Raw genomic sequence first — 50,378 nt, forward strand, 5'->3', positions numbered from 1 at the left:
TCGGAGGAATGATCCGACCGTTCACAGCGTCCTCGCTGTGTATTTCTTCAAAGGAACCTCGCCCCAGCCGATGTCGGCCGGAGACGGGGTATCAACATATCTGGCGTTGACTTTTGGCACGCTGTTGAGTTCTCAAGGAACGGTCGCTTCCTTTGTACTCACCCTCTCGGGCTTTCCTCCGGGCTTCCCTTCGGTGTTCCAAACTCTATCAGTGTTTTTCCGGCCCTCTGACCACCCTCCCGCAGGCATGCGGAAGATGATCCGAAGTTAGGATCTGACGAATTTGGGTTCTGCCGACCGCGGACGCATTGACGCGCCGCTTGGCCCCAGGCAGGAGTATGACTGTACACGGAGCTTCGGAGCCCACGCAAATCCATTACGCTGGTGGTCTAGACCACTAGCTGGTAGCTTCCATGCGGAACCGCCACTTCACATGACATACGCTGCTGCTCAGTGCCGTCCGGGACAGGTAGTGACGGCCCGTAAGCAGCTCCACTCCTGGGAGGCTTCCCATGACCACCGTGACGTCCCCTCTCGCAGGACGCGCCATCGGACTGGCCGCCGTGCCCGATCCGGTCTTCTCCGGGGCCATGGTCGGCCCGGGTACAGCGATCGACCCCGCGCGCGAGCCTTCCGAGGTCGTGGCGCCCGTTGACGGAGTCATCGTCTCCCTGCACCCGCACGCGTTCGTCGTCGTCGACGAGAGCGGCCACGGCGTGCTCACCCACCTCGGCATCGACACGGTGCAGCTCAACGGCCAGGGCTTCGAACTGCTCGTCAACAAGGGCGACACCGTGACCCGGGGCCAGGGCGTCATCCGCTGGAACCCGGCCGAGGTGGAGGCCGCCGGCAAGTCCCCGGTATGCCCCGTCGTGGCGCTCGAGGCCACGGCGGACTCCCTCTCCGAGCTCCGTGAGGACGGCGACGTGAAGGCCGGGGACAGTCTCTTCGCCTGGAACTGACTCGTCCGGAGCTGACGACCCGCCTTCCCGCCGTAGGACGGAGAAGGCGACGACCACGACAACCACTGCGGCGGCGGGACCCGCCGCGCTATCGGAGACGGGTGAGATGGAGACAACGCTGCGAGGCGTCGGCGTGAGCCACGGTGTGGCGATCGGCGAGGTTCGGCACATGGGAACGGCGGTGCTGGAGCCGCCTGCCAAGCAGATCCCGGCGGAAGAGGCCGCCGGGGAGCAGAATCGTGCCCGTCAGGCGGTGGAGGCGGTGGCCGCCGACCTGATGGCACGCGGCAACCTGGCCGGTGGCGAGGCGCAGGCGGTGCTCGAGGCGCAGGCCATGATGGCCCAGGACCCGGAGTTGATGGCCGACGTCGAGCGACGTATCGCCGTCGGCAGCACCGCCGAGCGTGCCGTGTACGACGCGTTCGCCGCGTACCGCGAGCTGCTGGCCGGCGCCGGCGAGTACCTCGCCGGCCGGGTGGCCGACCTGGACGACGTGCGGAATCGTATCGTCGCGCGGCTGCTGGGGGTTCCGATGCCGGGTGTCCCGGACAGCGACGAGCCGTATGTACTGGTGGCGCGGGACCTGGCGCCGGCGGACACGGCGCTTCTCGATCCGACGCTGGTGCTCGGTTTCGTCACCGAGGAGGGCGGCCCGACGAGTCACAGCGCGATCCTGGCCCGGGCCCTCGGTGTGCCGGCGGTCGTTGCGCTGCCCGGCGCGGGTGAGCTCGCCGAGGGCACGGTGATCGCCGTGGACGGCAGCACCGGAGACATCTTCGTGAACCCGAGCGCGGAGAAGAAGGCGGAGCTGCGGGCGGCCGCCGCCGAGCGCAAGGCCGCGCTGGCCGCTTCCGTGGGACCGGGTGTCACCGCGGACGGGCACAAGGTGCCGCTGCTGGCCAACGTGGGCGGACCTGCGGATGTACCGGCGGCTGTGGCGGCCGGTGCCGAAGGCGTGGGTCTGTTCCGTACCGAGTTCCTGTTCCTGGACGACAGCAAGAGCGCTCCTTCCGAGGAGAAGCAGGTCGAGGCCTACCGCCAGGTTCTCGAGGCGTTCCCCGAGGGCCGGGTGGTCGTGCGGGTGCTGGACGCGGGTGCCGACAAGCCGCTGGACTTCCTCACCCCGGCGGACGAGCCGAACCCGGCGTTGGGCGTGCGCGGGCTGCGGACGCTGCTCGACCACCCCGAGGTGCTGCGCACCCAGCTGACCGCGCTGGCGAAGGCGGCGGAGGGGCTGCCCGTCTACCTTGAGGTCATGGCGCCCATGGTGGCCGACCGTGCCGATGCCAAGGCGTTCGCGGATGCCTGCCGGGAGGCGGGGCTGCGGGCCAAGTTCGGCGCGATGGTGGAGATTCCGTCGGCCGCGCTGCGGGCGCGCTCGATCCTCCAGGAGGTCGAGTTCCTGTCGCTGGGCACCAACGACCTGGCGCAGTACACGTTCGCCGCGGACCGTCAGGTGGGTGCGGTGTCCCGGCTGCAGGACCCGTGGCAGCCCGCGCTGCTCGACCTGGTCGCGCTGTCGGCGGAGGCGGCGAAGGCCGAGGGCAAGAGCTGCGGCGTGTGTGGTGAGGCCGCGTCCGATCCGCTGCTGGCCTGTGTGCTGGCTGGTCTGGGCGTCACCTCCCTGTCCATGGGTGCGGCTTCGATTCCCTATGTCCGGGCGATGCTCGCCAAGTACACGGTGGCGCAGTGCGAGCGGGCCGCGGCGGCGGCGCGTGCTGCTGACAGTGCGGACGAGGCGCGCGCGGCGGCTCAGGCGGTGCTGTCGGGCGAGTAACCGGGTGCGGCCGTGATCGGCTGCCCTTCCAGGGGCGCTCCACCTGCGGGTGGGGCGCCCCTGGCGCGTTTCAGTGGTGGTGACCCGGTGCCGTGTCCTGGCCGCCGAGGTCGGGTGGCGCGCAGTAGTCGACGTCGGATTCCGGGGAGATGAGGTCACCGGATTCGATGTCTGTGCAGTAGGCGTCGAAGACTTCTCCGGCGGTGAGGGGGGCGAGCGTGTCGCCGCGCAGTCGCCAGCCGTAGACGCGGTCGGGGTTGCCCGGGGCGCTGGTGCGCATGACGAGGCCGCCGGGGCTGCGGGTGGCGAGGCCGAGGGCGAGGACGCTGGTGAATTCGAGGGTCTCGGCCTCGTCGAGGTCGGTGGTGCCGTCGGCGTTCTGGTCGGCGTGGAGGACGGAGACGAGGGTTTCGGGTGGTCCGGAGACGCTGCAGACGAGGTGCCGGTCGCCCGGTGGGGCGGTGTCGAGGATGCGGGTGAGGAGGTGGGAGGCGCGGGTGAAGGCGGCCCGCCCGACGTCCTCGCCGCAGGTGGGGCAGGGGCCGAGCCGGGCGAGGAGAGTGCTGGCGTACTCCCAGGTGGCCTGGCGTACCGCCTCGTCGACGAGGGCGGGGACGAGATCGGTGAGGGGTCGGCCGTCGTAGGGGATGGTGGCGCCGGTGGCGGCGAGTTCGGCGGTGAAGCGGGTGCGGCTCGCGGGGTGGTCCGGGTCGAGTCCGGTGTCCGTGCAGAACTCGGCGTATTCCTCGGGGTCGAACAGGGCGAGTGTGGTGTGGGTACCTTCCGAGGCGCGGGTCCTGAGGAGGGCTTCGATCTGGTGGAGGTAGGTGGGGTGGTCGTCGAAGGTGAAGGTGCGGTAGCGCCGCATGGCGCGGAAGTCGTGTTCGTCGGTCAGCACGCCGATGGTGCCGGCGATTTCGCGGCGCAGGACGCGTCGCATGACCCGGTGGTGGGTGTGCGCCATGGTCTTTCCCCCTGTGTGCGGTCGATCAATGCTCACTCACAGTAACCGGCGCCACTGACAATGCGGGGTGCGGAAGCCGGTTCCGGACGACTCGGTGCTGGATTCCGCAGGTCACAGCGATGATGGCGCCGAACGCCGACCAGCCGAGTGGGCCGGTGGCGATGGCGGCGGTGACGGCGAGTGGGCCGATGCTGCGCTGGGCGGACTGCGCGAGGCCGTGGACGCCGAGGTAGGCGCCCTGGGCGGTGTCGGGTGCCAGGGCCACGGAGAGTTCCCAGGAGATGGTCGCGTGGAGCATCTCCGCGAGGGTGAAGGCGGTGGCCGCGGTGGTGAGCAGCAGGACCGCGGTGAGGGTTTTGCCGGTGGCGGAGAGGGCCATGGCGGTGCCGCCGAGGGCGAACGCGGCGGAGAGCGGGACGAGGAGGCGGCGGGCGGCCTCGCTGCTGGTGCCGAAGCGGGCGAGCGGGACCTGGAGGGCCACCACCAGCACGTTGTTGAGGACGAGCAGCAGGGGCGCGAGGCCGTGCGGGACGTGGTCGCTGTGGGCGATCGAGAGGGGCAGGCCGATCTTGAAGACGGCGTCGTCGAGGAAGAGGACGGTGTCGGTGGCGACGTACGCGAGGTAGGTCCGGTCGCGCCAGGGACCGATCGGTTCTGGGGGCCTGGGCCTGCTCTTGGAGCCGGCCACGACTCGGGAGGGCGAGGGGGGTTCGCCGCAGCGCAGGGTGAGGAGTGCTGTGGCGACGAAGGAGACGGCGTCGCCGACCAGGAGCCAGCGGTAGGCCGTGCTGGTGCCCAGGGCGAGCGCCGCCGCGGCCGCCAGGCCGCCCAGGGCCCAGCCCGCGTTGGCGAGGGTACGGCTGAGGGCCTGGTAGCGGACTCGTTCGGGGCCTGCGACGCGGGTGGCGTAGAGCTTGGTGAGGACGTTGGCGGCGCGGTCACCGAGGGCACCGACCGCCGAGATGGCGAGCAGCAGGGTGTAGTCGTCGGTGGTGAGGAGGGCGAAGGAGGCGAGTGCGCGCAGGAGTTGGAGCGCGATCAGGACACGGGTGAGGGGCAGGCGGTCGGCGAGCCGGCCGCCCAGGGGTGCTCCCGCGATGCCGATGGCGCCCGAGACGGCGGCGAGTGTGCCGACTTCGGGGAGGGACAGACCGGAGACATAGGTGAAGTAGAGGACCGAGACCGACGCCCACAGTCCGCTGCCGATGCGGTCGACCAGGGCGACGGCGAGCATTCTGCGCCCGTCGCGGCCTCCGGGTATGCGTTTCGGTCGTGTCCTCGCGCCGGGCGTCGTCTGCACTGCTCCCCCTTGCCGGAAATTATGTACTGATACATACTTGCCAACGTGGTAATACAATATGGGATCACCGGTGCAACGGCCAAGGGGATTGCCGCATCCGTGGAACGGGGCGTGGCCGAGGGCGCGTTGGCCCCGGAGGCTGCGCTGCCGCCGGTGCGGCGGCTCGCGGAGGAGCTGGGGGTGAGCCCGGGCACGGTTGCGACGGCGTACAAGGAACTGAGACGGCGCGGGATCGTCGTCACGCGCGGACGTGGCGGCACCGTGGTGGCTCCGGCTCCTGCGGTGGCGTCACGGCGGCCGCCCAGAGTGCCGGCAGACCTCCGCGACCTGGCGAGCGGGCATCCCGATGCGGCCCTGCTCCCGGGTCTGGTGCCGCCCTCGCGGCTGTCCCCCGGTGCCCGGTCACACCGTTCCGCGCCGCGGCTCGCGCGGCTGGAGGAAGCCGTACGTGACTGGCTGCGGCCGGACGGCGTCCCGGTGGAGCACGTGACGTTCGCACACGGGGCGCTGGACCTGATCGCCCGCGTTCTCTCCGTGGAGCTGCGGCCCGGCGACGCCGTGGCCATGGAGGACCCCGGATATCACCACCTGCTCGACCTCGTCCCGGCGCTGGGGCTGCGCATCGTGCCGGTTGCCGTGGACGACGAAGGGATGCGTCCGGACGGTCTGACCACGGCGCTGCGCGCGGGTGTGCGGGCCGTGGTGTACAGCCCAAGGGCGCAGAATCCGTACGGCGGCTGCTTCTCGGCCGCACGCCGGGACGCCCTGGCCGAGGTGCTGCGGACGGGGCCCGACGTCCTGGTGGTCGAGAACGATCATGCGTCCTCGGTGACCGACGCCCCGCTGCACTCGGCGGTCGGTGCGGGCCTGTCGCGTTGGGTGCACGTGCGGACGGTGAGCAAGTTCCTCGGTACCGACCTGCGGTGGGCGGCGGCCGCCTGTGACGCGACGACATTCGCGCGCCACGACGGGCTGCTGCTCCTGACGTCGGGCTGGGTCAGTCATCTGCTGCAGGAGACGGTGCTCGGGCTGATGACGGACACGGACACGCGCGCGTTGGTGGCACGCGCGCGTGCGGCGTACGCGGCGCGGCGGGAGACGCTCGCCGGAGAGCTGGCCGCGCGTGGTGTCGCCTCGCACGGGGCGAGCGGGATGAACCTGTGGGTGCCCGTGCGGGACGAGTCGGCCGTGGTCAACGGCTTGCGCTCGTACGGCTGGTGGGTTGCGGCCGGAGCACGCTTCCGGCTTTCGGCCGGCCCCGGCGTCCGGATCTCGACCGCGGGACTCGGGACGGCCGACGCCGCACGGCTGGCCTCGGACTTCGCCCTGGTACTGGGCGAGTCCGAGGCCACCTACGGCGGCTGATCGCGCTCGGCGAAGGGCTCAGGAGCGCTTACGGGCGAGGTCCTCGTAGAAGTCCAGCAGATCGAGGTTGTCGATGGACCCCGGGTTGACGGCCTTCTCCCGGGGCATGCCCTGGAGGAGTCGCTTGACCGGGACCTCGATGCGCTTGCCGGTGAGGGTGTGCGGAACGCCGGGCACCTCGATGATCTCGTCGGGGACGTGCCGGGGCGAGAGCTGCTCACGGATGGCCTGCTTGATGCGGTTCAGCAGGGCCTCGTCGAGGGCCGCCCCGGGTGCCAGGTGGACGAAGAGGGGCATCCAGTAGCCGCCGTCGGGCTGCTCGATGCCGATGACGAGGGATTCCCTGATCTCGGGCAGGCGCTCGACGACCTCGTAGATGTCGGCGGAGCCCATCCGTACACCCTGCCGGTTGAGCGTGGAGTCGGAGCGGCCGTGGATGACGACCGAGCCGCGTGCGGTGACGGTGATCCAGTCCCCGTGCCGCCAGACGCCGGGGTAGGTGTCGAAGTAGCTGTCGTGGTAGCGGCTGCCGTCGGGGTCGTTCCAGAACCGGGTCGGCATGGAGGGCATCGGGTTGGTGACGACCAGTTCGCCGACCTCCTCGATGACGGGGTTGCCCTGCGGGTCCCAGGCCTGGAGGTCGGTGCCCAGGCCTGGTGCCTGGAGTTCGCCGGTGTGGACCGGAAGGGTGGGTACGGCCCCGGCGAAGCAGGAGCACACGTCGGTGCCGCCGCTGACGGAGGCGATCCACAGGTCTGCCCCGCTGTCCGCGAACTCGTCGTGCAGCCAGCGGAAGCCGTCGGGAGGCAGGGGGGAACCGGTGGTGGCGACGCACTGCACCCGGGAGAGGTCGAATTCGCGGGACGGGTGGACGCCGGCCTTGCGGCAGGCCATCACGTACGCGGCGGAGGTGCCGTAGAGGGTGGCCCCGGTGCGTTCGGCGACGCGCCACTGGGCGCTGATGTCGGGGTAGCCGGGGCTGCCGTCGTACAGGACGATCGTGGTGCCCGTGAGGAGGCCGGAGACGAGGAAGTTCCACATCATCCAGCCGGTCGAGGTGTACCAGAAGAAACGGTCCTCTGGGCCCAGGTCGCAGTGCAGGCCGAGCTGTTTCAGGTGTTCGACGAGGATGCCGCCCTGGGACTGGACGATGGCCTTGGGCAGGCCGGTGGTGCCCGAGGAGTAGAGCACCCACAGGGGGTGGCCGAACGGGACGTGCTCGAACTCGGGTTCGATGTCGGCGGCGGTCAGGTCGGCCCAGTCCAGGGCGCCCTCGGGTGCCGGGGTGCCGAGCAACGGGATGTGGACGACGGCGCGCAGGGTCGGCAGTTCGCTGCGGAGTTCGGCCACGGTCTCGCGGCGGTCGTGTTCCTTGCCGCCGTAGCGGTAGCCGTCGACGGTGAACAGGACGACGGGTTCGACCTGCTGGAAGCGGTCCAGCACGCTGCGGGCGCCGAAGTCGGGGGCGCAGGAGGTCCAGACGGCACCGACGGCGGCGGTGGCGAGGAGGGCGACGACGGCCTGCGGGACGTTCGGGAGGTAGCCGCTGACGCGGTCGCCGGGCCGGACGCCGAGGGCGCGGAGCGCGGCGGCCAGGGAGCCCACCTGGCGGCTCAGCTCCGCCCAGGTGACCGGGCGGGGTTCGTGGGTCTCGTCGACGTGCAGGAGCGCGGGTTCGTCCGCGCGGCTGCCGGCGGCCCGTAGGGCATGCTCGGCGTAGTTCAGGGTGGCGCCGGGGAACCACTCGGCGCCCGGCATGGAGCGGTCGCCGAGCACGCGCGCGTAGGGCGTCGAGAACCGTACGTCGAAGAATTCGGCGACGGCCTTCCAGAAGGTGTCCAGGTGGTCGACGGACCAGCGGTGCAGGGCCGGATAGCCCCCGTCGGCGGGTGCTCCGTGGTGTGCCGCCGCCCAGGACTGGAACGCGGTGACACGGGCCTGCGCGATCCGCTGCGGATCGGGCTGCCAGAGCGGCTGGGGGTTCGCTGTCGACATGGGGCGGCTCCCGGACTTCTGCGCTGGTGTGCGTCTGTCGCGCACGGGCTGGGGTGGGCGCGTGACGCGGCTGACAGGGACGATGCCATGTGATCGACTTCCACACCAGGGCGCGCTCCACATGATCCGTGTCGTGAAGATGTGGTCCCGGCACGGGTGAACGGCAGTTGAACGGCGCGCACGTGTGGAGCGCTGAGTGGCAGGGTGAGCAGCATGGACGGTCGTGACCTGGTGCGTTCGGTGAGAGTGGTCGGTTCGAGGAAGGCGGCTCTGGGGCTGCGTACCGTACGGGCCGCGTGGCGCAGGAGGCGCATCGATGCGGCCGGGCTGCCGGCGCGGGGAACGGAGCGGGCCCGGGTGCCCGGGCCGGTGCAGGGCGCGGAGCCGGGCCCGGGAGGCGGGTTGATCCGCTTCAGCCGGTCCGAGCTGCGGATCATGGTCGCCGTGAACGGTGCGGTCTTCTGGGGCTGGGACGGGGCCGGTCCCGAGCCGTCGTACGGACTCGCGGGTCGCGGTCCTGAGCCCGACCCGCGGGCGGTGCTGGAACCGGACACGGACGGCGGCTGGCGGGTCGTGGCCGAGCGGGTGACGGTCAGCGTCTCGCGGCACGGCGGGGTGGAGGTGTGCACGCCGGGCGGGGTGATGCTGCGACGGGACCTGCCGCCGCGGTGGTGGGAGCCGGTGGACGGGGGTACCGCGCGCTGGGTGCAGCGCTCGGAGGTGGCGGCGGACGCGCGGTTCTTCGGTCTCGGCGGGCGCGCCTCGGGGCCGCGGCTGCGTGACGGGACCTACCGGCTGTGGAACACCGATCCCGGGCACTCCTTCGGGCCAGGCGACGATCCGCTGTACATCACCATGCCGGTGCAGTTCGTGGTGGCGGACGCGGCCACGCACCTGGTGTTCCACGACACCTCTTGGGACGGGACGGTGACCCTCCGGGAGGGTGAGGAGGGGGCTGGTTCGGGTCATGACCGCACCGGGCGGAGCGAGCTGCGGATGGACGGTGGCCCGCTGCGCTGCTGGGTGATGGTGGGCACCCCCGCGCGCGTGCTGCACACCTGGGCCTCGCTCACGGGGCCGCCGGCCCTTCCGCCGGCATGGGCGCTCGGCCATCACCACGCCCGCTGGGGCTTCGGCAGCGAGGAGGAGGTGCGGCGGATCGTCGCCGGCTACCAGGAGCGGGATCTGCCACTGGACGCCGTCCATCTGGACATCGACCACTATGACGCCCATCAGGTGTTCACCGTCGACCGCGAACGCTTCCCCAAGCTGCCGACGCTGGCGGAGGAGCTGCGGCGGGACGGAATCCGGCTGGTGTCCATCGTGGACCCGGCGGTGAAGGCGGAGCGGGGCAACGCGGTTCATGACAGCGGGACGGCAGTGGACGCCTTTGTGCGGGATCCGTCCGGGCGGCCGGTCGAAGGGGTGGGGTGGCCCGGGGAGTCGGTCTTCCCCGACTTCACGCACGCGCGCGTGCGCAAGTGGTGGGGTGCCCTGTACGAGGAGCGGCTGGCACTGGGGTTCGCCGGGTTCTGGCACGACATGAACGAGCCGACGTCCTTCAACGCCTTCGGCGAGTCGACGCTGCCGCGCTCGTCGCGGCACGCTCTGGAGGGCCGTGGCGGCGACCACCGCGAGGCGCACAACGTCTATGCGCTCTGCATGGCCCAGGCGGCCTACGCGGGACTTCGGGAAGCGGCGCCCGGCGAGCGGCCCTTCCTGTTCTCACGCTCCGGCTGGGCAGGAATGCAGCGGTACGGCGGCACCTGGTCCGGTGATGTCGCCACCGGCTGGCCCGGGCTGCGCGCGTCCCTGTCGCTGGTTCTGGGACTCGGGCTGTGCGGGGTCCCGTACTCGGGCCCGGACGTGGGCGGGTTCGACGGGAGCCCGTCGCCCGAGCTGTTCCTGCGCTGGTTCCAGCTGGGCGCGTACCTGCCGTTGTTCCGCACACACGCCGGCATGCGGGCGGGGCGCCGGGAGCCGTGGGAGTTCGGGCCCGAGGTGCTGGAGCACGCGCGCGTGGCGCTTCTCGAACGCCGGCGACTGCTGCCGTACTTCATGACGCTGGCGCATCTGGCGAGACGCACCGGCGCACCGTATGTGCGGCCCTTGTGGTGGGGCGCGCCGGAGGACCGGGCACTGCGTGACCGCGAGGACGCCTTCCTGTTGGGCGACGCTCTGCTGGTGGCGCCGGTGCTGGATCCGGGCACCGACCGGCGTGCGGTGCAGCTGCCCCGGGGACGCTGGTACGACACGTTGTCGGAGCAGGCGTACGAGGGTCCCGGGCAGGTCCTCGTGGACGCGCCGCTGTCCCGGATTCCGGTGCTCGCGCGCGCGGGTGCCGTCCTTCCCGTGCGGGGCGAGGACGGCGGTACGCAGCTGGAGGTGTGGGCGCCCGTCCGGGGGCGGACGGGCGGCGGGCTGGTCGTGCCGGACGCGGGCGACGGTTGGGACGAGCCGGAGGTAGAACGTTACGTCGCCCGTTGGGAGGGCCGACAGGTGGTACTCCGACGCGAGGGGGAGAACGGCGTGGGCGAGCCGTCCCGCCCCGTGCGCGTCAGGGGGCTGGGATGATCCGGAGGGCTCAGTAACGGCCCTCGAACCACGCGTGTACGGCGACGCTGTGCAGGGGGAAGGCGAGTTCCTCGGGTCGGCGCAGCAGGTGCCAGCCCTCCGTCTCGTCCGTCGCTCCGGACGGCGGAAGGCCTTCGACCGGACGTTCCGGGAGGAGGCCGAAGAGCAGCAGGTGCCCGTCGGGTGAGCTCATGGCGTCGACGAGGCGCACGTCGCGGGCGGCCGCGTCGATGCCCGTCTCCTCCTTGAGCTCACGGACGACGGCCTGCCGCCAGTCCTCGCGGTCGTCGACGTAACCGCCGGGCAGCGCGACGCCTCCGCGCGCGGGGGCGACGGTGCGGGTGATGACGACCAGGGCGGTGCCCTTCGTGTCGTACACGGGCTGAAGGGCGATCGCCACCGGCAGCGGGTTGCGGTACGCGGTGTGGTTGCAGGCCGTGCAGGTGCGTGGCCAGCCGGAGATGCCCTCTCCGTAGGCCGCTCCACAGCTCGAACAATGCGAGTCCGGAGCGGAGTTGGCAAGGGGGTGCTGATTTTCGGACACGCGCGGACTTTATCCGATCACGAGGGTGTCGTCTCACGATCAACGGAACGCTTTCTTCCGGAAGTGAAGTGACGCCGAGCGATCAGGAGGCGGACCGGACGTCGGCGTCCGGCGGCGCGGGCTGCCCAATTCCGGCGGCCCGTGGCACACTTTTGACGTTCCGTCAGATCCCTTGTCCTGGAGGAGCTTTGTCGCGTACACGCATGCCGGCGGTCGACGGCTGGTTCGCCGGCGAGGGGGACGCCTTCCGGCTCCTGGGCACCCGCTGTACCGCCTGCGCCGCGGTCTTCTTCCCGCGCGAGGACGTCCACTGCCGCAACCCGGCCTGCGCGGGCGGCGATCTGACCGAGGTCCCGCTCTCCCCGCGCGGGCGGATCTGGTCGTTCACCGACAGCAGATACCGGCCTCCGTCACCCTATGTGAGCGATCCGGAACTTCCCTGGGAGCCGTACGCGTTGATCGCTGTGGAACTGGAGTCCGAGCGGATCGTGGTGCTGGGACAGGCGGTTCCCGGGATCACCGTCGCCGATCTGACGGTGGGCATGGAGGTCGAGGTCGTCCCCGGAGTGCTGGCCGAGGACGCGGAGACGACCTGGACCACCTGGCACTGGCGGCCGACGGGGGTGGCACGATGACGGCGGACGTGGCGGTGCTCGGCGTGGGCATGCATCCCTGGGGCAAGTGGGGGCGCGGCTTCGTGGAGTACGGGACGGCGGCCGCCCGCGCCGCCCTGGAGGACGCGGGGCTCCGCTGGCGGGACATCGGCTCGATCGTGGGCGCGGACACGGTGCGTGGCGGCTATCCGGGCTATGTCGCGGGCGCGACCTACGCCAAGGCGCTGGGCTGGCAGGGGGCCCGGGTGACGAGTGTGTACGCGGCGTGCGCCTCCGGTGCCCAGGCCGTCGCCGCGGCGAGGGCGCAGATCCTGGCGGGGCTCGCCGACGTGGTGCTGGTGGTGGGCGCGGACGCGGCGCCCAAGGGTTTCTTCCGGCCCGCCGGAGGAGAACGCCCGGACGATCCCGACTGGCTGCGCTTCAGGCTGCTCGGGGCGACGAATCCGACCTACTTCGGGCTGTACGCACGAAGGCGGATGGCGGTGTTCGGGGACACCCCGGAGGACTTCGCGCTGGTCAAGGTGAAGAACGCGGCCGCCGGGGCGGCGAATCCGTACGCCCGCTACCGGAGGCGGGTCACCGTCGAGGAGGTCGCCGCCTCCCAGGTGGTCGCCGATCCGCTGCGGTTGCTGGACATCTGCGCGACCTCCGACGGCGGGGCCGCGCTGGTGTTGTCCAGCCTGGAGTTCGCCCGTCGGCACGGGGCGCCGCGGCCGGTGCGGATCCGCGCCGTGTCCACGGTCACGCCCCGCTATCCGAGCACGGTGCTGGACCTGCCGGACATCGCCACGGACTCGGCCGCCGAGGTCGAGCCCCCGGCACGGACCTTCCGGGCGTCGATCGCGAGCGCCGCCTACGAGGAGGCGGGCGTCGGCCCCGAGGAGCTGTCCCTGGCAGAGGTGTACGACCTGTCCACCGCGCTGGAGTTGCAGTGGTACGAGGATCTGGGGCTGTGCGCCGAGGGTGAGGCGGCGAAGCTGCTGCGGGAGGGCTCGACGGCGCTGGGCGGCCGGATACCCGTCAACGCCAGCGGCGGCCTCGCCTCCTTCGGAGAGGCGGTGCCGGCCCAGGCGATCGCTCAGATCTGCGAGCTCACCTGGCAGTTGCGGGGCTCGGCGGGAGACCGGCAGGTCGCCCGCGCGCGCGTGGGCATCACGGCCAACCAGGGGTTGTTCGGGCATGGCTCGTCCGTGATAGCGGTGGCCTGACGGGACCGGTGTGACAGCAGGAATCGCACCATGCGTGATCACCCCGGAATGATGCGTGATCGTCTGGCCGTGCCGGCCCTCCGAGCGTCGGCCCGCAAGGAGACCCTCCTGCCGCTGCACATCCGGTGATGGAAACGTGAGGACCGCTTCCCGACGGTTGCCTGTCATCGTTGCCGTCAGCGACCTTGACGCTCCCTGGGTGCCGGTGAAAACTTCCGGTGTCGGTCGACATCGCCGTACATTCTCGGCGCAATCAGGCACTGCGGTCTGAGCTGTTCCTGTCTCAAGGCCCGGCACAGGACCTTCCCCGCCTTCGGCCGACGTCGCCAAAGAACCGTTCCTGCTCTAAGCGCCGGGCCAATCCCCCGGCCAGCGCCCTGGGAGCCGCCATGAGCAACGGAGACATATTCGTCGGCGAAGTCATCGGCACAGCCATCCTGATCCTGTTCGGTGCCGGGGTCTGCGCCGCGGTCACCCTCAGACACTCCAAGGCCCGGGCCGCGGGATGGGTGGTGATCGCGTTCGGCTGGGGTTTCGGCGTCCTCGCCGGCGCCTACACCGCCGCCCCGCTGTCAGGAGGGCAGCTCAACCCCGCCGTCACGATCGGCATCGCCGTCGACACCGGCAAGTGGGACAAGGTCTGGGTCTATCTGCTCGGCCAGTTCGCCGGCGCGATGCTGGGTGCCGTCCTGACGTATCTGGTCTACCTCGCCCAGTTCCAGGCCAACGTGCCGGACGGGGAGTCAGGAGAGGAGCCGACCCCGACGCTCGGCATCTTCTCCACCATCCCGGAGATCCGGAATCCGGCCGCCAACCTCATCACCGAGATCATCGCGACCATGGCGCTGGTCCTGCCGATCCTCGCCTTCGGGCTGACCAAGGGGCTCGGCCAGTCGGGCACCACCGTCCTGATCGTCTCCCTGCTCGTCGTCGGCATCGGACTGTCCCTCGGCGGGCCCACCGGCTACGCCATCAACCCGACGCGCGACCTCGGTCCCCGGATCGTGCACACCCTCCTGCCGATCCCCCACAAGGGCACCTCGGACTGGGGCTACGCCTGGATCCCGGTCGTCGGCCCGCTGATCGGCGGGGCACTCGCGGGTCTCCTCTACAACGTGGCCTTCTGATCGCCCCCAGCCTTCACCCGCAACCCCAGGACCCAGCGACCACCGCAGCCTTCGGACCCAGCGACCAAGGGGTAGCCATGCCGGACACCGCCGAGAAGTACGTCGCCGCCATCGACCAGGGCACCACGTCGAGCCGCTGCATCATCTTCGACCACGGCGGCGCGATCGTCGCCGTCGACCAGCGCGAGCACCGCCAGATCTTCCCCAAGCCCGGCTGGGTGGAGCACGACGCCACGGAGATCTGGTCCAAGGTGCAGGCCGTGGTGGCCGGAGCGCTCGCCAACGCGGGGCTGCGCCCGGACCAGCTGAGCGCGCTCGGCATCACCAACCAGCGCGAGACGACGGTCCTGTGGGACAGGGCCACCGGCAAGCCCGTGCACAACGCGATCGTCTGGCAGGACACCCGTACCGCCGCCCTGTGCAACGAACTCGGCGGCAGCGACGGCCAGGACCGGTTCCGCGAGCAGACCGGGCTGCCGCTGGCGAGCTACTTCTCCGGTCCCAAGGCGGCCTGGCTGATCGACAACGTACCCGGGCTCCGGGACCGTGCCGAGCGCGGCGAGATCGCCTTCGGGACCATCGACTCGTGGCTGATCTGGAACCTCACCGGCGGCACCGACGGCGGCCGGCACGTCACCGACGTCACCAACGCCGGGCGCACCATGCTGATGAACCTGGAGACCCTCCAGTGGGACCCCTCCATCCTCGCGGCGATGAACGTCCCCGCGGCAGTCCTGCCCGAGATCAGGTCCTCCGCGGAGGTGTACGGCACCGCCGTCGGCCGGCTCGCCGGGGTGCCCGTGGCGTCCGCCCTGGGCGACCAGCAGGCAGCGGTCTTCGGGCAGGCCTGCTACGAGGTCGGCACGGCGAAGAACACCTACGGAACGGGCAGTTTCCTGCTGCTCAACACCGGCAGCCGGCCGGTGGCGTCCAAGAACGGGCTGCTGACGACCATGGGATACAAGATCGGTGACGAGGCACCGGTGTACTGCCTGGAGGGTTCGATCGCCATCACGGGCGCGCTCGTCCAGTGGTTCCGCGACCAGCTCGGCATCATCCGCACGGCCGACGAGATCGAGACCCTGGCCGCGAGCGTCGACGACAACGGGGGCGCCTACATCGTGCCGGCCTTCTCCGGGCTGTTCGCCCCCTACTGGCGTTCGGACGCGCGCGGGGTGGTCACCGGGCTGACCCGCTACGTCACCAAGGCGCATCTCGCGCGCGCGGTGCTGGAGGCGACGAGCTGGCAGACGCGGGAGGTCGTGGACGCCATGTACCAGGACTCCGGGGTGCGGATCACGGCCCTGAAGGTGGACGGCGGCATGACCAGGAACCATCTGCTGATGCAGCACCAGGCCGACGTGCTCGGGGTGCCGGTGATCCGGCCCCGGGTGTCCGAGACGACCTGCCTGGGTGCCGCCTACGCGGCCGGCCTGGCGACCGGGGTCTGGAACGACCTGGACGAACTCAGGTCGCACTGGCAGAAGGACGTCGAATGGACGCCCGCCATGCAGGCGTCGGTGCGCGAGCGGGAGTTCGCCAACTGGCGCAAGGCGGTGGAGAAGAGCTTCGGCTGGCTCGACGAGGACGCCGAGTAACCCCCTGGACCACGGCCCGTACCCCGGTCGGCGGGGGCACGGGCCGTGCCGCCGCTCAGGTGGTGACGGCCTGCCGGTGCGCCGCCGCAGAGGTCATCGCGTGCTGTACGACACCGATGAGGACCTCCTTGACCGACCCGCGGTCCCGGGCGTCGCAGAGCACGACCGGTACGTCCGGGTCGAGGTCGAGGGCGCGGCGGATGTCCTCCGCCGGGTACCGGTCCGAGCCCTCGAAGCAGTTGACGCCCACGAGGAAGGGGATGGAACGCCGCTCGAAGTAGTCGACGGCGGCGAAACAGTCCTCCAGGCGGCGGGTGTCGGCGAGCACGACGGCACCCAGCGCGCCCTCGGACAGCTCGTCCCACATGAACCAGAACCGTTCCTGTCCGGGCGTGCCGAACAGGTACAGCACCAGGTCCTCGCGCAGGGTGATGCGGCCGAAGTCCATGGCGACGGTGGTGGTGTGCTTGCCCTCGACGCCGGAGGTGTCGTCGACGGGCCGCCCTGCCTCGGTGAGCAACTCCTCGGTGCGCAACGGCCTGATCTCGCTGACCGCGCCGACCAGCGTCGTCTTGCCCACGCCGAAGCCGCCGGCCACGAGGATCTTGAGCGTGACGGGCTCGACCAGGGGCTTGCCGCGCTCAGATCGCCCGAAGATCATCGATCTCTTCTCCTGCTTGATGAGGGTCATTCTTGACGGGGTTGTTCTTGACGGGGTTGTTCTTGATGGAGTCGTTCTTGATGCGGTTGGTTCTTGATGCGGTTCGTTCTTGGTGACTCGCCGGGTGACGGATGTCCGTATCCGCCGCCACCCGGGGTTTCGACGACGAGTACGTCGTCGGTGCCGACGTCCGTCGTGCCGCTGCCGCCGAGTTCGGTGACCGTGCCGTCCGCCCGCTCCACCCGGTTGGCGCCGAGCGCGCCCGGCGCCCCGCCCGCCATGCCGTACGGCGGGACGCGACGGTGCTGGGAGAGGGTGGAGACGGTCATGGGTTCGAGGAAGCGGATACGGCGGACCGCGCCGTCCCCGCCGCGCCAGCGACCCGCGCCGCCACTGCCCCGCCGTACGGCGAACTCGTCGAGGCGCACGGGCAGCCGCCATTCCAGGACTTCCGGGTCGGTGAGCCGGGAGTTGGTCATGTGGGTCTGTACGACGCTCGCTCCGGGAAATCCGTCGCCCGCCCCGGATCCGGAGGCGACGGTCTCGTAGTACTGGTGGCGCTCGTTGCCGAAGGTGACGTTGTTCATGGTCCCGGACCCTTCGGCCTGGACGCCCAGGGCCGCGTACAGGGCGCCGGTGATGGCCTGGGAGGTCTCGACGTTGCCCGCGACAACGGCGGCCGGCGGCTCGGGAGCGAGCATCGAACCTGGGGGGACGATGATGTCCAGGGGCCGCAGACAGCCGTCGTTCAGTGGGATGTCGTCGGCGACCAGGGTACGGAAGACGTACAGCACAGCCGCGTTGACGACGGAGAACGGGGCGTTGAAGTTGGTGGCGAGCTGCGCGGAGGTGCCCGTGAAGTCGATGGTCGCCCGACGGTTGCCGCGGTCCACGCGGACGCTCACCCGGATGACGGCGCCGGAGTCGGTCTCGTAGGCGTACTCGCCGTCGTCCAGGGTGTCGACGACCCTGCGGACGGCGTCCTCGGCGTTGTCCTGGACGTGGCGCATGTAGGCCTGGACGACGTCGAGGCCGAACTCCTCGATCATGCGGCCGACCTCGTCGACGCCCTTGCGGTTGGCGGCGATCTGGGCGCGCAGGTCGGCGAGGTTGGTGCGGATGTTGCGGGACGGATGGCGGGCCTCGGCGAGCAGCCGGTGGGTCTCGGCCTCTCGGAACCGGCCGTTCTCGGCGAGCAGCCAGTTGTCGAAGAGCACTCCCTCCTCCTCGATGGTGCGGCTGTTCGCGGGCATCGAGCCGGGGGCGACACCACCGATCTCGGCGTGGTGGCCCCGGGATGCGACGTGGAAGAGGATCTCCGGACCGTCACCCTTTGTGATCGTCGCGCCGCCGGTACCGAAGACCGGAGTGATCACGGTGACGTCGGGCAGGTGGGTTCCGCCGTGGTAGGGGTCGTTGACGGCGTAGCTGTCGCCGGGACGCATCGAGGCGCCGCGTCGGCGGATGACCTCTTTGACGCTGGTGCCCATCGAGCCCAGGTGGACGGGGATGTGGGGGGCGTTGGCCACCAGGTTCCCGTCCGGGTCGAACAGGGCGCAGGAGAAGTCCAGGCGTTCCTTGATGTTGACGGACTGGGCCGTCGACTCGAGCCGGGCGCCCATCTGCTCGGCGATGGACATGAAGAGGTTGTTGAAGACCTCAAGCAGAACCGGATCGGCCTTTGTGTCGAGTTCGGAACTCTGCGTAACCGCCACGCGTTCCATGACCAGATGCCCGTCGTCGGTCGCCGTGGCCCGCCAACCGTCGTCGACCACAGTCGTGGCACTGGCCTCGGTGATGATCGCCGGGCCGGTGACGGGCTCGCCGGGAGGCAGCTCCTCGCGGCGGTGGAGGGGTACGTCGCGCCAGGCGCCGCCGGTGTGCAGGCGCGCGGTTTCCGGGGCGGCGGGACGGCCTTCGTAAGGGGCGAGGGCGGAGAGATCGGGGGGTGGGGTGATGCCGGTGGCTTCCACGGAGAGGGCTTCGACGACGACCGGACGGTCGAGGGTGAAGGAGTACGTGGCGCGATGACGGTCTTCGAAGGCGTGTTTCATCGCGTCCGGTTCGGTGAGTTCGACGGTCAGGACCGTGTCGGTGCCGTCGTAGCGGAGCTGGGCGCGGCGGGTCACCTCGATACGGTCCTCGGGGACGTCCTCGGCACGGAGCTCGGCGCGGGCCGCGGCTTCCAGGTCGTCGGCGGTCCTGCGGACGCCGGGCATGGCGGCGGGCTCCAGAAGGACCTCGACGGACTGTTCGCGCATGGCGGTGGTGTCGGCGAGCCCGATGCCGAGTGCGGAGAGGACACCCGCCATCGGCGGCACCAGGACGGTGCGGATCCCGAGCGAGTCGGCGACCGGGCACGCGTGCTGCCCGCCGGCGCCGCCGAAGGTGGTGAGGGCGTACCGGGTGACGTCGTGGCCCTTCTGCACGGAGATCCGCTTCACGGCGCCCGCGATGTGGGCGACGGCGATACTCAGGTAGCCCTCGGCGACCTGTTCCGGGGTGCGGTCGTCGCCGGTCTGCTCGCGGATCTCCCGCGCGAGGTCGGTGAACCGGGCGCGGACGAGGTCGGCGTCCAGGGGCCGGTCCCCCTCCGGGCCGAAGACGTGAGGGAAGTGGGCGGGCTGGATACGGCCGAGCATGACGTTGGCGTCGGTGACGGCGAGCGGGCCGCCGCCGCGGTAGCAGGCCGGGCCGGGGTCGGCGCCGGCCGAGTCCGGGCCGACGCGGTAGCGGGAGCCGTCGAAGTGCAGCACCGAGCCGCCGCCCGCGGCGACGGTGTGGATGTCCAGCATGGGGGCGCGCAGCCGGACGCCCGCGATCTGGGTGGTGAAGACCCGCTCGTACTCGCCGGCGAAGTGGGACACGTCGGTCGAGGTGCCGCCCATGTCGAAGCCGATGACGCGGTCGAACCCGGCGAGCTGCGACATCCTGGCCATGCCGACGATGCCTCCGGCCGGCCCGGAGAGGACGGCGTCCTTGCCGCGGAACTGCCCGGCTTCGGCGAGGCCGCCGTTGGACTGCATGAACATCAGCCGCACGCCTTCGAGTGCGTCGGCGACACGGCGGACGTAGCGGCGCAGGACAGGCGACAGGTAGGCGTCGACGACGGCGGTGTCGCCGCGTGGGACGAGCTTCATCAGCGGGCTGACCTCGCTGGACAGCGAGATCTGCGGGAAGCCGGTGCGGGCGGCCAGCTCGCCGATCGCCCGCTCGTGGGCGGGGTGCAGGTGGCTGTGCACGCAGACGACGGCGACCGCGCGGATCCCGTCGTCGTACGCCTGCCGAAGCGGGCCCGCCAGGGCGTCCAGGTCGGGGGCGCGCAGGACGGTGCCGTCGGCGGCGATGCGTTCGTCGGCCTCGACGACGCGTTCGTACAGCAGCTCGGGCAGGTCGATGCGGCGGGCGAAGATGCGGGGGCGGTTCTGGTAGGCGATGCTCAGGGCGTCGCGGAAGCCGCGGGTGACGACCAGAAGGGTGCGCTCGCCCTTGCGTTCCAGGAGCGCGTTCGTGGCGACCGTGGTGCCCATGCGGACGGCGTCCACGGGGTCGTCGGAGCCGGCGAGGAGTTCACGGACGCCCGCCACGGCGGCGTCGGCGTACCGCGCGGGGTTGTCGGAGAGCAGCTTGTGGGTGAGCAGCCGGCCGTCCGGGCGTCGCGCGACGACGTCGGTGAACGTACCGCCGCGGTCGACCCAGAACTGCCAGCCTGTCACGTCACTACTCCGCTTCCACGCCGGTCACAGCGCCCGGAGGCCGTTGATCACGTCGCGCAGAATACTCTCGTCCACCAGCTCGGCCGGGGGCACCGGCCGGTTGACGTGGACGAGTTCCCCGGCGACGAGGTCGCCGATGAGGACCCGGACCACTCCGATGGGCAGATCGAGTTCCGAAGCCAGCTCGGCGACCGACTGCGGTACGTCGCGGCAGAGCTCCACGATGTCGACGTGTTCCGGGGACAGCATCCGGTCGGCCTCGGGGTCGTCCGCGTGGGGCTCCGTGACGACCACCGCGATCAGGTCGAGGCGGTGCTGGGCCGGACTCGTGGTGCGGCCGCGCGTCATGGCGTACGGACGGACGACCGGTCCGGCCTCGTCGTCGAACCAGTGACCTGTTCCCTGACCGTCTGCGCTCATGTCATCCCACTACCCGCCTGCGGGCAGATCGGTGCGCGGAGCGGACCCCAGATGTACGCCGACCCGCTTGACCAGCAGGGTCATCTCGTACGCGACCTGGCCGACGTCGGAGTCGGCGTCGGAGAGGACGGCGAGGCAGCTGCCGTCCCCGGCGGCGGTGACGAACAGGAACGCGTCGTCGAGCTCGACGACGGTCTGCCGGACACTGCCCGCCTCGAAGTGGCGGCCCACGCCCTTGGCGAGGCTGTGGAAGCCGGAGGCCACGGCCGCCAGGTGCTCGCTGTCCTCTCTGGTGAGGTCCTTGGAGACACCGGTGGGCAGGCCGTCGCCGGAGAGCACGACTGCCTTGCGGATGCTGGCCACCCGGTCCACCAGGTCGTCCAGGAGCCAGTTCAGCTCGCCCTTGTTCGTCGCCGTGCGGCCGGTCGCCATCGGATCGGTCATCGACCGTCCCCCTTAGTCGTTCCTTGTGCTGTGCTCTGCCGGGCCCCGTCGCCCGTGGCGTTCTCCGCCCGCCCGCGCTGCCAGCCGCGCTGGAGCGAGGCCATGCGGCTGCGGACCTCGTCGGCGTCACGCTCGACGGGTTCCGGCTCGCGCGGGGCGGGTCGTGCGGGGTCCTGTCGCAGTTGTGGGGCCAGGTTGGCCTGCCGTACCCGCCTGGGCAGCGGCCGGGTGCCGGATTCGGCCTCCGGGGGCGTGCTGTCGAGGGGCGGGACGGAGTCGTCGGGGCCGCTGCCGGTGGTGATCTCGGAGCGGCGGGCGCGCCGCGGCAGGGCGGCAGGCCCGGCGGGTTCGGCCGGGTACGCCGGGTGTTCCCCGGGCCGTTCGGCCGAGCTGGTGGCGCGGTGCCCGGCGGCGTCGGTGCGGCGGCGGGACGGCAGCGGGGTGAGTCCGCCCGGTTCGGGGCGGCCCGGGTCCGCCTGCTCCCGGTCGTCGGGCTCGGCGCGGCGGGAGCGCGGCTCGGTGACGGGCTTGCCGTGCGAGCTGATCAGCTTGGGCGCATGCCGTCTGGGCAGTGCCACGGGTCCACCGGGGCGTTCGTCGTGGAGGGCGTCCGCGGCCCCGGGCGCGCTCCGATGAGGCTCGCCCACGGCGGGCGCGGTGTCGTCGTCGGCCCGGGTGAGGGAGCGGCGGGGGTGGAACAGTCCGCCGCGTTCGCTGTCGTCGCCGGTGAGGGCGCCCGGGAAGCCGCCCAGTGCGTCCAGGTCGACCGGCGCCTCCAGCTCGACCGGCCCGTCGAGCGGCGCGGCCGGCGTTCCGGGCCGGTGCGCGGGGACCTGGCTCAGAGCGGCGGCCCGGCTCTTCTCGGGCTCGGCCTGCGGGGAGAGGTGGCCGCGGTCGAGGCGGAAGCCGATGCCGTTGGTGTCGGGGACATCGTCGGTGAGCAGCACGTCGGGAATGAAGACGACCGCGGTGGTGCCGCCGTAGGGCGACGGCTGGAGCGACACACGTACGTTCTGGCGCTGGGCGAGGCGGCTGACCACGAACAGTCCGAGCCGGTCGGTGTCGGAGAGCTCGAACTCGGGTGTCTCGGCAAGCCTCAGGTTGGCCTCGAGCAGCGCCTCGGCGGCCATGCCGAGACCCCTGTCGTGGATCTCCAGGGTGAAGCCGTTGGCGACACGTTCGCCGAGGACCTGCACGGCGGTGTGCGGCGGCGAGAACACCGTGGCGTTCTCCAGGAGTTCGGCCACGAGGTGGGTGAGGTCGGCGACGGCGGGGCCGGTGACGGCGACGCGCGGCAGCCGGCGCACCTCTATGCGCTCGTAGTCCTCGACCTCGGCGACGGCGGCGCGCACCACGTCCATCAGCTGGATGGGCCGGCGCCACTGGCGCGAGGGGGCGGCGCCGGAGAGGATCACCAGACCCTCGGCGTGGCGGCGCATCCGGGTGGTGAGGTGGTCGAGGCGGAAGAGGTCGGCGAGTTCGTCGGTGTCCTCGGTCCTGCGTTCCATGGTGTCGAGCAGGGTGAGCTGCTTGTGCAGCAGGACCTGGCTGCGGCGGGCGAGGTTGACGAAGACCTCGGAGACGCCGGAGCGCAGTTCGGCCTGCTTGACGGCGGCCTCCACGGCGGCGCGCTGGAGGGTGTTGACGGCCTGGCCGACCTCGCCGATCTCGTTCTTGTCGTACTCCAGGCGCGGGACCTCGGTCTCCACGTCGACCAGTTCCCCGGCGGACAGCCGGCGCATCACGCTCGGCAGCCGGACCCCGGAGGCCTCGTGCGCCTCTTGGCGCAGCAACCGCAGGTCACGGATGAGGGCGCGGCCGACCCGGACCGACATGATGAGCGAGAACAGCACGGCGACCAGTCCGAGGACTCCGACGACGGCCGCCTGGACGATCACGCTGACGGCGACGGGTCGGATGCGGTTCTGGTAGCCGTCGGCGACCTGGTCGTCGAGTGTGCCCAGTTCCTTCAGGACGCTGCCTGCGGCGGTGTCCCAGCTCTTCGCGGTGACGTCGTCGGGTGTCCCGGATCCCAGGGCGATGACGGACTGCTCCGCGGCCCGCAGCGGAGCGCTGGTGGCGTCCTTCCAGAAGCGGTCGAAGCGGTCGCGTTCCGAGGCCGGGAGCAGCGGCAGGCTGGTGTCGTAGAGGAGGGTGCGCTGGGCGACCAGGTCGGAGATCTCACGGGTCTCGTCACGTGAGATCTTCCCGACGACCAGGGACGAGCCGAGCAGGGCGTCCTCACGGGAGAGGAGTTCCCGGGCGAGGGTGAGGTTGTCGAGGGCGTGGCCCTGCTTCTCCATCTCGACGTCGTCCAGGCCGTCGAGACTGGTCAGCAGCGCGTAGCAGGGTTCGACGAGGCGGTTGTACAGGTCGAAGGCCTGGGAACGCCTGACGGTGCCTGCCTCCACGCTGCGACGCAGGGGGGCGAGGCCGTCGAAGGCGTCGAGCACGGCGGTGAGGCGTTCGCCGTCGTCCGCGTTCACGGCGTCGCGGACGTCGCCCTTCTGCGCGTTCGCGCGGAGCCTGGCGACGGCATCGTCGGTGGCGGTGCGGGTGCGGCGCAGTGCGGCGAGCGCGTCGGCGGCACGCGGGTCGGCGAGATAGACGAGGGTCTGCCGGCGTTCCTGCTGGAGGACCTGAATGGTGTCGTCGGTGGGGTAGCCGATGTCCTCGACGACGTCCGACACCTGGAACAGCCGGCTGACTTCACGCCCGGTGAGCACGGCAGTGAAGCCCCAGACGGCTGTCAGGGACACCAGCGGCACGAGAAGCAGCGCCACGATCTTCCGGCGGATCGACTTCCCGCGAAAGCGCATGGCCTCCCCCAGCTTGACCCCCGCGGGGCGGGGGTACAGATGTGCGTCAACAAACGGCGCGAGCCTACTACCGCCACATGGATAACTCGAAGAACTGTCCGGGCGGTGAACTTCCGCATCGGGGCAGGGACATGGCGGACAGACAGGAACGGACAGGAGGAGTTGTCCGGGCATTGCGGGAGATTGCCACCGCGATCGCGCCGACTTCGCGCGAGTACGGCGGGAACGGCACGAAGGATCAGTTGGCCGGAATTTTTCGCTGGTCGGGAATCATCGGGCGAGTTCGTTCGTCCTTGTTGGTGGGCAATGGGTGCGGAATCGGCCACAGGAGCCGTATCCCGTATCCCGGCGGCGTAAAACAACGTAAGCCGGGCAGCCACTGGGGAGCCGGGGTCGTCGGACTCCGGTGCGATGGTCTGCCGGCGGTGGGGAGTGACACGTTGATGGGGACGGCTCAGCGGCGATTGGCGCCCGAGGACGGTGCGGTCACGCGCTCGACGGCGCAACAGCACGCGCGGTACCGGCCGTTGTGGGTCGAGGAACCCGCCAAGCGGTACCGGATGCCGGACCCGGTGCGCACCGCGGGGGTCCGGGCGCTGATCATCATCTCGGTGACGCTGATCCTGGCCATGGTGGCGTTCTTCTGCACGATGGCGGAGTCCTGGCTGGCGTTCCCGATGGTGATCAGCAGCGTGGTGAGCACAGTGGTGGCCACCTGGAGCGTCGTGGACGTCTGGGTGACCCGCCAGGTGTGGAACCAGCGCAACGGCGTGGTCTCCGAGCCGAGCAGCACGGCGCGGGCACTGCGGCGCGAGCGGCGCGCGGCCCGGCGGCAGGAGCGTGCCGCCGGGCGCGAACAGAAGCGGATACGTCGGCGCGGCGGCCAGGCCGGGCAGCTGTCCCACCCCTGAGGACACCCGCGTAAGGCCACCGTGCCCACCGGTGGACCAGGGAGCCCTCAGGCCGACGGCTTCTTGAACATCCGGGTGGCCGTGATCTCGCTGTGCACGGCCTCACCGGCCTGCGGCTGCTGCGGCAGCCCGGGCCGGAGATGTTCCTCCACGCTGATGTACTTCAGACCGGCCCGCAGGTCGGCGTCGTTGCGCAAGCGGATGACCAGCGGGAACTCGGCCAGCGCGGTGGTGTCGAACAACCCGGTCGTGTAGAGCAGTTGCACGCCCAAGGCGTCCGACACCGCTCGCTGGAGCTCCAGCAGGTAGGTGGCGTTGGCACGGCCGATGGGGTTGTCGAGGAAGAGCGTCCCGGCGTGCCGGTGCTTGTCCCGCCCCCGGTCGTTGGACCGCAGGGCGGCCATCGTGCAGTACAGGGCGATCGCGGCGGTCAGCAGCTGCCCGCCGGAGAACACGTCGCCCATCTGACCCACCGGCACCCGCTCCGCGCGCAGCACCGCGTCCGGCTTGAGGATCTCCACGGCGATGCCCTTCGGCTGCAGCGCCGCCGCGACGCCCCGCAGCAGCAGCGACATTCCGTCCCGGCGCAGATCGGAGTTCTTCTTCACGGCGGCTCTGGTCGCCTCGTCGATGACCTCGCCGAGGCGTTCGGTGAGGGTGGCCTGGTCGGGTTCCTCGAAACGGATGCGCAGGAACTCCTGCCCGGACCACTCACCGAGCCCCTCGGGCAGCCGGGACAGCCGCTGCGCGGACCGCAGGGTGGCCAGCGCGGACTCCACCAGCCCGCGCAGCCGGTCCACGATCGAGTCCCGGTTCCGTTCCAGCTGGGCCAGTTCGTCGGTCAGGACCCGCAGCCGCGGAGCGAAGGCGTCGGCCCACTTCTGGGCGTGCTCGGGCAGCGCGGCGGCGGGCAGCTCGCGGATCTGCTGCCGGGCGGGGGTGCGTACGGCCTCGTAGCGGGTGGAGTTGGCGTGCCGTACGAGCACATCGCTCGCCTCGCGTACGGCGGCCTCGGCGGCGGACAGGTCACCGGCGCAGCCGCGCAGCGACCTGCGGGCCTCGGCGGCGGACTGCCGGGCCTCCTCCGGGCTGCCGGGGTAGGGCTCCGGCTCCGCCTGCTCCTCCTCGGCGGTGTGTTCGCGCAGCAGGTCACGGAGCATGGCCGCGAGTTCGTCGAAGCCGCTCGCCGCGTCCTCGGCCGCTCGGTGGGCCGCCAGCAGTTCGGCGTGGGCCTCCCTCGCCTGGGCCAGCGCCTCGGTGCGGGAGGCCAGTTCGGCGGCGGCGGTGCGCAGCAGCGCCTGTGCGTGCTCGGCGTCGCGCGGCTGGAACTCCTCGGGGAGTTCGGTGTGGACCCCGCCGTCCTGCGGGGCGTGCCGTTCGGCCTCGCCGCGCAGCCGTCCGAGCTGCTCGCTGGCGGTGGACATCCGGGTCTCCAGGAGCTGTACCAGTTCCTCAGCGCGGGCGGCGGCGGCCTGCCGGGAGGGGCCGTCGGAGCCGTCCGGCGACTGGAGCAACTGCTCCGCGCGGGTACGGACCTTGTTGCTCAGGCGGTTCAGCTCGGCGAGGGCGGCGCTGTCGTCGCTTTCCGCGCGGGCCTGCTCGGCACGCAGATCGGCGCCGACGCCGACCTTCTCGTACACCTGGGAAGCGGTCCGGTAGGCCTCGCGCAGGGCGGGCAGTGAGGACTTCGGGGCGTCCTCGTCCACATCGGGTACGTCGTCGGGGGCACCGGCGATCTCGGAGCGCTCGGCACGCAGGGCTCGGGCGGTGCGGCGGGCGTCGTCCGCGGCACGCTGGGCGCCGCGCCGGTCCTCGTCGGCGGCGCGGGCGCGCTCCAGACAGGACTGGGCGCGGGCCTCCGACTCGGCCGCCTCGTCGGCGAGTTCGCGGAGCTTGACCTGCCAGCCGGCCCGCTCGCGCAGCCGGAACGCGAGCCCGGCCAGGGCGTCGGCGGCGCGCCGGGCCTTCTGTGCGGCCTCCTGCCGCTCGTCGCGTACCTGTGCGGCCTCGGCGGCGGCCTCCTCGGCCTCGGCCCGCACGGTCCGCGCCTCGGCCAGCTCTGCCTCGGCCTCCTCGGCGAACACGCGCGCCTCCTGGGCGGCCTGGGCCAGCTCCACGAGCCGTCCGGCGGGGCAGCCGGTGCGCCAGGAGGCGAGCCTGGCGGCCAGTTCGCGGTCCTTTCCGAGCCGCGCGGCGAGGGTGCGGATCTCCTCGTCCCGCTCGGTCGCCCGGGCCCGCAGCGCCTGCCGTTCCTCGTCGGCGGCGTGCTCGTCGTGCATGGCCGGGTTCGGCGGTACGAGGAACACGTCGCCCGGGGTGGCGTCGGCGGGCGGGGTCGGTGCGAGCAGGGCGGCGGCCGTGCCGACGGCGACGGCGGAGCGCGGCAGCAGGGCCGCGTCGCTCAGCGCCTCGCGGGCCCGGGCGTGTGTGTCGGGGTCGGTGATGACGACGCCGTCGACGAGTTCGGGGCGGGCGGCCAGCACGCGCGCGTGGTCTGCGGGGTCGACGGCCTGCGCGAGATAGCGCCAGCCGGGCAGCGCCGGGATGCCGTGTTCGCCGAGGAACTCGACGGTGGCCAGCACGTCCGGTCCGGGCGGCAGCAGACCGCCGTCACCCAGGGCGCCGAGGATCCGGGAGTCGTCGGCGGCCGCCGTGCGCAGTTCGAACAGGTGGCGTTCGGCGGAGCCGACGGCGTCGTCGAGCAGTTCGCGCAACTCGTCGGCGAACCGGTCGAGTTCCTCGGGGCTGAGCGTGTCTTCGCCGCCCGCGTGCCGGGGCCGCGGGATGACCGTACGGGAACCGGTGAGGCCCAGCAGTTCGGCGAGCCGGTCCTCCGCGGCAAGGCTCTCGGCCAGCCGCTTCTCGGCGTCGTACGTCCGCTCCGCCGCGGTCGCCGCGTCCGCCGCGCGGGCCGCCGTGAGTTCGGCACGGGACTCGGCGGCGGCTGCCTCGCGGGCGTGCTCGCTCGTCTTGCGGGAGGCCTCGCGGGCGGTGTCCCAGGCGGTGACGGCCGTCTTCTCGGCGTCGCTCGCGGCGAGCGCGGCCCGGGCCGGGTCGGCGTCCGGGGCACTGTCGTCGAGCCAGCCCGCGCGGACCGCCTCGGCCGTCTCCTGCTCGACCTCGCCGAGGCGCTGGCGCAGATGCCCGACCTCGCTGCGGGCTCGCTGGGCCTCGGTGGCGGCGGCGGTGGAGTCGCGGTACGCGGCGTCGCCGACCTCCTGGAGGGCGGCGGACCGCTCCTCCTCCTCGTTGGCGAGGTGCTCGGCGCTCTCGGCGGCGGCGTGCAGGGCGCGTACGAGATCCACGGCGGCCCTGGCGCGGGCGGCGAGGGCGGGGGCCGCGTCGCGCTCGGCTTCCTGGATGGCGGCGGCCACGCGCGCGACACGGTCGGCGGCGGCGCGGTGGCGCAGGACGGCCTCGGCGGCCTGCCAGGCGGAGTGCAGGGTGCGCGCCTCGGCCAGTTCGCGCTTCTGCGCGGCGGCGGACTTCTCACCGACGGCCAGCGCCAGCGAGGCGTGCCGGTAGGCGAGTTCGGCGGCGATCAGCGCGCTGCGCTCGCGGGCGTCCTCGGAGTGGGTGACCGCGTGGGCGGCTGCCGTGACCTGCTGGGCGAGGTCGCCGGCACGGGCCCGCTCCTCGACGCCTCGCGCGGACAGGCGCCGCGCCAGCGTGCGGGTACGGCGCTCGGCGCCGGCGTGGATGTCGCGCGCCCGTGAGCGTGCCTCGGCGGCCTCCACGATCCGCCCGAGCAGGTCCACCGAGCCGGCGGTGAAGTCCCGCTCGGCGATCAGTTCGGCGCGCCGCCCCAGCTTGTTGCCGAAGCCGCCCACCAGGTCGGCCAGTCCGTCGGTGTCCCGGGTGTCGGTGACGGCGCGCAGCAGCAGGTCGGTGAAGTCGGAGTCCTTCTTCACCGCGAACAGGCCGGCTGCCTCGCCCTCGTCGGCATTCATCTCCCGCTGGTAACGGAAGAGTTCGGGGTCCAGGCCGAGGTCGCCGAGGTGCTCGATCCAGCGGTCGTGGATCTCCTCCCAGTGCACTTCCAGGTGCGGGTACACCTTGCTCGCCTCGGAGATGGCGTCCCGGAACCCCTTCATGGTGCGACGCCGTCCCTGCGCCCCGGAGGCGCCCTCCACGGGCGGCCGTACGGCGGTGGACTCGGCGACGGGCAGGCTGTCGAGCGAGAGACCCGGACCGGGGCGGAACGAGTACCAGGCCTCCGCGAACTTCCGCGGGTCGTTCGAGACCTGCCTCCCGCGCCACTCGCTCACCTTGCCGACGACCACGCACTCACCGGTGAGCGTGTGCTGCCACTCCAGGGCGACGTGCCCGCAGTCGTCGGCGAGCAGGAACTTGCGCAGCACACCCGAGCTGGCGCCGCCGAGGGTGTTCCGGTGCCCCGGCAGCATCACCGAGAAGATCAGTTTGAGCAGCACCGACTTGCCGCCGCCGTTCTCCAGGAAGAGCACGCCGGCGGGCGCGGGCCGACGCGGCGGCCCGACCGGCTCCTCCTCGAAGAACTCCGCCTGGGTGGGGGCGGGGTCGGGCACCGGCTCGCCGACGCCCCGCAGGTCCAGCACCGTGTCGGCGTAGCGCGCACCGGCCGGCCCGATGGAGTAGAGGCGGACCCGGGACAGCTCGTACATGGCGGACTCTCGTAATACGTGGGAAAGGGGTAAAGGGGTACGGAGGGCTCAGGAGTGGAACGGCAGCCCGGCGTCGGCGACCAGGTCCAGGTCCTCGGTGTGCTCGGCGGGCATCAGGCTGGCCGTGCCGTCGGTGACCGGGACGACCCCCAGTTCGAGCAGCTCGGCCATGGCGGCGCTGCCTGCCATGTCCCGTACCTGGAGCTGGTAGCGGGCCGTCGTGCGGTAGGTGCCGCCCTGGTCGTCACCCGTGCGCTGGAGGAAGCCGGAGTCGGTGAGGAAGGCGACCGCCTTGCCGATGATGCCGGTGGTGGAACCGGCGAGCCTGCGGGCGTCCTTGGTGGCGCCGGTCGCGCTGCGCCTGGCCCAGATCCGCCAGGCGGCCTCCAGGCCGGGCGCGTCGGTGGCCGGGTCGGTGTTCTCCCCCAGTTCCTCCGCCCGCTCCTCCAGGCGACGGCAGGCCTGCCGGACGAAGGCGTCGACACCGTTGACCGTGATCCGCCCGATGTAGCCGTCGTCGGCCAGGTCCTCGGGGCGGGGGAACGCCAGCGCGGCGACGGCGAGATGGGCGAGCCCGTGCAGGAACCGGTCGCCGCCGTCCGCGGAGGTGCGACGTGCGTAGTCGCCCATGCGAACCGCGAACACCGAGTCCTCCGCGGCGGTCACCGCCATCCCCGCGCGGGGTGACACCTCGAGGACCACGAGCCCGAGACCGGCGGCCACGGCATCCGCGAGCCGCGCGAACGCGGGGTCCTCCCGGTGGCGCCGCAGCAGCTCCGTGTACTCCTGGTCTCGCGCGGGCTGCAGCTTGGGCTGCAGCCCGAAGGCGACGAGCCGCGCGGCATCGGCGGCGTCGGCCGGCGTGACGGCAGCGGGCGCCGCCCCGGCAGACACCTCGGCCTCGACGTACTCGCTCACAACGACAACTCCTCGAACTCAGGGACAGGCAGAAGTTCACGGGTCTCACACCCGACACACGGCATCAGGCGGCCTCGGTCCGGTCCGCCGCCATCCCCGCCGCGTCGAGCAGAGCGGTGCCCACGATCAGATCCGCCCCGCCGAACTCGGGATCGTCCAGCTCTGTCCCGTCGTCCACGGCGAACAGCAGCTTCTCCTCCCCCTGCCGGTACGCCGTACCGACCGCAGGGCTGGCCGCGTGCACCGCCAGCAGGGCCACCAGATAGGGCAGCTCGGGATCGGTGCGGCGGGCCTCGGCAAGCAGCCCCGACAACCGCCGCGGCGCGTCGGCCGGCAGGTCCAGCAGTTCCGTCGCGGCCGCCAGCTGCGCCTCGCTGAACCGGCTGTCGTCCGGCGTGGCGATCAGGTCCGGCTCGGGCATCTCCGCACCGAGGTGCTCCCGCTCGACGGGCGGCGTCAGCAGTATGTCGACGAGGTCGCCCACCCGCACCGAGACCGGTGTCCGCAGGCCGGTCCCGCGCGCGAAGAAGGCCCCGGTGACCCGGCTCGCCTGTTCCAGCGGCAACGGCAGCACCGGCGCCAGGAGATGACCGTAGAGGTCTGTCCCGGACGTCGTCATGGGCGTGGCGAACGCCTGCCGGTCCTGCTCCGCGCGGAACAGCGGGCCGGCCTCCAGCAGTCGCGACTGCAACTGGGTGTGCCGTCGGATGCAGTCCTTGACGATGTCGACGAGTTCGGCGGCGCGGCGCTTGTTCTCGGTGTCCTCGGTCTCGTCACGGGCCTTGCGGATGTTGGTGAGGATCGCGTTCTCGTGCCGGTACCGGTCGGCGACGTGGTCCAGCGCCTCGGCGATCATGTCGGGCACGGCGTTGAGCCAGTCCACCGCGCGGACGTTGCGACGGGTGGCCTCCAGGGCGCGGCGCAGGCTCTCCGAGTACTGCACGGTCCGGTAGCGGGCCTGCTCGGCGGCGAGCTGGGCGTCGGCCAGCCGGCCGCGGTTGATCAGCACCTCCAGTTTGACCTCGGCGGCGATCTGGGCGCTGGTGACGTCCGTGTCGAGGGCGCCGACCAGGACGTTGACCGCTTCGTCGGTCGTGCGGAGGTAGACCGTGCCGCCCGGGCCCGGCACCTCCTCGATCAGCTTGAAGTCGTAGTCCCGGCGGACGTACGAGCCGTCGGGCGCGAAGGTGCCGTACACCGCGCGGAAGCCGCGGTCGACGCTGCCGACGTTGATCAGGTTCTCCAGGACCCAGCGGGCCACCCGCTCGTGCTCGGCGGCGGGACGGTGCGGGGTCTGGGCGGAGATGCGCGGGATGAGCCGGGCGACGATCTGCTCGTGGTCGGCGCCGGTGTCGAAGTCCATGTTCAGCGTGACCAGGTCGATGGCGGAGAGGGCCACCTCGGCCATGCCGTACACCGAGTACTCGCCGGCCAGGTTCGCCTTGCGGGCGTCGAGGTCGTGCAGCGGCGCGGTGCAGGCGAGCGCGCGCAGCCGCCGCGCCAGCCCCTCGTCGGCGGCCGGGCCCGGCGCCGGGCGCGGCCCCGCGCTGAGCTGGGGCGGAACGCTGTCCGTCGGTGCAGGCGAAGTCACGGTGCACAGACTAGGTCCTTGGTCTGACAACGGCCCAAACGACGCGGGAGGGCTCCGCCGGTGGGACCGGATACTGCAGGCCGGCTCCCGGAGTGCGACTCGAAGGGGGTTGGTCGCGCATCTTGTGGGGCGCCGGACTCACGGGGCGCTGTCGACTCGGCGGCGGTAGACGTCCACCACTCGTTCCAGGGAGTCCGTGAGGTACGTCTCCAGCAGGCGTTCCGCGCCGCGCCGGTCACCGGTTCGAAGGGCCTGGAGGATCTCCTGGTTCCGGGCCAGGTACGGCTCGTGCAGGGCGTGCGGGTCGTCCACCACGTGGAAGGCGAGGCGGAGTTCGGCGAAGACGCTGCGCATCAGTTCGTCGGTGCGTTCGCTGCGGGCCAGGGCGACGAGTTCGCGGTGGAAGTGGATATTGGCCGTACCCACTGCTTTCCAGTCATCTCCGGCCGCCGCCGAATGCCCCTCGGCGACCGCCGCCGCCAGTGCGTCCAGGGCGTACGGCGGCTCGCCGAGGCCGCGGACCACGGCGCACTCGACGAGGGCGCGGGTGCGGTAGATGTCCTCGACGTCCTCGACGGTCAGGACCCGGACGAAGACGCCCCGGTTGAGTTCGTGGACGAGCAGGCGTTCGTGGGTGAGCAGCCGGAACGCCTCGCGCAGGGTGTTGCGGGAGACGCCGAGCGCGCCGCCGATGCCGTCTTCCGACAGGCGGGTGCCCGGCGGGAAGTAGCCGTCGGCGATCCGGCTCCTGAGGATGTCGGAGACCCGTTCGGCGGTGCTGGTCCGCCCGAGGAGGGCACGGTCGTCGGCCAGTCCCGTCAGCTGCTCTGTCATGCCCGAATTCAACCGCAGTCCCAAGGGCGAGACAACGTAGCTATTGAAGGATCGTTGAACGATCCTCTACGGTGCTCCTCACGCTCCCTCGCTCCATCACGCTCCCTCACCATCCTCATGGAACGGCTCAGCACCGCTCGGTCCCCGCACCCTCCGTCCCTCATCTGCGAGGTGCCCATGAGCACGACTCCGCCACCGCAAGCCGTGACCTCCGACACGCACCCGGCCAGAGGTGAACGCCCCGCCGAGGGCGGCGCGTTCGGCTGGCTGCCCGCCCTCGGTCCCCGCGGACGACGCGCGTTCGCCGGCGCTTTCGGCGGCTATGCCCTGGATTCGTACGATTACTTCACCCTGCCACTGAGCATGGTCGCGCTCGCGGCCCACTTCGGTCTGGACAGCGGCCAGACCGGCCTGTTCACCACGGTCACCCTGGTCGTCTCCGCGCTCGGCGGCGCCGCGGCAGGCGTGTTCGCGGACCGGGTCGGCCGGGTCCGGGCCCTGATGATCACGGTGATCACCTACGCGGTCTTCACGGTGGCCTGCGGCTTCGCTCCCGACTACGAGACCCTTCTGGTGTTCCGCGCCCTGCAGGGCCTCGGTTTCGGCGGCGAGTGGGCGGTCGGCGCGATCCTGGTCGCCGAGTACGCGAGCGCCCGGCACCGGGGCCGCACCCTGGGCGCGGTGCAGAGCGCATGGGCCGTCGGCTGGGCCCTCGCGGCGATCGTCTACACGCTGGTCTTCTCGTTCGTCGGCGACGACCTGGCCTGGCGGGTGATGTTCTGGACCGGGGCACTGCCCGCGCTGCTCGTGGTGTGGCTGCGGCGCCGGGTGCACGACGCCCCGCAGGCGACGGCCGCGCGTGAACAGAGCGCGGCACGCGGCTCGTTCACGGCGATCTTCCGACCGGGTACGGCCGAGGCCCCGGGGCTGCTGCGCACCACCGTCTTCGCGGGCCTGCTGTCGACGGGCGTCCAGGGCGGCTACTACACGCTGGCGACCTGGATCCCGACCTATCTGAAGTCCGAGCGCGGGCTGTCGGTCGTCGGCACCGGCGGCTATCTGGCCTTCCTGATCTCCGGGGCCTTCCTCGGCTACCTGACCGGCGGTCATCTCACCGACCGGCTGGGCCGACGGCGCAACATCTGGCTTTTCGCGCTGCTCTCGGCGGTCTGTGTGCTGGCGTACGCGCACATCCCCGGCAGCGCCGACACGCTGCTGCTGGTGCTCGGTTTCCCGCTCGGCTTCTGCATGTCGGCGATCTTCAGCGGCTTCGGCTCGTACCTGAGCGAGCTGTACCCGACGGCGGTCCGCGGCACCGGGCAGGGCTTCACGTACAACGCGGGACGCGCGGTCGGCGCGGTCTTCCCGACCCTGGTGGGCTTCCTGGCCGACAGCTGGGGCGTCGGCGGCGCGCTGGTCTTCGGCGCGGCCGGTTACGCACTCGCCGCCCTGGCACTGCTCGGACTGCCGGAGACGCGCGGAAAGGAACTGGCGTGAACCGCACGGAACCCGTCCTCTCGACGGAGGACCGCCCTGTCGTCCTGGCCGACGGGCACGCGCACGCGTGGCGCCCGGAAACCGCCCGGGCCCGCTTCCGGGCCGGCCTCACGGGCGCCACGGCCGGGGTCGCGGCCGGTCACACGCAGGCCAATCTGATCTCGGTACCCGCCGACTGGGCCTACGAGATGCTGCTGTTCTGCCAGCGCAACCCCAAGCCCTGCCCGGTGCTCGACGTCACCGACGCCGGTGCCACCGGCACGGTGCTCGCGCAGGGCGCGGACCTGCGCACCGACCTGCCGCGCTACCGGGTGTGGCGGGACGGGGAGTTGGTGGACGAGCCGACGGACGTGCAGGCCTACTGGCGGGACGACCTGGTGTCGTTCCTGCTCGGCTGCAGCTTCACGTTCGAGTGGGCGCTGGCCGCGGCCGGAGTGCCGATCCGGCACGTCGAGCAGGGCCGGAACGTGCCCATGTACGTGACGAGCCGCCCGTGCCGCCCGGCGGGGCGGCTGCGCGGGCCGATGGTGGTGTCGATGCGCCCGGTACCGCCGCAGCACCTGTCGGCCGCGATCCGGGAGAGCAGTCTGCTCCCGGCGGTGCACGGCTCCCCCGTACACTGCGGCGATCCCTCGGCGCTCGGCATCGACGACCTCGGTCGGCCCGACTTCGGCGACCCGGTGGACGCCGAAGCGGACGACATCCCGGTGTTCTGGGCCTGCGGGGTGACCCCGCAGGCGGCGGTAATGGCCTCGCGGCCGCCGTTCGCCATCACCCACGCGCCGGGCCAGATGTTCATCAGCGACGCCCGCGACGAGCAGTTCCGTGTGGCCTGACAGGAAAGACAGCGGATCCATGACCTCGATCGATCTGAACGCCGACCTCGGCGAGGGTTTCGGCCGCTGGCGGCTCACCGACGACGAACAGCTGCTGTCCGTCGTCACCAGCGCCAACGTGGCCTGCGGTTTCCACGCCGGGGACGCGGCCACCATGCGGCGGGTGTGCGAGCTGGCGGCCGGGCGCGGGGTGACGATCGGCGCCCAGGTGTCCTACCGGGACCTGGCGGGGTTCGGGCGGCGCGCGATGGACGTGCCGCCCGCGGAGCTGGCCGCCGAAGTGGCCTACCAGATCGGCGCCCTCGAGGTCTTCGCCCGCGCCGCGGGCTCGCGTGTGGCCTATGTGAAACCGCACGGCGCGCTCTACAACCGGGTGGTGCACGACGAGGAGCAGGCCGCCGCGGTGGTCGACGGGGTGCTCCTCGCGGACGGCTCGCTGCCCGTGCTCGGGCTGCCCGGTTCGCGGTTGCTGGCGCTGGCGGCGAAGGCGGGGCTGCCGGCTGTCACGGAGGCGTTCGCGGACCGTGCGTACACCGACGAGGGCACGCTCGTCCCGCGCGGGCGGGAGGGGGCGGTGGTGAGCGACGCGGAGGCGGTCGTGGAGCGCTCGGTGGAACTCGCGCGCTCCGGCGCGGTCACCGCGCATTCCGGCGCGCGCATCACCGTACGCGCCCGCTCGCTCTGTCTGCACGGCGACACCCCGGGCGCCGTGGAGCTGGCGCGCAGGGTGCGCGCACGGCTCTCGGACGTGGGCGTGACCGTGGCGGCGTTCGCGTGAGCACAGGAACGGAGACCGGCACCGGAGCCGGCACCACCATGCCCATGACCACCCACCTCGTGGGCGACGACGCCCTGCTCATCGAGGTCGGCTCCGGCGCGGAAGTGCAGTCCCTGCACGCCGAGTTGGTGCGCCGCCGGGCGGAGGGCTCGCTTACGGTCCGCGAGATCGTGCCGGCCGCCCGCACCGTCCTGCTCGACGGCGTCGACGACCCCGCCCGCCGGGCCGCCGAGCTGACCACCGCCGGGTTCCCCCGCACTACCCCACGCGCGCGTGCCGCGATCGAACTCCCCGTGCGGTACGACGGCCCGGACCTCGCCGACGTCGCCGCGCACTGGCGGGTGACCGAACGGGAGGTGGCCCGTATCCACGCGGGCACCGAGTTCACGGTCGCCTTCTGCGGCTTCGCGCCCGGCTTCGGCTACCTGACCGGACTCCCGGCCCGCTACGACGTGCCGCGCCGGGCCACCCCGCGCACTGCCGTTCCGACGGGGGCGGTGGCGCTGGCCGGGCCGTACACCGGCGTGTACCCGCGCTCCTCGCCGGGCGGTTGGCAGCTGATCGGGACGACGGAGGCGGTGCTGTGGGACCACGCGCGCGTGCCGGCCGCGCTGCTGGCGCCGGGGACACGGGTCCGGTTCGTGCCGGTGGGGGACGTATGACCGACCGTGCGCTCGTCGTCGTACGGGCCGGGGCGCTGACCACCGTGCAGGACCGGGGGCGGCCCGGGTACGCACATCTCGGGGTGCCCCGTTCCGGTGCCCTGGACGCGCCCGCCGCCGCCCTCGCCAACCGCCTGGTCGGCAACTCCGCCGAGGCTGCCGTCCTGGAGACCACCCTCGACGGCTGTGCCCTGCGGGCGCGTTCCCCGGTGGTGGTGGCGGTCACGGGCGCGCCGTGCCCGGTCGCGGTGGGCGGGCGCCCGGCCGCATGGGGCGCGCCCGTCCTGGTGCCGGCCGGCGAGCTCCTGGAGGTGGGGGCCGCTCTGTCCGGGGTGCGCAGCTATGTGGCCGTCGCCGGGGGGATCGCCGTCGATCCGGTGCTGGGCAGCCGGGCCACGGATCTGCTCTCCGGGCTCGGACCCGCGCCGCTGACCGGCGGCACCGTGCTGCCGCTGGGCACTCCGGCGGGCCCGCACGCGCGCGTGGACGTCGCGCCGCAGCCGTCCCCGCCGGCGGAGCTGGTGCTGCGGGTGATGCCCGGGCCGCGCGCCGACTGGTTCACGCCCGAGGCCTTCGGGGTGTTCACCTCGCGCGCGTACCGGGTGTCGTCGGCGAGCAACCGCATCGGGCTGCGCACGGAGGGGCCGGCCCTGGAGCGGGCCCGTCCCGGTGAGCTTCCGAGCGAGGGGATGGTGCTCGGTGCCGTCCAGGTCCCGCCGGACGGCCGCCCGGTGGTGTTCCTGGCCGACCATCCGACCACCGGCGGCTATCCGGTGATCGCGGTGGTCCGCGCCGCCGACCTCCCGGCAGTGGCCCAGGCGGTGCCGGGCACCCCCCTGCGCTTCGTGACCGTACGCCGCCGCTGAGACCCCGTCCGGGCTCCCCGTCACGCGGCGTCGGCCGGGCGCTCCGGTGGCTGGAGGGCGGCCAGCGCGGCGGAGACCGCGGCCGACGCGCTCAGGTCCAGGCGGGCGCTGGTGCCCTTGCGACGGTGCCGCATCTCGTCGACGGCCAGCCGCAGCAGCTGGGGCAGCAGGTCGCGGCAGCGCCTGATCACCCAGGCGGTACCGGCGGTGGCCAGCCAGAGCAGGCTCGCCTTCCTGGTCGGCGCCGGGAACTCGGGCTCGGACGACGGAGCCGTCCCGGTCGCCTTGCCCAACGGGGCGAGCAGGGCGTGGAAGCGGACGGCGAGCTGCCGGTGTCCGCGCTCGCCGGGGTGCAGCCGGTCCGCGCTCCACATCGCGCGGTCGGCGAGCCAGGCGCCCTCCGCCGCGTGCAGGTGGACGGCGCCGTACCGTTCGGACAGCGCGTGCACCACCGTGTTGACCGCGCGCTGCCGGCGGGCCAGCGGGCGGGCCAGGGCGCCCGGCAGCCCGAGCATCGAACCGGGGTCGGGCAGGCACGCCGTGAGCAGGGTCGCGCCCGACGCGGTGAAGGCGGCGTAGACCTTGTCCAGCCGTTCGGCCACCGCGTGGATGTCGAAGGTGCAGCGCAGGGTGTCGTTGACGCCTATGACGACCGCGACGATGTCGGGGCGCAGTTCCAGTGCGGCAGGGGTCTGGCGTTCCAGCACGTCCCGGGTCTGCGCCCCGCTGACCGCGAGGTTGGTGAAGTCCACGTCCCGCGCGGCGAGTCCGCCGGCCAGCAGCGCGGCCCAGCCGCGCCACCCGTCGCCTGCGGGGTCGCCCACGCCCTCGGTCAGCGAGTCGCCGAGCGCCACGAACCGTACGGTTCTCATGCCACGCCCTCCGGCACGACACGACGCGCCGGTGCCGTCGCCGCGTTCCCGTCCCGGCGGCACGTCAGCGGCGCGTCGTGCGCGTCGAGGAACGCCTCCACGGCCGTTCGCCAGCCGAAGCACTCCGCACGCGCGCGTGCGGTTTCCCGGCGTTCGGCGGCGGACCGCTCCAGGACCGTCTCCACGGCGTCGGCGAACGCCTCCCCGCGGTCGGCCGCGGTGGCTCCCGCGGATCCGATCACCTCGGGCAGCGCGGAGGACGCGCTGGCGACCACCGGCGTCCCGCAGGCCATGGCCTCCAGGGCGGCGAGCCCGAAGGTCTCCGCGGGCCCCGGCGCCAGGCAGACGTCCGCGGACGCCTGCAGTGCCCCCAGGGTGCTCCGGTCGGAGACGTGCCCCAGGAAGGTGACCGGCAGCCTGCGCTCCCGCGCCCGCTGTTCGAGGCGCTCGCGCAACGGCCCGTCACCGGCGACGATCAGAACCACCCGCCGCCCGCGCCGCACCATCGCGTCCACGGCGTCGAGGGCGGTGCCCGGCCGCTTCTCCACGGACAGCCGCGAGCACATCACCAGCAGCGTCTCGTCCTCGCGCGCGTACCGGGCCCGCAGGTCGAGGTCGCGCAGCGAGGGGTGGCGGCTCACCAGGTCGACGCCCAGCGGTGCGCGGACGACGTTGCGGGCGCCGATGCGGACGAACTCGCGTTCGGCGAACTCGGTGGTGCACACCACGCGCGCGTAGGTGTGCGCCGTACGGACGTTGAGCGCGTCGGCGGTGCGGCGGGACATGTTCTCGGACATGCCCCAGGTGCGCAGGACACCGTCGGCGGTCTCGTGGGAGACCATCACGGCCGGGATCCGGGCGCGCCGGGCCCAGCGGCCGGTCCAGCGCAGGGTGGTGCGGTCGGACACCTCCAGGCGGTCGGGCGCGAGGTGTTCCAGCAGGGTCTGCACCCGCCGCTTGTCGACCAGGACGCGGTAGCCGCCGGTGCCGGGCAGCAGCGGGCCGGGCAGGGTGATGACCCGGCCCTGCTCCTCGTCCCGGTCCGAGTAGCGCTCGCCGGGCACGATCAGGACGGATTCGTGACCTGCCGCGACGAAGCCCTTCCCGAGTTCGCGCAGGGCGGTGCGCAGCCCCCCGGAGGAGGGGGCGACGAAGTTCGCCAGCCGGACGATGCGCAGCGGCGCCGGCAGGACGGACGGGGAGGCGCTCATGCCGCCACCACCGGCCGGCGTGCCGCGAGCACGTCCTCGTAGTGGCCGATCAGCTGGTCGCCGACCGCGGCCCAGGTGCGGCCCTCGACGGTGGCCCGCGCGGCGGCGCCGAACGCGGTCCGCAGGCCGGCGTCGGCGACGAGGGAGGCGACGGCCTCCCGTACGGCCCCGGCGTCGCGCGGCGGGACCAGGAACCCGGTGCGGCCGTGGTCGACCAGGTCGATCGGACCGCCGGCGGCGGGGGCCACGACCGGGACACCGCTCGCCATGGCCTCCTGCACGGTCTGGCAGAAGGTCTCGAAGGGGCCGGTGTGGGCGAAGACGTCGAACGAGGCGAAGATCCGGGCGAGGTCCTCACCGGTACGGCGGCCGAGGAAGACCGCGCCGGGCAGCGCCTCGGTGAGGTGGGCCTGGCTGGGCCCGTCGCCGACGATCACGACCTTGACGCCCTCCAGGCCGCAGACCCCGGCGAGGAGTTCGATCTGCTTCTCGGGGGCGAGCCGGCCCACGTAGCCGACGATGACCTCGCCGTTCGGGGCGATCTCACGGCGCAGCGACTCGTCGCGGAACTCGGGGCGGAAGCGGACGGTGTCCACGCCGCGCTGCCACAGCCGGACCCGGGGGACGCCATGCGTCTCCAGGTCGCCGATCGAGGCGGTGGACGGGGCGAGGGTGCGGTCGGCGGCACCGTGGACGGACCGGATCCGCCGCCAGGCGGCCGCCTCGCCGGCGCCCACGTAGGTACGTGCGTATCCGGCCAGGTCGGTCTGGTAGACGGCGACGGCGGGGATGCCGAGCCGTGCGGCGGCGGCCATGCCGCGGACGCCGAGGATGAAGGGGCTGGCGAGGTGCACCACGTCGGGGCGGTGCCCGATCAGCGCGGCCGCGAGTCTGCGGCTGGGGAGAGCCACTCGGACCTGGGGATAGCCCGGGAGCGGGAGGGAGGGGACGTGGACGACGGGGCACGGCGCGGCGGCCGCGGCGAGCTTGTGTCCGGGAGCGGGAGCGGGGGCGACGACGAGGGGAGCGTGACCGCGATCGACGAGGTGTCGGGCGGTCTGGAGCGCGCAGTGGGCCACGCCGTTCACATCGGGGGGAAAGGATTCGGTCACGATGACGACACGCATACCGGTGTTGTCGCCGTGCTGGACGTGGCCGCGTCAAAGTGGATCTTTCCGGATGTTAAACGTCCCATGAGCGTTGCTCTGCACACCCGAGCGGGTCAGCCGGTGTCCATATCCGGCTGATCTGCCGGTCATCGCCCGTTCATCCGGCGGGCGGTCGTCCGCGCCCGCGACGTGCGTTCCCCGCGGTACCGCCGCGTTCCCCGTGGATCCCGTGGTGCCGCCGTGTCCCCCGTGGTGTCGTGTCACACGGCGGGTGCGTCCGGTCCGATGCGGCTGCGTACGGCCGTCTGGACCTCGGCCTCCTCGGCGGGGTCGGCGGCGAGCCGGCGGAGTCGTTCGACGACCCGGGCGTCACCGGTCTCGGCGTGCCGGGCGGCGATCTCGCGAGTGGTCTCCTCGCAGTCCCACAGGCATTCGACGGCGAAGCCGGTGGCGAAGGAGGGGTCGGTGGCGGCCAGGGCGCGGGCGGTGCGGCCACGCAGGTGTGACGAGGCGGTCTCGCGGTAGACGTGGCGCAGGACGGGTGCGGCGCAGGCGATGCCGAGCCGTCCGGTGCCGTCTACGAGCGTCCAGAGGGTCGGTGCGTCGGGACCTTCGCCGCGCACGGCCTCCCGGAGCGCCGCGAGGACCAGTTCGCTGTCCTGGGCGCCGCCCCGGCAGGCGAGCATCCGGCCGGCGGCCGCACCGAGGGCGTCGGGGCGGCGGGCCCAGCCGCGGGCGCGGCCGACGGCGGCGATGCTGCGCATGCGTTCGAAGGCGTCGACGGCGGCCTCCACCACGGTGGCCGTGCCGTCGGTCACCGCGGCCTCGATCAGGTTCAGCGCGGCGGGGTCGTTGCTGTCGGCGAGGTAGCGCAACGCGGTGCAGCGGGCTCCGTCGGTGCCGTCCTCGGCGGCCCGGAGGATCTCCGGCCGGTCCTCGGGCCCGGCGACGGCGACCAGACACCGGGCGGCGGGCACATGGAGCGCCGCGCCCCGCTCGATGCCCTGCTGGGCCCACTCGAAGACCGCCTGCACGCTCCACCCCGGACGGGGCCCGGTAGGTCGCATCTGGCGTTGCCAGCGATCGAAGCAGCCGGTCTCCTGCGCGGCACGCACGCGCGCGGCGATCGACTCGCGGGGATCCTCGGCCCACAGCCGCCAGGGCCGTGGCTCGAAGGCGTCCCGTACGGCGACGGCCAGCTCGGCCTCGCCCTCGGCGTCGGCGGCGAAACGGGCGAGCACCGGGGCGGCGAGGGCGCGCAGGCCCGCGTCGTCGTCCCGCAGGGCCAGCTCGTCCAGGGCCCAGGCCCAGTTGGCGCCGCACGCCGCGTACCTGCGCAGCAGTTCGAGGGCGTCCCTCCTGCCATAGGAGGCGAGGTGCCCGAGCACGGCCAGCGCGAGGCCGGTGCGGGACTCCTCGGGATCGAGAACGTCCTCGGGATCGAAGAGGTGTGCCTCGATGGCGTCCAGCTCGCCGTTCAGGTCGAGGTAGAGCCGGGCGTAGTAGAGGGAGCGGTTCTCCACCTGCCAGTCGTGGCGGGGGTCGCTCAGCACACAGTGGTTCAGAGCCGCGAGCGCCTCGGCGCGCGGGGCGGTGAGCGCGTGCAGCGTGCCGTCGCCTCGGCCCCGCTGGAGCAGGCCGAGCAGCGTACCGCTGGGCGCTATGACCGGATCGAACATGGGAAACAGCCTCACATCAAGCGTCGACGCAACCGGAGAACACGCACTACCTGGCCGTGCGACACAACGTCGGGGCGCCCGCCGTCTCTTGCTTGCTGTAGACCATTTCTCTCTGCCTCTCGTCAGTGGCCCGCGCGGGCCGATCACGGCCCGCGCGGTGCGGCAACACCTGCCCAGCCATCGCGTCCGTGAATCACGACGTCATGATGACTCGGCACTTCGACCTGCCGCGACCGAAATTTCGGCGGCCCTGTACCGCCTCCCCCGTTTTGTGTGTTTTAACTGGTCAGAACAGATGGGTCAGTGGGTACCGAACAGTTCCAGAAGGTCCGCCTTGCCGAACATGCGCGCGGTGTCGACGGCCGACGGAGTGCCGGCCGCCGGGTCCGCGCCCGCTTTCAGGAGCACTCTGATCACTTCCGTCTCACCTTTGAATACCGCTCCGGCGAGTGGTGTCTGACCTCGGTCGTTGACCCGGTCCGCCTCGGCGCCCCGGGCGAGCAGCTCACGTACCGCCTCGGCGTGCCCGTGGTATGCGGCGAGCATCACGAGGGAGTCGCCGCGGTCGTTGGTGAGGTTGGCCGGAACGCCCGCGTCGAGGTACGCCACCAGCGCCTCGGTCCCGCCCTGCCGGGCCAGATCGAAGATCTTGGTCGCCAGCTCCACGACCTCGGGGTCGGGGGCTTCGCTCATCACCGGGACCGCCTCTCCTGGGTGCTGCCGTACGAGTGAGTCGCCAGCGTACTGGTTCGGGGCGGGCGGGCAATCCGGTCAGCTCCGGTCGAGAGTGATCCACCAGCCGAGTGAAATATACCGAGATTCACTCAATTGCACCTTTAATCGTATGGATACCTTCTGTGATGCTGGAAGAACTCATGGTGACTGTCCCCCCTCGACACCAGGAGATCTCAATGATCCTCTCCATCTCAGGCGTCATCGTGCTCGGCATCATCGTCTTCCTCTTCTTCCGCAAGGACGGGCTGAAGCCTTCGCACGCCACGGTCTCGGCGCTCTTCGGCTTCTACCTCGCCAGCACGGCCATCGCGCCGAGCATCAAGGCCGGCGGCGAGAGCCTGGCGAGCCTGCTCGGCGGCATCAAGTTCTGACGCTCGTCCCGCCCGTACGCACCACCAGGAGACAGCAGTGGCCCGGCGCCCTCTCCCCCGCATTCTGAGCAACGGCACCGCGCAGCTCGCCCGAAGCCGGGAGCTGGCCCGGACGGCTGCCGACAACGCCACCGACGTCCTCCACCCGCTCATCACCGTCACCCGCGGGCTGAGCCGACTGGCCTCGGCCGGACGGCGCAGGTGGGCGGAGACACCCAAGGACAGGCGCGGGCCACTGCTCTTCCTGGCGGCCTCGGCCGTCCTGGTCGTGGCCCTGGTGCCGTACGGACCGCTGCTCGCCGTCATCACCCTGATGGCGGCGAGCGCCTGGCAGGGCCGCGACCGCACCCCGCCCCCGCCGGAGGGCCCCGACGAGTCCCAGACCCAGCGACTCCAGTCCCTGTACGAGGCCCTGGTGCCGTACTTCTCGGCCGCCGAGGACCCGGCACCGCTGTACGCGCACGGCGGGGAGTGGGAGAAGGCATTCCTCGCCCACGAGTTCGACGACACGGGCCGGATCGGCCAACTGGTGATCCGCTACCCCGCGTACTTCCCGGACGGCGAGCCCGAGGCCCGCGCGGGGATCGAGCACCTGCTCACCGCGAAGTCCGGCCGGGGCCGCGAGTACCACTTCGCGTGGGACGAGGAGGCCAACCAGCTCACGGTGACCGTCCTCGCCCCGCTGCCCACCGACATCGCCGCCCAGCGCTTCGTCACCACGCCGGGCGAGACGGTCCTCGGCTTCACCGACCCCACCGAGGTCCTGCGCACCCTCCCGCTCGGGTACGGCGAGGAGCAGCGTGACGTACCGCCGGTCGTCTGGCGCACCGGCGCCCGCTCCACCGAACCCCACCTGCTGGTCATGGGCCGGCCCGGCAGCGGCACCTCGACCCTGCTGCGCTCCGTCGCCCTGCAGGCCCTCCAGTACGGCGACGTACTCGTCGTCGAGGGCGGCGGCACCGGTGAGTACGCCTGCCTCAGCGGCCGGGACGGGGTGCTCGCCGTGGAGTGCGGCCTGGCCGGGGCGCTGGCCAGCCTGGAGTGGGCCGCGCACGAGACGGAGCGGCGGCTCATCGCCCTCAACCTCGCGCGGCAGGCGGGGCACCATCCGCCGGAGGACTGCAGACGGCCGCTGTGGATCCTGCTGGACCGGCCGAGCGCGTTCGTCCACCTGGCCTCGGCAGACGGCCACGAGGACCCGCAGTCCCTCCTCCAGGTCCCCCTCCGGCACGGCCGCGCGGCGAACGTCACCGTGGCGGTCGCCGAACACCTCGACAGCGCGGACATGTTGAGCGAGGCGGTACGACAGCACACGCGCGCGCGTGTCGTGCTGGGACCGGCGCTGCCGGACGAGCTGACGGCGGTGCTGGGAGCGCCGCCGCACACGACGCCGTTGACCCAGGTGCCGCCGGGACGGGGGTACGCCCGGCTGGGGCACGGACCGGTGCTGCGCCTCCAGGTACCGGCGACACCGGACCCGTACGACGACGCGACGAGCGAGGTGGACCGGGAGGCGGTACTGGCCCTGCTGCCACCGCGCAGTGGGGTGGTGGAGCAGGCGGGAGTGCCCATGGAAGCTGCGGTGGCCGAGGGCTGAGGTGGGGTGCGGGGGTCCGGGAACTGCGCGACCGGCCCCTGCCCACCCGCGGCACAGCCGCTACGCCACGAACGTCCTCGGCCCCTCGCTCCCCCCGCTCGCCCCCGACTCCACCAGCCGCCCCGCCGCGGCCAGCCGTGCTGCCGCCTCCTCCGCCACCGCTCCCGCCACGGTGAACGGCAGCCGCACGTACCCCTCGAAGGCCCCGTCCACCCCGAAGCGAGGACCGGACGGGACCCGCACGCCCACCCGCTCCCCCGCCTCCGCGAGCCGCGAGCCGGACAGCCCGCCGGTCCGGACCCACAGCGTCAGCCCGCCCTTCGGCACCTCGAACTCCCAGGTGGGCAGCTCCCGGCGGACCGCGGTCACCAAGGCGTCCCGGTTCTCGCGGGCCTGGACCCGGCGCAGGTCGACGGCCTGTTCCCAACCACCCGTGCTGAACAGCCAGTTCACCGCCAACTGCTCCAGCACCGGCGTCCCCAGGTCGGCGTAGGCGCGCGCGGCGACCAGACTGCGGACGACGTCGGGGGCCGCCCGTACCCAGCCGATGCGCATGCCCGCCCAGAACGCCTTGCTGGCGGAGCCGACCGTGATGACCGTGGAACCCGCCGGGTCGAAGCCGCAGACCGGGCGGGGCATGGTCACGTCCTCGTCCAGCCACAGCTCGTTCATGGTCTCGTCGGCGACCAGCACCGTCCCCGCCGAGCGCGCCGCGTCCACCAACCGGCGCCGCTGGTCGTCGTCGGCGAGCGCCCCGGTGGGGTTGTGGAAGTCGGCGACCACGTACGCGATCCGGGGCGCCGCGTCCCGCAGTACCTGGCGCCAGCGGTCCACGTCCCAGCCGCCCAGCCCCTCGGCCATCGCCACCGGCACCAGCCGGGCGCCCGCCTCCCGCATCAGCTGGAGGATGTTGGCGTACGACGGCGACTCGACGGCGATGCGCTCGCCGCGGCCGCCGAAGAGATGACAGATCGCGTCGATCGCACCCATCGCGCCGGTCGTGACCATGATCTGCTCGGGCATGGTGGGAATGCCGCGCGCCGTGTAGCGCTCCGCGATCATCGCGCGCAGGACGGGCAGGCCTGCCGGGTAGTCGCCGTGGGTGTGGGCGTAGGGCGGGAGTTCCTCCAGAGCGCCCTGGACCGCCCGGGTCAGCCAGGGCTCGGGGGCGGGCAGGGCGGCGGTGCCGAGGTCGATCACCGAGCCGAGCGCCTCGGGAGGCAGGGGTTCGAGGCCTCGGGCGGGCAGCGGGTTGCCCGCCGGGACGGCGGTCCAGCTGCCGGCGCCGCGCCGGGACTCCAGGAACCCCTCCGCGCGCAGCGCCTCGTAGGCCGCCGCCACGGTCGTACGGCTGACGGACAGGGAGAGTGCAAGTTCGCGTTCGGCCGGCAGCCGGGCGGCGACCGGCACCCGGCCTTCGAGCACGAGCAGCCGGATGCCGTCGGCCAGCGCGCGGTAGGCGGGCGGGCGCCGGGTTCCGGGGCCGGCCGGCCGGTCCTGCTGCGAGTTCAGCAGCCGGGCGAGCTGCGCGGCCCCAACCGCCGAGGTCCACTGCGCCATGAGAATCAGTCCACCTTCCCCGAATTGGCCATGGATGGCTCTTCCTCCCAAGCCACAGAGTGACACGGGTCAGGCCACCTTTTCCACCTCTCCCATCGGGGGTATCCCTTGTCCACGCAAGGCCGTCCCGGGCGACGGTTGATCCAGCTCTACGTGGGGCTCGCGCTGTACGGCGTGAGCTCCGCGCTTCTCGTCGTGGCCGGTCTCGGCCTGGAGCCCTGGGGGGTGCTGCACCAGGGCCTCGCCGGGCACACCGGGCTCAGCATCGGCACGGTGGCGATCATCGTGGGCGCGGCCGTACTGGTCCTGTGGATCCCCCTGCGCCAGCGGCCGGGGCTCGGCACGGTCTCCAACGTCTTCGTCATCGGCCTCGCGATGAACGCCACGCTCGCCGTCGTCCCGGTGGTGCACGGGTTCACCCTGCGGGTGCCGCTGATGACGGGGGGAATCGTGCTGAACGGAGCGGCGACCGGGCTGTACATCGCGGCGAGTTTCGGGCCGGGGCCCCGGGACGGTCTGATGACGGGGCTGCACCGTCGTACCGGACGTTCGATCCGGCTGATCCGGACCGGGATCGAGGTGGCGGTCGTGGTCACCGGCTTCGTACTCGGCGGGACCGTCGGCATCGGCACGCTCCTGTACGCCGTGTCCATCGGGCCGCTCGCGCAGCTGTTCCTGAAGGTGTTCGCCGTTCCGGCGGCATCCGGCCGCAGCACGGTCGTTGCCACGGGGTCACCGGGACACGCGATACTGCCGGAGTGAGCACGCCGAAACGCCACCCGTACCTGGACCATCCCGGCCCCATCGCCTTCGCCCACCGGGGCGGGGCCGCGGACGGCCTGGAGAACACCGTGGCGCAGTTCCGGCGCGCGGTCGAGGCGGGCTACCGGTACATCGAGACCGATGTCCACGCCACCGCGGACGGCAGGCTCGTCGCCTTCCACGACGACACCCTGGACCGGGTCACCGACGGCGCCGGCCGGATCGCCGACCTGCCGTGGGACGACGTACGGCACGCGCGCGTGGCGGGCCGTGAACCGCTCCCCCTCTTCGAGGAACTGCTGGAGGAGTTCCCGGACGTCCGCTGGAACGTGGACGCCAAGGCCGAGCCCGCCCTCCGCCCGCTCCTCGACCTGATCGAGAGGACGGACTCCTACGACCGCGTCTGCGTCGGCTCCTTCTCGGAGGCGCGGGTGCTGCGGGCGCAGCGGCTGGCCGGGCCCCGGCTCGCCACCTCGTTCGGTACCCGCGGGGTGGTCGGACTGCGGCTGCGCTCCTGGGGACTTCCCGCGGCGGTGCGCCGGTCGGCGGTCGCGGCCCAGGTGCCCGAGTCCCAGTCGGGGGTCCCGGTGGTGGACCGGCGCTTCGTGCGCGCCGCCCACGCGCGCGGACTGCAGGTCCACGTGTGGACGATCAACGAGCCGGAGCGGATGCACCGGCTCCTGGACCTGGGTGTCGATGGCATCATGACCGATCACATCGACACGCTGCGCGAGGTCATGACGGACCGGGGCGTCTGGGTCTGAGACGCGCGGCGCCGCCGCGGGAAGGGCAAGGGGCACGGGTGGGCACCGAGACCGTGCGGACGGGGGCCTTGGACGAGGCCGCCGGGCTGCGGCGCGAACAGCGCGGATGGTATGTCTACGACTGGGCGTGCTCGGTCTACTCGACGAGCGTCCTCACCGTGTTCCTCGGCCCCTATCTCACCTCGGTGGCCGACCACGCGGCGGACGCCGACGGCTATGTGCACCCGCTCGGCGTCCCGGTCCGGGCCGGCTCGTTCTTCGCGTACTCGGTCTCCCTGTCGGTGGTCCTGGCGGTCGTGCTCATGCCCCTGGTGGCCGGCGCTGCCGACCGCACGGGCCGTAAGAAGCACCTGCTGGGCGTCGCCGCGTACACCGGGGCCACGGCGACGACCGGCATGTTCTTCCTGGACGGCGACCGCTATCTGCTCGGCGGTCTGCTGCTGGTGGTCGCCAACGCCGCCCAGTCCGTGGCGCTGATGCTGTACAACTCCTACCTCCCGCAGATCGCCGCCCCCGAGGAACGCGACACCGTCTCCTCCCGGGGCTGGGCCTTCGGCTACGCGTCCGGTTCCCTGGTGCTCGTGGCCGACCTGGTCCTCTACTCGGCGCACGACTCCTTCGGCCTGTCCGAGACCGAGGCGGTCCGCATCTGCCTGGCCGCGGCGGGTCTGTGGTGGGGCGCCTTCGCCCTCGTGCCGCTGCGCCGGCTCCGCGACCGCGGCGGCCGCGGAGTCCGGACGGCCGGGGCGACGGCGCCGGGGCTGGGTCAACTGACGGCGACCGTCCGGGACATGCGCCGTCACCCGTTGACGCTCTCCTTCCTCCTGGCGTACCTCGTCTACAACGACGGCATCCAGACCGTGATCTCGCAGGCCTCCGTGTACGGCTCCGAGGAGCTCGGGCTCGGCCAGTCGACGCTCATCGGCGCCGTGCTGATGGTGCAGGTGCTGGCCGTGGTGGGCGCCCTGGGAATGGGACGGCTGGCGCGGGTCCACGGGGCGAAGCGCACGATCCTGGGGTCGCTGGTGGCGTGGACGGTGACGCTGGCGGCGGGGTACTTCCTGCCCGCCGGGGCGCCGGTGTGGTTCTTCGTCCTCGCGGGCGGCATCGGTCTCGTCCTCGGCGGCAGCCAGGCCCTGTCGCGCTCGCTGTTCTCCCATCTCGTGCCGCCCGGCAAAGAAGCCGAGTACTTCGCGGCGTACGAGATGAGCGATCGGGGGATGAGCTGGTTGGGACCGTTGTTGTTCGGGATCACCTACCAGCTGAGCGGAAGCTACCGTTCGGCGATCATCTCGCTGGTGGCCTTCTTCGTCATCGGGTTCGCACTGCTCGCGCGGGTACCGGTACGGCGGGCGGTCGGAGAGGCGGGCAACCCGGTTCCACAGAAGATCTAGCAGAAAGATCCAGCGGAAGATTTAGCGTTCAACGCGAAAGGGCGGTAGTGTACGCGTTTGGCCTGCCAGGCGTACCGTTACTGCGCGTCAAAGATGCCGAAACGCTGGGTGACATCTGTTAGCAGATGTGACAAACCGGGCGCTGGTGGGTACAACAAGGGGCGGCTACGACGGCGACGCATGACCCGGAACGGGAATCTTTACCGCCGACCGGACGTTGACCGGATGACGACGACAGCGACACCTGTCCTGTGGGCGACAAGCCCGGGAGGCACGATTCATGAGTGAGCGAGCTCTTCGCGGTACGCGCCTCGTGGTGACCAGCTACGAGACGGACCGCGGTATCGACCTGGCTCCGCGCCAGGCCGTGGAGTACGCATGCGAGAAGGGGCACCGGTTCGAGATGCCCTTCTCGGTCGAGGCGGAGATCCCGCCGGAGTGGGAGTGCAAGGTCTGCGGGGCCCAGGCACTCCTCGTGGACGGCGACGGCCCTGAAGAGAAGAAGGCCAAGCCCGCGCGTACCCACTGGGACATGCTGATGGAGCGGCGTACCCGTGAGGAACTCGAAGAGGTCCTCGAGGAGCGTCTGGCGGTTCTGCGCTCCGGGGCGTCGGACAGCGTCTTGCGGGAGCCTGAAGGGAACGGCTCAGGTCCGCCGCCGGGCCCGCCGCCGGCGCACACGGTGGGGACGGGCCGGTCG

The 50,378-nt window shown here is 72.2% G+C and carries 40 protein-coding genes and 2 pseudogenes; 22 read left to right on the plus strand and 20 right to left on the minus strand.

Annotated elements, in window-relative coordinates:
• From ABZ646_RS01650 to ptsP, 3 genes are all read left to right on the plus strand, one after another.
• Positions 1-271: hypothetical protein (locus tag ABZ646_RS01650; protein ID WP_360511827.1), on the plus strand; the 271-nt coding region annotated here is incomplete at its 5' end.
• Between the two features lie 241 nt (positions 272-512).
• Positions 513-962 (plus strand): PTS glucose transporter subunit IIA, encoded by a 450-nt coding sequence (locus ABZ646_RS01655; RefSeq protein WP_360511829.1) that lies wholly within the window; start codon positions 513-515, stop codon positions 960-962.
• 106 nt (positions 963-1,068) lie between these two features.
• Positions 1,069-2,739 (plus strand): phosphoenolpyruvate--protein phosphotransferase, encoded by a 1,671-nt coding sequence (gene ptsP, locus ABZ646_RS01660; protein WP_360511831.1) that lies wholly within the window; start codon positions 1,069-1,071, stop codon positions 2,737-2,739.
• A 70-nt stretch (positions 2,740-2,809) separates the two neighbouring features.
• On the opposite strand, the gene ABZ646_RS01665 is transcribed toward ptsP, so the two are convergent.
• Both ABZ646_RS01665 and ABZ646_RS01670 read right to left on the minus strand, forming a co-directional pair.
• Positions 2,810-3,703 carry a hypothetical protein gene (locus ABZ646_RS01665; RefSeq protein ID WP_360511833.1) on the minus strand — a complete coding sequence of 298 codons (894 nt, stop codon included), beginning with the start codon at positions 3,701-3,703 and terminating at the stop codon, positions 2,810-2,812.
• A 25-nt stretch (positions 3,704-3,728) separates the two neighbouring features.
• Entirely contained in the window at positions 3,729-4,937 is a 1,209-nt protein-coding gene (locus tag ABZ646_RS01670; protein ID WP_360511835.1) for an MFS transporter, read from the minus strand.
• Positions 4,938-5,048: 111 nt separating this feature from the next.
• Here ABZ646_RS01670 and ABZ646_RS01675 point away from each other — a divergent pair, with 111 nt between their 5' ends.
• A complete protein-coding gene (locus tag ABZ646_RS01675) occupies positions 5,049-6,368 on the plus strand; it encodes an aminotransferase class I/II-fold pyridoxal phosphate-dependent enzyme (protein ID WP_360511837.1) in 1,320 nt (439 codons plus the stop codon).
• 18 nt (positions 6,369-6,386) lie between these two features.
• On the opposite strand, the gene ABZ646_RS01680 is transcribed toward ABZ646_RS01675, so the two are convergent.
• A complete protein-coding gene (locus tag ABZ646_RS01680; protein WP_360511839.1) occupies positions 6,387-8,363 on the minus strand; it encodes an acetoacetate--CoA ligase in 1,977 nt (658 codons plus the stop codon).
• A gap of 213 nt (positions 8,364-8,576) precedes the next feature.
• Between ABZ646_RS01680 and ABZ646_RS01685 the strand changes: the two genes are divergently transcribed.
• Positions 8,577-10,937: a glycoside hydrolase family 31 protein gene (locus tag ABZ646_RS01685; RefSeq protein WP_360511841.1), complete on the plus strand. Its 2,361-nt coding sequence runs from the start codon at positions 8,577-8,579 to the stop codon at positions 10,935-10,937.
• Between the two features lie 10 nt (positions 10,938-10,947).
• Here ABZ646_RS01685 and ABZ646_RS01690 read toward each other — a convergent pair whose 3' ends face one another.
• Positions 10,948-11,481: an NUDIX domain-containing protein gene (locus tag ABZ646_RS01690; protein WP_360511843.1), complete on the minus strand. Its 534-nt coding sequence runs from the start codon at positions 11,479-11,481 to the stop codon at positions 10,948-10,950.
• A gap of 203 nt (positions 11,482-11,684) precedes the next feature.
• Here ABZ646_RS01690 and ABZ646_RS01695 point away from each other — a divergent pair, with 203 nt between their 5' ends.
• The 4 genes from ABZ646_RS01695 (at position 11,685) to glpK (ending at position 16,028) form a co-directional block, all read left to right on the plus strand.
• Positions 11,685-12,116: a zinc ribbon domain-containing protein gene (locus tag ABZ646_RS01695; RefSeq protein WP_360511845.1), complete on the plus strand. Its 432-nt coding sequence runs from the start codon at positions 11,685-11,687 to the stop codon at positions 12,114-12,116.
• Positions 12,113-13,303, plus strand: coding sequence for a lipid-transfer protein (locus tag ABZ646_RS01700; RefSeq protein WP_360511847.1), 1,191 nt, complete (start codon positions 12,113-12,115; stop codon positions 13,301-13,303). Before ABZ646_RS01695 ends, ABZ646_RS01700 begins: the two co-directional genes overlap by 4 nt.
• Before the next feature lie 389 nt (positions 13,304-13,692).
• Positions 13,693-14,430: an MIP/aquaporin family protein gene (locus tag ABZ646_RS01705; RefSeq protein WP_360511849.1), complete on the plus strand. Its 738-nt coding sequence runs from the start codon at positions 13,693-13,695 to the stop codon at positions 14,428-14,430.
• Between the two features lie 77 nt (positions 14,431-14,507).
• Positions 14,508-16,028 (plus strand): glycerol kinase GlpK, encoded by a 1,521-nt coding sequence (glpK, locus tag ABZ646_RS01710; RefSeq protein ID WP_360511851.1) that lies wholly within the window; start codon positions 14,508-14,510, stop codon positions 16,026-16,028.
• Positions 16,029-16,083: 55 nt separating this feature from the next.
• Here the strand turns inward: glpK and ABZ646_RS01715 are convergent, their stop codons facing one another.
• The 5 genes from ABZ646_RS01715 to ABZ646_RS01735 are packed head-to-tail and all read right to left on the minus strand — an operon-like array spanning position 16,084 to position 24,088.
• Positions 16,084-16,689 (minus strand): ATP/GTP-binding protein, encoded by a 606-nt coding sequence (locus ABZ646_RS01715; protein WP_360511899.1) that lies wholly within the window; start codon positions 16,687-16,689, stop codon positions 16,084-16,086.
• Positions 16,690-16,715: 26 nt separating this feature from the next.
• The gene (locus ABZ646_RS01720; RefSeq protein WP_360511853.1) at positions 16,716-20,405 is read right to left on the minus strand and encodes a hydantoinase B/oxoprolinase family protein; all 3,690 of its coding nucleotides are present in this window, start codon (positions 20,403-20,405) and stop codon (positions 16,716-16,718) included.
• A gap of 24 nt (positions 20,406-20,429) precedes the next feature.
• Entirely contained in the window at positions 20,430-20,825 is a 396-nt protein-coding gene (locus tag ABZ646_RS01725; RefSeq protein ID WP_360511855.1) for a DUF742 domain-containing protein, read from the minus strand.
• Between the two features lie 9 nt (positions 20,826-20,834).
• The gene (locus ABZ646_RS01730) at positions 20,835-21,269 is read right to left on the minus strand and encodes a roadblock/LC7 domain-containing protein (RefSeq protein ID WP_132894220.1); all 435 of its coding nucleotides are present in this window, start codon (positions 21,267-21,269) and stop codon (positions 20,835-20,837) included.
• The gene (locus tag ABZ646_RS01735; protein ID WP_360511857.1) at positions 21,266-24,088 is read right to left on the minus strand and encodes a nitrate- and nitrite sensing domain-containing protein; all 2,823 of its coding nucleotides are present in this window, start codon (positions 24,086-24,088) and stop codon (positions 21,266-21,268) included. Before ABZ646_RS01735 ends, ABZ646_RS01730 begins: the two co-directional genes overlap by 4 nt.
• Positions 24,089-24,531: 443 nt before the next feature.
• On the opposite strand from ABZ646_RS01735, the gene ABZ646_RS01740 reads away from it, so the two are divergent.
• Positions 24,532-24,999: a hypothetical protein gene (locus ABZ646_RS01740; RefSeq protein ID WP_360511859.1), complete on the plus strand. Its 468-nt coding sequence runs from the start codon at positions 24,532-24,534 to the stop codon at positions 24,997-24,999.
• A 47-nt stretch (positions 25,000-25,046) separates the two neighbouring features.
• Here ABZ646_RS01740 and ABZ646_RS01745 read toward each other — a convergent pair whose 3' ends face one another.
• From ABZ646_RS01745 to ABZ646_RS01760, 4 genes are all read right to left on the minus strand, one after another.
• Entirely contained in the window at positions 25,047-29,642 is a 4,596-nt protein-coding gene (locus tag ABZ646_RS01745; protein WP_360511861.1) for a hypothetical protein, read from the minus strand.
• A gap of 48 nt (positions 29,643-29,690) precedes the next feature.
• Complete coding sequence (locus tag ABZ646_RS01750; protein ID WP_360511863.1) at positions 29,691-30,560, minus strand: hypothetical protein; 870 nt, start codon at positions 30,558-30,560, stop codon at positions 29,691-29,693.
• Between the two features lie 64 nt (positions 30,561-30,624).
• Positions 30,625-32,151 (minus strand): hypothetical protein, encoded by a 1,527-nt coding sequence (locus tag ABZ646_RS01755; protein WP_360511866.1) that lies wholly within the window; start codon positions 32,149-32,151, stop codon positions 30,625-30,627.
• A 138-nt stretch (positions 32,152-32,289) separates the two neighbouring features.
• The gene (locus ABZ646_RS01760; RefSeq protein ID WP_360511869.1) at positions 32,290-32,985 is read right to left on the minus strand and encodes a GntR family transcriptional regulator; all 696 of its coding nucleotides are present in this window, start codon (positions 32,983-32,985) and stop codon (positions 32,290-32,292) included.
• Between the two features lie 177 nt (positions 32,986-33,162).
• Here ABZ646_RS01760 and ABZ646_RS01765 point away from each other — a divergent pair, with 177 nt between their 5' ends.
• The 5 genes from ABZ646_RS01765 to ABZ646_RS01785 are packed head-to-tail and all read left to right on the plus strand — an operon-like array spanning position 33,163 to position 37,624.
• Complete coding sequence (locus tag ABZ646_RS01765) at positions 33,163-34,482, plus strand: MFS transporter (RefSeq protein ID WP_360511871.1); 1,320 nt, start codon at positions 33,163-33,165, stop codon at positions 34,480-34,482.
• Positions 34,479-35,318 (plus strand): putative hydro-lyase, encoded by an 840-nt coding sequence (locus tag ABZ646_RS01770; RefSeq protein WP_360511873.1) that lies wholly within the window; start codon positions 34,479-34,481, stop codon positions 35,316-35,318. The genes ABZ646_RS01765 and ABZ646_RS01770 overlap by 4 nt, the downstream gene beginning before the upstream one ends.
• Positions 35,319-35,337: 19 nt before the next feature.
• Positions 35,338-36,096 carry a 5-oxoprolinase subunit PxpA gene (locus ABZ646_RS01775; RefSeq protein WP_360511875.1) on the plus strand — a complete coding sequence of 253 codons (759 nt, stop codon included), beginning with the start codon at positions 35,338-35,340 and terminating at the stop codon, positions 36,094-36,096.
• Positions 36,097-36,140: 44 nt separating this feature from the next.
• The gene (locus ABZ646_RS01780; RefSeq protein WP_360511901.1) at positions 36,141-36,758 is read left to right on the plus strand and encodes an allophanate hydrolase subunit 1; all 618 of its coding nucleotides are present in this window, start codon (positions 36,141-36,143) and stop codon (positions 36,756-36,758) included.
• Entirely contained in the window at positions 36,755-37,624 is an 870-nt protein-coding gene (locus ABZ646_RS01785; protein WP_360511877.1) for a biotin-dependent carboxyltransferase family protein, read from the plus strand. Before ABZ646_RS01780 ends, ABZ646_RS01785 begins: the two co-directional genes overlap by 4 nt.
• A 20-nt stretch (positions 37,625-37,644) precedes the next feature.
• Here ABZ646_RS01785 and ABZ646_RS01790 read toward each other — a convergent pair whose 3' ends face one another.
• From ABZ646_RS01790 to ABZ646_RS01800, 3 genes are read right to left on the minus strand one after another with little or no spacing between them, the layout of a single operon-like run.
• On the minus strand, positions 37,645-38,496 hold the full coding sequence (locus ABZ646_RS01790; protein ID WP_360511879.1) for an SGNH/GDSL hydrolase family protein: 852 nt from the start codon (positions 38,494-38,496) through the stop codon (positions 37,645-37,647).
• Positions 38,493-39,707 (minus strand): glycosyltransferase, encoded by a 1,215-nt coding sequence (locus tag ABZ646_RS01795; RefSeq protein WP_360511881.1) that lies wholly within the window; start codon positions 39,705-39,707, stop codon positions 38,493-38,495. The genes ABZ646_RS01790 and ABZ646_RS01795 overlap by 4 nt, the downstream gene beginning before the upstream one ends.
• Positions 39,704-40,834 (minus strand): glycosyltransferase family 1 protein, encoded by a 1,131-nt coding sequence (locus ABZ646_RS01800; protein WP_360511883.1) that lies wholly within the window; start codon positions 40,832-40,834, stop codon positions 39,704-39,706. Before ABZ646_RS01800 ends, ABZ646_RS01795 begins: the two co-directional genes overlap by 4 nt.
• On the opposite strand from ABZ646_RS01800, the gene ABZ646_RS01805 reads away from it, so the two are divergent.
• Positions 40,736-40,954: a hypothetical protein gene (locus tag ABZ646_RS01805; RefSeq protein ID WP_360511903.1), complete on the plus strand. Its 219-nt coding sequence runs from the start codon at positions 40,736-40,738 to the stop codon at positions 40,952-40,954. The two genes, ABZ646_RS01800 and ABZ646_RS01805, sit on opposite strands and share 99 nt — an antisense overlap.
• Positions 40,955-41,076: 122 nt before the next feature.
• Here ABZ646_RS01805 and ABZ646_RS01810 read toward each other — a convergent pair whose 3' ends face one another.
• Both ABZ646_RS01810 and ABZ646_RS01815 read right to left on the minus strand, forming a co-directional pair.
• Complete coding sequence (locus ABZ646_RS01810) at positions 41,077-42,495, minus strand: HEAT repeat domain-containing protein (protein WP_360511885.1); 1,419 nt, start codon at positions 42,493-42,495, stop codon at positions 41,077-41,079.
• 300 nt (positions 42,496-42,795) lie between these two features.
• Positions 42,796-43,188 (minus strand): ankyrin repeat domain-containing protein, encoded by a 393-nt coding sequence (locus tag ABZ646_RS01815; protein ID WP_360511887.1) that lies wholly within the window; start codon positions 43,186-43,188, stop codon positions 42,796-42,798.
• A gap of 218 nt (positions 43,189-43,406) precedes the next feature.
• Between ABZ646_RS01815 and ABZ646_RS01820 the strand changes: the two genes are divergently transcribed.
• Together ABZ646_RS01820 and ABZ646_RS01825 are read left to right on the plus strand one after the other, a co-directional pair.
• Entirely contained in the window at positions 43,407-43,601 is a 195-nt protein-coding gene (locus ABZ646_RS01820) for a hypothetical protein (RefSeq protein WP_046731976.1), read from the plus strand.
• 37 nt (positions 43,602-43,638) lie between these two features.
• The gene (locus tag ABZ646_RS01825) at positions 43,639-45,198 is read left to right on the plus strand and encodes an ABC transporter ATP-binding protein (protein ID WP_360511889.1); all 1,560 of its coding nucleotides are present in this window, start codon (positions 43,639-43,641) and stop codon (positions 45,196-45,198) included.
• Positions 45,199-45,258: 60 nt separating this feature from the next.
• Here ABZ646_RS01825 and ABZ646_RS01830 read toward each other — a convergent pair whose 3' ends face one another.
• A complete protein-coding gene (locus tag ABZ646_RS01830) occupies positions 45,259-46,758 on the minus strand; it encodes a PLP-dependent aminotransferase family protein (RefSeq protein WP_360511891.1) in 1,500 nt (499 codons plus the stop codon).
• A 108-nt stretch (positions 46,759-46,866) separates the two neighbouring features.
• Here ABZ646_RS01830 and ABZ646_RS01835 point away from each other — a divergent pair, with 108 nt between their 5' ends.
• From ABZ646_RS01835 to ABZ646_RS01850, 4 genes and pseudogenes are all read left to right on the plus strand, one after another.
• Complete coding sequence (locus tag ABZ646_RS01835) at positions 46,867-47,520, plus strand: hypothetical protein (RefSeq protein WP_360511893.1); 654 nt, start codon at positions 46,867-46,869, stop codon at positions 47,518-47,520.
• Positions 47,517-48,284, plus strand: a complete 768-nt coding sequence (locus ABZ646_RS01840; RefSeq protein ID WP_360511895.1) for a glycerophosphodiester phosphodiesterase — start codon at positions 47,517-47,519, stop codon at positions 48,282-48,284. The genes ABZ646_RS01835 and ABZ646_RS01840 overlap by 4 nt, the downstream gene beginning before the upstream one ends.
• Positions 48,285-48,322: 38 nt before the next feature.
• The gene (locus tag ABZ646_RS01845; protein WP_360511897.1) at positions 48,323-49,678 is read left to right on the plus strand and encodes an MFS transporter; all 1,356 of its coding nucleotides are present in this window, start codon (positions 48,323-48,325) and stop codon (positions 49,676-49,678) included.
• Positions 49,679-49,958: 280 nt separating this feature from the next.
• Positions 49,959-50,288 (plus strand): annotated as a pseudogene (locus ABZ646_RS01850) (RNA polymerase-binding protein RbpA); the annotation flags it as partial.
• On the opposite strand, the pseudogene ABZ646_RS01855 reads toward ABZ646_RS01850, so the two are convergent.
• Positions 50,270-50,378: pseudogene (locus tag ABZ646_RS01855) on the minus strand (DNA cytosine methyltransferase); the annotation flags it as partial. The pseudogenes ABZ646_RS01850 and ABZ646_RS01855 sit on opposite strands and share 19 nt — an antisense overlap.

Source organism: Streptomyces sp. NPDC007162 (assembly GCF_040634175.1).
Lineage (GTDB): Bacteria > Actinomycetota > Actinomycetes > Streptomycetales > Streptomycetaceae > Streptomyces.

Bases quoted from the DNA above. Each gene is read 5' to 3' on its own strand.
- ABZ646_RS01655 (WP_360511829.1), top strand. From the start codon at position 513: ATGACCACCGTGACGTCCCCTCTCGCAGGACGCGCCATCGGACTGGCC.
- ptsP (WP_360511831.1), top strand. From the start codon at position 1,069: ATGGAGACAACGCTGCGAGGCGTCGGCGTGAGCCACGGTGTGGCGATC.
- ABZ646_RS01665 (WP_360511833.1), bottom strand. From the start codon at position 3,703: ATGGCGCACACCCACCACCGGGTCATGCGACGCGTCCTGCGCCGCGAA.
- ABZ646_RS01670 (WP_360511835.1), bottom strand. From the start codon at position 4,937: ATGCTCGCCGTCGCCCTGGTCGACCGCATCGGCAGCGGACTGTGGGCG.
- ABZ646_RS01680 (WP_360511839.1), bottom strand. From the start codon at position 8,363: ATGTCGACAGCGAACCCCCAGCCGCTCTGGCAGCCCGATCCGCAGCGG.
- ABZ646_RS01685 (WP_360511841.1), top strand. From the start codon at position 8,577: ATGGACGGTCGTGACCTGGTGCGTTCGGTGAGAGTGGTCGGTTCGAGG.
- ABZ646_RS01695 (WP_360511845.1), top strand. From the start codon at position 11,685: ATGCCGGCGGTCGACGGCTGGTTCGCCGGCGAGGGGGACGCCTTCCGG.
- ABZ646_RS01700 (WP_360511847.1), top strand. From the start codon at position 12,113: ATGACGGCGGACGTGGCGGTGCTCGGCGTGGGCATGCATCCCTGGGGC.
- ABZ646_RS01705 (WP_360511849.1), top strand. From the start codon at position 13,693: ATGAGCAACGGAGACATATTCGTCGGCGAAGTCATCGGCACAGCCATC.
- glpK (WP_360511851.1), top strand. From the start codon at position 14,508: ATGCCGGACACCGCCGAGAAGTACGTCGCCGCCATCGACCAGGGCACC.
- ABZ646_RS01715 (WP_360511899.1), bottom strand. From the start codon at position 16,689: ATGATCTTCGGGCGATCTGAGCGCGGCAAGCCCCTGGTCGAGCCCGTC.
- ABZ646_RS01725 (WP_360511855.1), bottom strand. From the start codon at position 20,825: ATGAGCGCAGACGGTCAGGGAACAGGTCACTGGTTCGACGACGAGGCC.
- ABZ646_RS01730 (WP_132894220.1), bottom strand. From the start codon at position 21,269: ATGACCGATCCGATGGCGACCGGCCGCACGGCGACGAACAAGGGCGAG.
- ABZ646_RS01735 (WP_360511857.1), bottom strand. From the start codon at position 24,088: ATGCGCTTTCGCGGGAAGTCGATCCGCCGGAAGATCGTGGCGCTGCTT.
- ABZ646_RS01740 (WP_360511859.1), top strand. From the start codon at position 24,532: ATGGGGACGGCTCAGCGGCGATTGGCGCCCGAGGACGGTGCGGTCACG.
- ABZ646_RS01745 (WP_360511861.1), bottom strand. From the start codon at position 29,642: ATGTACGAGCTGTCCCGGGTCCGCCTCTACTCCATCGGGCCGGCCGGT.
- ABZ646_RS01760 (WP_360511869.1), bottom strand. From the start codon at position 32,985: ATGACAGAGCAGCTGACGGGACTGGCCGACGACCGTGCCCTCCTCGGG.
- ABZ646_RS01765 (WP_360511871.1), top strand. From the start codon at position 33,163: ATGAGCACGACTCCGCCACCGCAAGCCGTGACCTCCGACACGCACCCG.
- ABZ646_RS01775 (WP_360511875.1), top strand. From the start codon at position 35,338: ATGACCTCGATCGATCTGAACGCCGACCTCGGCGAGGGTTTCGGCCGC.
- ABZ646_RS01780 (WP_360511901.1), top strand. From the start codon at position 36,141: ATGACCACCCACCTCGTGGGCGACGACGCCCTGCTCATCGAGGTCGGC.
- ABZ646_RS01785 (WP_360511877.1), top strand. From the start codon at position 36,755: ATGACCGACCGTGCGCTCGTCGTCGTACGGGCCGGGGCGCTGACCACC.
- ABZ646_RS01790 (WP_360511879.1), bottom strand. From the start codon at position 38,496: ATGAGAACCGTACGGTTCGTGGCGCTCGGCGACTCGCTGACCGAGGGC.
- ABZ646_RS01795 (WP_360511881.1), bottom strand. From the start codon at position 39,707: ATGAGCGCCTCCCCGTCCGTCCTGCCGGCGCCGCTGCGCATCGTCCGG.
- ABZ646_RS01800 (WP_360511883.1), bottom strand. From the start codon at position 40,834: ATGCGTGTCGTCATCGTGACCGAATCCTTTCCCCCCGATGTGAACGGC.
- ABZ646_RS01810 (WP_360511885.1), bottom strand. From the start codon at position 42,495: ATGTTCGATCCGGTCATAGCGCCCAGCGGTACGCTGCTCGGCCTGCTC.
- ABZ646_RS01815 (WP_360511887.1), bottom strand. From the start codon at position 43,188: ATGAGCGAAGCCCCCGACCCCGAGGTCGTGGAGCTGGCGACCAAGATC.
- ABZ646_RS01820 (WP_046731976.1), top strand. From the start codon at position 43,407: ATGATCCTCTCCATCTCAGGCGTCATCGTGCTCGGCATCATCGTCTTC.
- ABZ646_RS01830 (WP_360511891.1), bottom strand. From the start codon at position 46,758: ATGGCGCAGTGGACCTCGGCGGTTGGGGCCGCGCAGCTCGCCCGGCTG.